General features: G+C 71.5%; 48 protein-coding genes, 3 pseudogenes and 1 riboswitch (2 of these 52 only partly in view). Of the genes and pseudogenes, 20 read left to right on the forward strand and 31 right to left on the reverse strand.

From position 1 onward, the window contains the following. On the forward strand, positions 1 to 812 hold the 3' portion of the coding sequence (locus AB0C66_RS10220; RefSeq protein ID WP_362435342.1) for an amidohydrolase family protein. The gene continues 355 nt to the left of window position 1, outside the view; 812 of the gene's 1,167 nt are visible here — the last part of the coding sequence; its start codon lies off the left edge, out of view; it ends in the stop codon at positions 810 to 812. A gap of 775 nt (positions 813 to 1,587) precedes the next feature. Continuing rightward, positions 1,588 to 2,481, forward strand: coding sequence for an SCO1860 family LAETG-anchored protein (locus AB0C66_RS10225; RefSeq protein ID WP_362435649.1), 894 nt, complete (start codon positions 1,588 to 1,590; stop codon positions 2,479 to 2,481). Positions 2,482 to 2,613: 132 nt separating this feature from the next. On the opposite strand, the gene cobC is transcribed toward AB0C66_RS10225, so the two are convergent. The 10 genes and pseudogenes from cobC to AB0C66_RS10275 all read right to left on the reverse strand — a co-directional run bounded on the left by cobC (position 2,614) and on the right by AB0C66_RS10275 (position 14,347). Continuing rightward, positions 2,614 to 3,666: an Rv2231c family pyridoxal phosphate-dependent protein CobC gene (cobC, locus tag AB0C66_RS10230; RefSeq protein WP_362435344.1), complete on the reverse strand. Its 1,053-nt coding sequence runs from the start codon at positions 3,664 to 3,666 to the stop codon at positions 2,614 to 2,616. Then, positions 3,656 to 4,495 (reverse strand): sirohydrochlorin chelatase, encoded by an 840-nt coding sequence (locus tag AB0C66_RS10235; protein WP_362435347.1) that lies wholly within the window; start codon positions 4,493 to 4,495, stop codon positions 3,656 to 3,658. The genes cobC and AB0C66_RS10235 overlap by 11 nt, the downstream gene beginning before the upstream one ends. A 559-nt stretch (positions 4,496 to 5,054) precedes the next feature. Next, positions 5,055 to 5,435: pseudogene (locus tag AB0C66_RS10240) on the reverse strand (cobalamin biosynthesis protein); the annotation flags it as partial. A 1-nt stretch (position 5,436) separates the two neighbouring features. Continuing rightward, positions 5,437 to 6,876 (reverse strand): cobyrinate a,c-diamide synthase, encoded by a 1,440-nt coding sequence (locus AB0C66_RS10245; RefSeq protein WP_362435349.1) that lies wholly within the window; start codon positions 6,874 to 6,876, stop codon positions 5,437 to 5,439. Continuing rightward, complete coding sequence (gene cobO, locus AB0C66_RS10250) at positions 6,870 to 7,466, reverse strand: cob(I)yrinic acid a,c-diamide adenosyltransferase (protein WP_362435352.1); 597 nt, start codon at positions 7,464 to 7,466, stop codon at positions 6,870 to 6,872. Before cobO ends, AB0C66_RS10245 begins: the two co-directional genes overlap by 7 nt. Then, entirely contained in the window at positions 7,466 to 9,637 is a 2,172-nt protein-coding gene (locus AB0C66_RS10255; RefSeq protein WP_362435354.1) for a putative cobaltochelatase, read from the reverse strand. Before AB0C66_RS10255 ends, cobO begins: the two co-directional genes overlap by 1 nt. 46 nt (positions 9,638 to 9,683) lie before the next feature. Then, complete coding sequence (locus AB0C66_RS10260; protein WP_362435357.1) at positions 9,684 to 11,216, reverse strand: cobyric acid synthase; 1,533 nt, start codon at positions 11,214 to 11,216, stop codon at positions 9,684 to 9,686. Further along, complete coding sequence (locus tag AB0C66_RS10265) at positions 11,213 to 12,244, reverse strand: cobalamin biosynthesis protein (protein ID WP_362435359.1); 1,032 nt, start codon at positions 12,242 to 12,244, stop codon at positions 11,213 to 11,215. The genes AB0C66_RS10260 and AB0C66_RS10265 overlap by 4 nt, the downstream gene beginning before the upstream one ends. A 129-nt stretch (positions 12,245 to 12,373) precedes the next feature. Then, positions 12,374 to 12,526, reverse strand: a riboswitch (cobalamin riboswitch). A gap of 206 nt (positions 12,527 to 12,732) precedes the next feature. Beyond that, complete coding sequence (locus AB0C66_RS10270; RefSeq protein ID WP_362435361.1) at positions 12,733 to 13,005, reverse strand: hypothetical protein; 273 nt, start codon at positions 13,003 to 13,005, stop codon at positions 12,733 to 12,735. Between the two features lie 13 nt (positions 13,006 to 13,018). Beyond that, positions 13,019 to 14,347 (reverse strand): inorganic phosphate transporter, encoded by a 1,329-nt coding sequence (locus tag AB0C66_RS10275; RefSeq protein WP_362435364.1) that lies wholly within the window; start codon positions 14,345 to 14,347, stop codon positions 13,019 to 13,021. A gap of 349 nt (positions 14,348 to 14,696) precedes the next feature. Between AB0C66_RS10275 and AB0C66_RS10280 the strand changes: the two genes are divergently transcribed. The 6 genes from AB0C66_RS10280 to AB0C66_RS10305 all read left to right on the forward strand — a co-directional run bounded on the left by AB0C66_RS10280 (position 14,697) and on the right by AB0C66_RS10305 (position 21,556). Further along, entirely contained in the window at positions 14,697 to 15,374 is a 678-nt protein-coding gene (locus AB0C66_RS10280) for a class II aldolase/adducin family protein (protein ID WP_362435366.1), read from the forward strand. Positions 15,375 to 15,455: 81 nt separating this feature from the next. Continuing rightward, positions 15,456 to 16,583: an alpha/beta fold hydrolase gene (locus tag AB0C66_RS10285; protein WP_362435368.1), complete on the forward strand. Its 1,128-nt coding sequence runs from the start codon at positions 15,456 to 15,458 to the stop codon at positions 16,581 to 16,583. A gap of 122 nt (positions 16,584 to 16,705) precedes the next feature. Next, positions 16,706 to 18,139: a hypothetical protein gene (locus tag AB0C66_RS10290; protein WP_362435370.1), complete on the forward strand. Its 1,434-nt coding sequence runs from the start codon at positions 16,706 to 16,708 to the stop codon at positions 18,137 to 18,139. A gap of 286 nt (positions 18,140 to 18,425) precedes the next feature. Next, entirely contained in the window at positions 18,426 to 20,024 is a 1,599-nt protein-coding gene (locus tag AB0C66_RS10295) for an ABC-F family ATP-binding cassette domain-containing protein (protein ID WP_362435372.1), read from the forward strand. A gap of 412 nt (positions 20,025 to 20,436) precedes the next feature. Further along, entirely contained in the window at positions 20,437 to 20,658 is a 222-nt protein-coding gene (locus AB0C66_RS10300; protein ID WP_176183654.1) for a helix-turn-helix domain-containing protein, read from the forward strand. Positions 20,659 to 20,749: 91 nt separating this feature from the next. Further along, complete coding sequence (locus AB0C66_RS10305; protein WP_362435651.1) at positions 20,750 to 21,556, forward strand: enoyl-CoA hydratase/isomerase family protein; 807 nt, start codon at positions 20,750 to 20,752, stop codon at positions 21,554 to 21,556. A gap of 127 nt (positions 21,557 to 21,683) precedes the next feature. Here AB0C66_RS10305 and AB0C66_RS10310 read toward each other — a convergent pair whose 3' ends face one another. Continuing rightward, positions 21,684 to 23,567 carry a SpoIIE family protein phosphatase gene (locus AB0C66_RS10310; RefSeq protein ID WP_362435374.1) on the reverse strand — a complete coding sequence of 628 codons (1,884 nt, stop codon included), beginning with the start codon at positions 23,565 to 23,567 and terminating at the stop codon, positions 21,684 to 21,686. Positions 23,568 to 23,792: 225 nt separating this feature from the next. On the opposite strand from AB0C66_RS10310, the gene AB0C66_RS10315 reads away from it, so the two are divergent. Both AB0C66_RS10315 and AB0C66_RS10320 read left to right on the forward strand, forming a co-directional pair. Next, positions 23,793 to 28,046, forward strand: coding sequence for a HAMP domain-containing protein (locus AB0C66_RS10315; RefSeq protein WP_362435654.1), 4,254 nt, complete (start codon positions 23,793 to 23,795; stop codon positions 28,044 to 28,046). Further along, on the forward strand, positions 28,043 to 28,657 hold the full coding sequence (locus AB0C66_RS10320; protein WP_362435377.1) for a response regulator: 615 nt from the start codon (positions 28,043 to 28,045) through the stop codon (positions 28,655 to 28,657). The genes AB0C66_RS10315 and AB0C66_RS10320 overlap by 4 nt, the downstream gene beginning before the upstream one ends. Before the next feature lie 42 nt (positions 28,658 to 28,699). Here the strand turns inward: AB0C66_RS10320 and AB0C66_RS10325 are convergent, their stop codons facing one another. After that, on the reverse strand, positions 28,700 to 29,413 hold the full coding sequence (locus AB0C66_RS10325) for a nucleopolyhedrovirus P10 family protein (protein WP_362435379.1): 714 nt from the start codon (positions 29,411 to 29,413) through the stop codon (positions 28,700 to 28,702). Positions 29,414 to 29,651: 238 nt separating this feature from the next. On the opposite strand from AB0C66_RS10325, the gene AB0C66_RS10330 reads away from it, so the two are divergent. From AB0C66_RS10330 to amaP, 5 genes are all read left to right on the forward strand, one after another. After that, positions 29,652 to 30,152, forward strand: coding sequence for an Asp23/Gls24 family envelope stress response protein (locus tag AB0C66_RS10330; protein WP_362435381.1), 501 nt, complete (start codon positions 29,652 to 29,654; stop codon positions 30,150 to 30,152). Between the two features lie 203 nt (positions 30,153 to 30,355). Further along, the gene (locus AB0C66_RS10335) at positions 30,356 to 30,547 is read left to right on the forward strand and encodes a hypothetical protein (protein WP_176183659.1); all 192 of its coding nucleotides are present in this window, start codon (positions 30,356 to 30,358) and stop codon (positions 30,545 to 30,547) included. 12 nt (positions 30,548 to 30,559) lie between these two features. Then, positions 30,560 to 30,886, forward strand: coding sequence for a hypothetical protein (locus AB0C66_RS10340; protein ID WP_362435656.1), 327 nt, complete (start codon positions 30,560 to 30,562; stop codon positions 30,884 to 30,886). After that, positions 30,883 to 31,506 carry a DUF6286 domain-containing protein gene (locus AB0C66_RS10345; protein WP_362435384.1) on the forward strand — a complete coding sequence of 208 codons (624 nt, stop codon included), beginning with the start codon at positions 30,883 to 30,885 and terminating at the stop codon, positions 31,504 to 31,506. Before AB0C66_RS10340 ends, AB0C66_RS10345 begins: the two co-directional genes overlap by 4 nt. 6 nt (positions 31,507 to 31,512) lie before the next feature. Then, positions 31,513 to 32,070, forward strand: coding sequence for an alkaline shock response membrane anchor protein AmaP (amaP, locus tag AB0C66_RS10350; protein ID WP_362435386.1), 558 nt, complete (start codon positions 31,513 to 31,515; stop codon positions 32,068 to 32,070). 61 nt (positions 32,071 to 32,131) lie between these two features. On the opposite strand, the gene AB0C66_RS10355 is transcribed toward amaP, so the two are convergent. From AB0C66_RS10355 to AB0C66_RS10380, 6 genes are all read right to left on the reverse strand, one after another. Further along, positions 32,132 to 32,887, reverse strand: a complete 756-nt coding sequence (locus AB0C66_RS10355; protein ID WP_362435388.1) for an SDR family oxidoreductase — start codon at positions 32,885 to 32,887, stop codon at positions 32,132 to 32,134. A 4-nt stretch (positions 32,888 to 32,891) separates the two neighbouring features. Further along, entirely contained in the window at positions 32,892 to 34,700 is a 1,809-nt protein-coding gene (locus tag AB0C66_RS10360) for a glycoside hydrolase family 15 protein (protein ID WP_362435391.1), read from the reverse strand. A gap of 28 nt (positions 34,701 to 34,728) precedes the next feature. Continuing rightward, the gene (locus tag AB0C66_RS10365; protein ID WP_362435393.1) at positions 34,729 to 35,553 is read right to left on the reverse strand and encodes an SURF1 family protein; all 825 of its coding nucleotides are present in this window, start codon (positions 35,551 to 35,553) and stop codon (positions 34,729 to 34,731) included. Between the two features lie 121 nt (positions 35,554 to 35,674). Continuing rightward, positions 35,675 to 35,908 (reverse strand): hypothetical protein, encoded by a 234-nt coding sequence (locus tag AB0C66_RS10370; protein ID WP_362435395.1) that lies wholly within the window; start codon positions 35,906 to 35,908, stop codon positions 35,675 to 35,677. A gap of 63 nt (positions 35,909 to 35,971) precedes the next feature. Next, the gene (locus AB0C66_RS10375; protein WP_362435397.1) at positions 35,972 to 36,967 is read right to left on the reverse strand and encodes a DEDDh family exonuclease; all 996 of its coding nucleotides are present in this window, start codon (positions 36,965 to 36,967) and stop codon (positions 35,972 to 35,974) included. A 146-nt stretch (positions 36,968 to 37,113) separates the two neighbouring features. Further along, entirely contained in the window at positions 37,114 to 38,667 is a 1,554-nt protein-coding gene (locus AB0C66_RS10380) for a S8 family serine peptidase (protein ID WP_362435400.1), read from the reverse strand. 586 nt (positions 38,668 to 39,253) lie between these two features. Between AB0C66_RS10380 and AB0C66_RS10385 the strand changes: the two genes are divergently transcribed. From AB0C66_RS10385 to moaA, 3 genes are all read left to right on the forward strand, one after another. Beyond that, complete coding sequence (locus AB0C66_RS10385) at positions 39,254 to 39,610, forward strand: DUF485 domain-containing protein (RefSeq protein ID WP_362435402.1); 357 nt, start codon at positions 39,254 to 39,256, stop codon at positions 39,608 to 39,610. Then, entirely contained in the window at positions 39,607 to 41,232 is a 1,626-nt protein-coding gene (locus AB0C66_RS10390) for a cation acetate symporter (protein ID WP_362435404.1), read from the forward strand. Before AB0C66_RS10385 ends, AB0C66_RS10390 begins: the two co-directional genes overlap by 4 nt. A 180-nt stretch (positions 41,233 to 41,412) precedes the next feature. After that, the gene (moaA, locus tag AB0C66_RS10395; RefSeq protein WP_362435407.1) at positions 41,413 to 42,402 is read left to right on the forward strand and encodes a GTP 3',8-cyclase MoaA; all 990 of its coding nucleotides are present in this window, start codon (positions 41,413 to 41,415) and stop codon (positions 42,400 to 42,402) included. 40 nt (positions 42,403 to 42,442) lie between these two features. Here the strand turns inward: moaA and AB0C66_RS10400 are convergent, their stop codons facing one another. Continuing rightward, the gene (locus tag AB0C66_RS10400) at positions 42,443 to 42,679 is read right to left on the reverse strand and encodes a hypothetical protein (protein ID WP_362435410.1); all 237 of its coding nucleotides are present in this window, start codon (positions 42,677 to 42,679) and stop codon (positions 42,443 to 42,445) included. Between the two features lie 193 nt (positions 42,680 to 42,872). Beyond that, complete coding sequence (locus tag AB0C66_RS10405; protein WP_362435659.1) at positions 42,873 to 43,277, reverse strand: DUF3099 domain-containing protein; 405 nt, start codon at positions 43,275 to 43,277, stop codon at positions 42,873 to 42,875. Positions 43,278 to 43,489: 212 nt separating this feature from the next. Between AB0C66_RS10405 and AB0C66_RS10410 the strand changes: the two genes are divergently transcribed. Then, complete coding sequence (locus tag AB0C66_RS10410; RefSeq protein ID WP_362435412.1) at positions 43,490 to 43,771, forward strand: GlsB/YeaQ/YmgE family stress response membrane protein; 282 nt, start codon at positions 43,490 to 43,492, stop codon at positions 43,769 to 43,771. Between the two features lie 124 nt (positions 43,772 to 43,895). On the opposite strand, the gene tyrS is transcribed toward AB0C66_RS10410, so the two are convergent. From tyrS to AB0C66_RS10465, 11 genes and pseudogenes are all read right to left on the reverse strand, one after another. Next, the gene (gene tyrS, locus AB0C66_RS10415; protein ID WP_362435414.1) at positions 43,896 to 45,314 is read right to left on the reverse strand and encodes a tyrosine--tRNA ligase; all 1,419 of its coding nucleotides are present in this window, start codon (positions 45,312 to 45,314) and stop codon (positions 43,896 to 43,898) included. 58 nt (positions 45,315 to 45,372) lie between these two features. Next, positions 45,373 to 46,794 (reverse strand): metallopeptidase TldD-related protein, encoded by a 1,422-nt coding sequence (locus AB0C66_RS10420; protein ID WP_362435417.1) that lies wholly within the window; start codon positions 46,792 to 46,794, stop codon positions 45,373 to 45,375. After that, positions 46,791 to 48,332: a TldD/PmbA family protein gene (locus tag AB0C66_RS10425; protein ID WP_362435419.1), complete on the reverse strand. Its 1,542-nt coding sequence runs from the start codon at positions 48,330 to 48,332 to the stop codon at positions 46,791 to 46,793. The genes AB0C66_RS10420 and AB0C66_RS10425 overlap by 4 nt, the downstream gene beginning before the upstream one ends. A 235-nt stretch (positions 48,333 to 48,567) precedes the next feature. Continuing rightward, positions 48,568 to 48,999, reverse strand: a complete 432-nt coding sequence (locus AB0C66_RS10430) for a hypothetical protein (RefSeq protein WP_362435421.1) — start codon at positions 48,997 to 48,999, stop codon at positions 48,568 to 48,570. Positions 49,000 to 49,296: 297 nt separating this feature from the next. Next, positions 49,297 to 49,729 (reverse strand): annotated as a pseudogene (locus AB0C66_RS10435) (RHS repeat protein); the annotation flags it as partial. Between the two features lie 96 nt (positions 49,730 to 49,825). Next, positions 49,826 to 50,191: a hypothetical protein gene (locus AB0C66_RS10440; RefSeq protein ID WP_362435424.1), complete on the reverse strand. Its 366-nt coding sequence runs from the start codon at positions 50,189 to 50,191 to the stop codon at positions 49,826 to 49,828. Positions 50,192 to 50,544: 353 nt separating this feature from the next. Then, positions 50,545 to 50,898, reverse strand: a pseudogene (locus AB0C66_RS10445) (RHS repeat-associated core domain-containing protein); the annotation flags it as partial. A 252-nt stretch (positions 50,899 to 51,150) separates the two neighbouring features. After that, positions 51,151 to 51,393, reverse strand: coding sequence for a hypothetical protein (locus AB0C66_RS10450; protein ID WP_362435426.1), 243 nt, complete (start codon positions 51,391 to 51,393; stop codon positions 51,151 to 51,153). Positions 51,394 to 51,732: 339 nt separating this feature from the next. Then, positions 51,733 to 56,187: a putative T7SS-secreted protein gene (locus AB0C66_RS10455; protein WP_362435428.1), complete on the reverse strand. Its 4,455-nt coding sequence runs from the start codon at positions 56,185 to 56,187 to the stop codon at positions 51,733 to 51,735. Continuing rightward, a complete protein-coding gene (locus AB0C66_RS10460) occupies positions 56,187 to 56,708 on the reverse strand; it encodes a hypothetical protein (RefSeq protein ID WP_362435431.1) in 522 nt (173 codons plus the stop codon). Before AB0C66_RS10460 ends, AB0C66_RS10455 begins: the two co-directional genes overlap by 1 nt. Next, entirely contained in the window at positions 56,695 to 57,051 is a 357-nt protein-coding gene (locus tag AB0C66_RS10465; protein WP_362435433.1) for an SseB family protein, read from the reverse strand. Before AB0C66_RS10465 ends, AB0C66_RS10460 begins: the two co-directional genes overlap by 14 nt. 319 nt (positions 57,052 to 57,370) lie before the next feature. On the opposite strand from AB0C66_RS10465, the gene fabG reads away from it, so the two are divergent. Next, on the forward strand, positions 57,371 to 57,497 hold the 5' portion of the coding sequence (gene fabG / locus AB0C66_RS10470) for a 3-oxoacyl-[acyl-carrier-protein] reductase (RefSeq protein ID WP_362435436.1). 578 nt of this gene lie beyond the right edge of the window; the window shows 127 of its 705 coding nt (coding positions 1-127); its start codon is at positions 57,371 to 57,373; its stop codon lies beyond the right edge, outside the window.

Consider the following 57,497-nt stretch of genomic DNA (forward strand, 5'->3'; position numbering starts at 1 on the left):
CCGCCGACACCCGCTGGATCGACGACCGCGAGGACCTGCCCCGCATCATCCGCGCGGGCCGCCATATCGCCCGTACCAAGCGCTACATCCGCAACTACGCGCATGAGATCGAGCCCGAGGACCTGGTCGCGTATGTCGCGGCGGAGGCGCGGCGCGGCGACGGCTGGGTCAAGCTGGTCGGCGACTGGATCGACCGCGAGACCGGCGACCTCTCGGCCTGCTGGCCGCGCGGCGCGGTCGAGGCGGCCATCGCCGAGGCCCACCGGCTCGGTGCCCGGGTCACCGCCCACTGCTTCGCCGAGGAGACGTTGGCGCCGCTGGTCGAGGCCGGGATCGACTGCATCGAGCACGCCACCGGGCTGACCGAGGAGACCATCCCGCTGTTCGCCGAGCGCGGGGTCGCCATCGTGCCGACGCTCGTCAACATCGCCACCTTCCCCCGGCTCGCCCTCGGCGGCGAGGCGAAGTTCCCGCGCTGGGCGGACCATATGCGGCAGCTCCACGCGCGCCGCTACGAGACGGTGCGCGCGGCCCATGACGCGGGCATCCCGATCTTCACCGGCACCGACGCGGGCGGTTCGCTGCCCCACGGCCTGATCGGCCAGGAGGTCGCCGAGCTGGTGAAGGCCGGTATCCCGGCCCGGGACGCGCTCTCCGCGGCCACCTGGGGCGCACGGGCCTGGCTGGGACGCCCGGGACTCACGGAAGGGGCCCCGGCGGACCTCGTGGTGTACGAGACGGATCCCCGGGAGGACGTAAGGGTGCTGACGTCGCCGCGGCGCGTGGTACTACGCGGAGAGGTCGTGGCCTGACGCCACGGGCCCGTCTGCCTGACGCCGTGGGTACGGCGGCCGGGCTCAGGGGGTGCGCCTGTCTGGCCCTGCGGGTCCGGCCTGGCGTCAGGGGCCCGACGGCCTCACGCCGCGCGTTCGGCGGTCTGGCGCCGTGGGTCCGTCTGACCCTGCGGGTCCGATGGCCCGATCCCGCGGTCTGGCCTGACCCTGCGGGTCCGTCTGCCTGACGCGGTGGGTCCGGCGGCCGGGCTCCGGGGATTCGCCTGCCTGGTGTCGCGGGTCCGGCGGCCTCACGTCGCGGGTCCCGCGGCCTGGCTCCGGGATTCGCCTGCCTGTCGCCGTGGGCTGGGCGGCCTCACGTCGCGGGTACGCCTGCCTGGTGTCGCGGGTTCGCCTGTCCAACGCTGCGGCGGCCTGGCGCCGTGGGCTTGGCGGACAGGCTCCGGGGGTGCGCCTCCCTGGCGCAGTGGGTCCAGGAGCCTGGCGCCGTGGGCATGGCGCCGGGCTCTGCGGGGCCGACGTCTGATCCCGCGGGTCCGTTCGCCTCGCGCCGTGGGTACGGCGCCTGAGTGGTGGGGGTGCTGGGTTTTCGACTGGGGCTTCGAACTCGGCGCCGAACCCCACCCGTTGGGATGAACGGACTTCATGTGTCTGCCTGTTTACCCTCGGTGCGCAAATATGGCGTGGTCGAGGCCGTCGGCGCCCGTGGAGTCCCCCGCGGCAGGCGCCGGCGGCTCCATGTCTCCAGTGGGGGTCAACTCACGTGTCCAGTTCCAGCAATCCCTTCTTCGGCATGCCCGCCCGCCGTCTGGCGGCCGTCACTGCCGCTGCCGCCGTCTCCGTCCTGGGCGCCCTGCCCGCGGGCGCGGCGCACGCCGACACCGGTAGGACCACCGGTAAGGCCGACGCGGTCGTGCTCCGCACCGACCTGAACGTCGCGCTGCTCAACAAGACGGTCTCCGCACCGCTCGCCGTCGTCCTCAACGAGGTGCACGCGCCGCAGACCGCCAGCAAGACCGCGCTCTCCGCGACCCTGGACGGGGTCAACGGAGGCAAGCCGTTCAACGTGCTGAACGCCGATGTGGCCACCGCGCGGGCGGCCGTGGACAAGCAGCGCGCCGAGGGCTACTCCAACCTCGTCAACGCCAAGGTCCATGTGCCGGGTCTGGTCGGCATGCCGCTCATCCACGTCCAGCAGGTGACCTCCAAGGCGGTCTGCGCGGCCGGGAAGCGGCCGACCGCCGACTCCAATGTGCTCGGTGGCGTCACCGTGCTCGGGAAGAAGGTCAACCTGACCGCGGGCGGCACCACCACGGTCGACGTGCCGTCGGTCGGCAAGGTCCAGCTCGACCTGTCGAAGACCTCGGTCACCTCCGGCACGGCGGCGGCCACTGCCCTGAACCTCAAGGTCTCGGTGAACCCGCTCAAGCTGAACGTCTCGGAGGTCAACGGCCAGATCACACTCGCCCGCGCGACCTGCGAGTCCCCCGCGGCCGCCGACGAGCCGAAGACCCCGGTGGGTAACCAGGCCAAGCCCGATCCCAAGCCGGAGAACCTGGCCGAGACCGGTGGCAGCTCGGCCACGCCGTACCTGATCGGCGGCGGCGCCCTGCTGCTGGTGATGGGCGCCGGTGCCGTCACCCTGGCCCGCCGCCGGCGCGCCGGAGCGGACGGCGCCGACGCGTAACCGGCGGCGGAGAGCCACGGCCCGGGCCCCGCGCCGTGACGACGGCGCGGGTGCACGGGGCGTAGGCGGCCGGTGCGGCCGGGGTCCTGGATCGGGTGCCAGGGCCCGGGGCCGCGCCGCCGCCCCCGGGGGTCAAGGGCGGCGTTCTGCCAGGGCCTTGGCCAGGGCTACGGCGAAGCGGTCCGTGGTGGGGCGGTCGCGGACCGCCAGCCGTAGCCAGTCCGGGCCCAGGCCCGGAAACGTGTCACCACGCCGGACGGCGAACCCCAGCTCCCGCAGCCTGGTGCGCAGCGCCACCGCGCCCGGGATCTGGATCAGCAGGAACGGCCCGGCCGCCGGGCCGCACACCCGCACCTCCGGGAACTCCGCCAGCCGGGCCGCCAGATGGGCCCGGTCGGCGGCCGTCCGTTCCGCCGCCGCCTCCGCCTCGGCCAGTGCCGGAGCCGCCGAGCACGCCTCCGCCGCCACCAGGGCGGGCGTGGACACCGGCCACAGCGGCTGCACCCGCTCCAGCGCGCCGATCATCTCCTCGTCCGCCAGGACATAGCCGATGCGCAGCCCCGCGAGACCCCATGTCTTGGTCAGGCTGCGCAGCACCACCAGCCCGGGCACATCGGTCCGGGCCGCCAGCGACGCGGACTCGCCCGGCACGGCGTCCATGAACGCCTCGTCCACCACCAGCGTCCGCCCCGGCCGGGCCAGCCCGGCCACCACATCCGCCGGGTGCAGCACCGACGTGGGGTTGGTGGGGTTGCCGAGCACCACCAGATCCGCGCCGTCCGGCACCGCCGCCGGGTCCAGCCGGAAACCGTCGCGCTCGTCCAGAACCACCCGCTCCACCCGGTGCCCGGCATCCCGCAACGCGGCCTCCGGCTCGGTGAACTGCGGATGCACCACCACCGGGCGCCGCGCCGGAAGAGCCCGCGCCAGCAGGACGAACGCCTCCGCGGCCCCCGCCGTCAGCAGCACCCGCCCGACCGGCACCCCGTGGCGCGCGGCGACCGCCGCGCGGGCCGCCCGCCCGTCGGGGTACGCGGCGAGCCCGTCCAGGGACGCGGCGATCCGGGCCCTGAGCCATGGAGGGGGTGTATCGGCCCGGACGTTGACCGCCAGATCCGTCAACCCGGCGTCGGCGCCCCGTACCTCGGCGTCCCCATGGTGCCGCAGATCGAACTCAGCGGACATGGGCGTGGGCGTCGGGGTGGGAGAAGGCGTGCTCCTCGGCGGCGAAGCCCGCCCGCTCGGACGCGCCCGCCGCCTCCTCGTAGCGCGCCATGACGACGTCCAGCAACGCCTTCGCCGGACCGATCGCGTCGGCGGCCACCACCTCGACGTCCCGATGGGCCAGCCCCCAGCCCTCCGCCTGCTGCCGCACCCGCTCCAGCGCGTCGCCCGGGAAGACGGCGTACGGCAGCACGACCACCCGCCGCGCCCCGAGCCGCGCACAGCGGTCCAGGCCCGACGGCACATCCGGCGCCGCGAGGGAGGCGAAGGCGACTTCCACCCCCGCGAAGCCGCGGCCCTCCCACAGCAGCCGCGCCGCCCGGTGCACCTCGGCGTTGGCCTCCGGCAGCGGGGATCCGCCGCCCACCAGCAGCACGGTGGTCCCGGCCCGGTCCGACGGCTTCCGGGGGCCACCGCCCATTGCCTCGTCGAGACGGCTCTCCAGCACGTCCAGCAGCGTGGGGTGCGGGCCCAGCGCACGGGCGGCGGAGAACGACACCTCCGCGTGCCGCTCCGCCTCCTGGGCGAGCGCGGCGGCGATGCCGTCCCGGGGATGTTCCACCGGTATGAGGGTCAGCGGTACGACGGCGAGACGGGTCGCCCCGTCCTCGACGAGACGGCCGATCGCGTCGGACAGCGGATGCGCGCCGCCCGGCCCGGTGAGGCCGCCCCCCACGGCCAGCTCGGGGTGGCGCGCGGCCACCTCCTGAACGAAGTGGTGGAAGACGGTGGCGCGCCTGTCGTCCCGGGTGCCGATGCCGGCGATCAGCAGCGCTGGCGGGGTCGTCACGAGCTCTCCTTGGTGGTGCAGGTATTGCGGGGTCTCACGGCGAACGGAGGTGCGAGGGGGGCTGGTTCGCCCCGGAGACGTTACTGACGGACGCCGCCACGCGCGACACCAGGTCTTTGCCGCCCGTCCAGGGCGGATGCGCGGTGTCCCGCCCCGGGCCGACGCCCTGTCCAGCGTTGCCGCGCAACCGGGGTGTGGCCTCGCGCGCGCTCTGGTGTGCGGTCCCGCCGCCCGGCGCGGGTTCCCCGGCCGGGGGCATGGTGTGCTGCCTGGATGTGGCGTCGGTGAGGCTACCGCGCGGCCCGGCCGCGGTCCCCTCCGGCTGTTCACCACGCCGCGAGCGGGCACCCTCCGGCGGGGTCGCGGCGCCGGGCTCGCGGCGGCCGGGTTCGCCATCCCGCGTGGGGGCGTCGCGCTGTGCGGGGTCGCTGTGCCGCCGGGGTGCGGCGTCGCACGCGGGGTCGGCACTCGGCGCGGGGGCGCCGTCCGCCCGGGGTGCGGCATTCCGTCCGGCGGCGGCGCTGGCGCGGCGGTTGTCCGGGGGCGTACGGCGGTGGGCCACCGCGCAGGTGGCTCGGGCCGGGGCGGCGCCCCGGGGGGCCGACTTGCGTTTGGGGACGAGCAGTTCGGCGGCCGGGCCCGCCGCCAGCAGGGCCGCGGACTCCGCGACGCCCGGTGTGCCCACCGCGGCGAGGGTGGTCGCGGACGGGGTGGGGACCTCCACCGAGGCCAGGGCCGAGGCCGGACAGCCGCGCAGCGGGACGCCCAGGCGCGCGGCCGCGAGCACCAGCCCCGGTTCGGCCGCCTTGGACTCCACCGTCGCCAACTCCGCGATCCGGCCGAGGGAGAGGCCCTCGGCGGCGAGCACCGACCCGATCAGCTCGGTGATCTCCTCGGCGGACACCCCCCGGCTCGCGCCGACCCCCACCACCAGCCCCGGGTCACCCGGCGCGGGCGGCATGGGGAACGCATCCGGCGACGAACCGGGTCGCGGCGGCCGGCACCGCGGCCCAGTGGACGTGGAGGTACGAGGCGTGCACCCGGCCCTGGGCGAAACCCTCGGTGCGGCGCTCCGGGTGGACGATGCCCCAGGCGGGGTCCGGGCCCGCGCCCGGGGTGATGGCCGTGCGGTGGAACTCATGGCCGCGCACCCGTGTCCCGGCGACGGCGAGCGCGGTGTCGGAGACGGCCACGGCCTCACGGTAACCGAGGATCAGCCGGTCCGACATCCGTGCTTCTCCCTCAAGCACCCCGCACATCGGCTGCCCGTCCAGCGAGCGCGCCAGATACAGCAGCCCGGCGCATTCGGCCGCGATCGGCGCACCGGAAGCGGCCAGTTGGGCCACCGCCGCCCGCAGCGGCTCGTTGGCCGAGAGCTCGGGTGCGTACACCTCCGGGAAGCCACCGCCGATCACCACACCGTCCGTGCCGTCCGGGAGGCGCTCGTCCCGCAGCGGGTCGAACGGCACGACCCGCGCACCGGCGGCGGTGAGCAGCTCGCCGTGCTCCGCGTAGGAGAAGGTGAACGCGGGCCCTCCCGCGACCGCCACCACAGGACCGTCGGCGGATGCGAGCCCGGTACCGGCACCCCGCACCTCCGCCACCGGATCCCACACCGGCCCGGACAGCGGCGGCGCGCCGCGCGCCAGCGCCAGCAGGCCGTCCAGATCGCATCCCTCGCGCACCCGCGCGGCGAGGGCGGACACCGAGTCCACCGCCTCCGCATGCCGCTCGGCCACCGGCACCAGCCCCAGGTGGCGGCTCGGGGCCCGCACCGCGTCCGTGCGGCGCAGCACGCCGAACACCGGGACCCCCGCCCCCTCCAGGGCCTCGCGCAGCATCGCCTCGTGCCGGTCCGAAGCGACCTTGTTGAGGATCACCCCGGCGACGCGCACCTCCGGATCCCACGAGGCGAAGCCATGGACCAGCGCGGCCACCGACCGCGACTGCGAGGACGCGTCCACCACCAGCACCACCGGGGCGCGCAGCAGCTTGGCCACATGGGCCGTGGAGGCCAGCTCGCCCTGTCCCGCCGCACCGTCGAACAGCCCCATCACCCCCTCGACCAGGGCCAGATCGCAACCCGCCGCACCGTGCAGGAACAGCGGGGCGATCCGGTCCGGACCGCAGAGGTAGGCGTCCAGATTCCGGCCGGGACGGGACCCCGCGCCACCGGAACGGCCTCCGGACGAGCCACCGGAGCGGGCGGACCGCGAGACGGCCAGCGCGTGGTAGCCAGGGTCGATGTAGTCCGGTCCGACCTTGTGCGGGGACACATCCAGCCCCCGCTCCGCGAAGGCGGCCATCAGCCCCGCGGCGACGGTCGTCTTGCCGCTTCCGGAGGAGGGAGCGGCGATGACCAGACGGGGAACACTCACCACTCGATGCCTCGCTGGCCCTTCTGACCGGCGTCCATCGGGTGCTTGACCTTGGACATGTCGGTGACCAGGTCGGCGAAGTCCAGCAGCTGCGCGGGCGCGTTGCGCCCGGTGATGACCACGTGCTGCATCCCCGAACGGTCGCGCAACACCGCCACCACCTCGTCAGGATCCACCCAGCCCCAGTGCATCGGATACGCGAACTCGTCCAGCACGTACAGCCGGTATGTCTCCGCCGCGAGATCCCGCTTGACCTGCTCCCAGCCCTCGCGCGCCGCCTCCTCGCTGGAAGCCATGTCGCGCTGGACCCACGACCAGCCCTCGCCCATCTTGTGCCATGCGACGGTCCCCCCTTCGCCCGAGTCGCCCAGGACGCGCAGCGCACGCTCCTCGCCGACCCGCCATTTCGCGGACTTCACAAACTGAAATACACCGACCGGCCAGTTCTGGTTCCACGCCCGCAGCGCCAGCCCGAACGCCGCCGTCGACTTGCCTTTGCCCACCCCGGTGTGCACGAGCACCAGCGGACGGTTGCGGCGCTGGCGGGTGGTCAGCCCGTCGTCGGGGACGACGGTCGGTTGTCCTTGCGGCATCAGGCGGCCCTCCGAGTGGTCGAAACGTTCCGTACATCGCGGACCAGCGCGGTCACACTGTCCGCACGCAGTTCGTCCAGCGTCACCGGGGTGCCCCGCAGCTCCCGGGCGAGCGCCCCCGCCAGCCCGAGCCGCACCGGCCCCGACTCGCAGTCCACGACCACCGAGGCGATCCCGTCGCCCGCCAGCAGCCGTGCCGCCTGTGCGGCCCGTGCGACCGGGGTGGCACCGGCGCCCTGCCGCGCCGTGTCCTCCCGACGGGCCCCGGTGGCCCGTCCGTCGGTCACCACGACCAGCAGCGGACGGCGCGAGGGGTCCCGCAGCCGCTCCACCCGCAGCACCTCGCGGGCCTTGAGCAGCCCCGCCGCCAGCGGTGTCCGGCCGCCGGTGGGCAGCCGCTCCAGCCGCGCGGCGGCGGTGTCCACCGAGGAGGTGGGCGGCAGCGCCAGTTCCGCGTCCGCGCCCCGGAAGGTGATCAGACCGACCTTGTCGCGCCGCTGATAGGCGTCCAGAAGCAGGGACAGCACCGCGCCCTTGATGGCGCCCATGCGGGTGCGGGCGGCCATCGACCCCGACGCGTCCACCACGAACAGCACGAGATTGCCCTCCCGGCCCTCGCGCACCGCCTCGCGCAGATCGTCACGGCGCACCAGCAGCCCCGGACCGCTGCGTCCGCGCGCGTGCTGATGCGGGGCCGCCGCCCTTACGGTCGCCGTCAGATGGAGCGAGGAGAGCGTGCCTCGGGGGCGCCGGGCCCCGGTGGTGCGACCGTGCGCGGTGCGGGCGCGCGACCGCCGTCCGGCCGCCCCCTCGCCCAGCCCCGGTACATCCAGCCGCCGGGTCCGGAACGGTTCGGCGGCGCCCACGGCCGCCTTCTCACCGCCGCCGCCCGCGCCCGCTCCGCCGCCGCTATCGGCCTCCTGGGGCGTCTCGGGGCCGTCGGCGGCCTCGGGTTCGCCCTCGCGCGGGCCGGGGACGGACGGGTCGGGCGCCGGCGGGGGCTCCTGCGCGCGGTCGTGCGGCAGCCCGCCGCCGGGCCCGCCCTCCGGTCCGCCGGGCCCGTCGTCCGGTCGCTCAGGGCCCCCGTCCGGGCCGTTGTCGCCGTCGCCCTCCTCGGAGCCGGGCCCCTGGTCCGGCTCAGGCGGCTCCGGCTCCTCGTCCTCGAACCGCCGCAGCACCTCGTCGAGTTTCCCCTCGTCCAGCCCCGGGGCGTCGAACGGTGCCCGGCGCCGCCGGTGGGGGAGCGACAGCAGCGCCGCCTGGCGTACATCCTCGGTGCGCACATCGGTCCGGCCCGCCCACGCGGCCAGCGCCGTGGCCGTCCGCGCGGTGACGATGTCCGCCCGCATCCCGTCCACCTCGAAGGCCGCGCACACCGCCGCGATCTGCCGCAGCGCGCGGTCGCCCAGGACCACGCCCGGCAGCAGGGCGCGCGCCGCCGCGATGCGCTCCCGCAGGCCCCCCTCGTCCTCCGCCCAGCGCGCCGCGAACCCGGCCGGGTCCTCGTCGTACGCCAGCCGCCGCCGCACCACCTCGACCCGCTCCTCGGTGTCGCGCGAGGCGGTGACCTCGACCGTCAGCCCGAACCTGTCCAGCAACTGCGGCCGCAGCTCGCCCTCTTCGGGGTTCATCGTGCCCACCAGGAGGAAGCGCGCCGCATGCCGGACCGACACCCCCTCGCGCTCCACATAGGAGGCGCCCATGGCGGCCGCGTCGAGCAGCAGGTCGATCAGGTGGTCGTGGAGCAGGTTGACCTCGTCGACGTAGAGCACGCCGCGGTGCGCGTCGGCCAGCAGCCCCGGCTCGAACGCCTTGACCCCGTCCGACAGCGCCCGCTCGATGTCCAGCGCGCCCACCAGCCGGTCCTCGGAGGCGCCGACGGGCAGTTCGACCATCCGCGCGGGCCGCGCGGCGCCGGTGCCCGGCTCGTGCGGCCCGTCCGGGCACCGCGGATCGGGCGCCGCCGGATCGCAGGAGAACCGGCAGCCCGGGACCACCTCGACCGGCGGCAGCAGCGCCGCCAGGGCGCGGACGGCGGTGGACTTCGCGGTGCCCTTCTCGCCGCGCACCAGCACGCCGCCGACGGCGGGGGAGACCGCGTTGAGCAGCAGGGCCAGCCGCATGTCGGCCATCCCGACGACCGCGGTGAACGGGTAGGTGGCGGTGGTCATTCGGCGGTACCTCCAGCGGTGGTGACGCGGTCGCGGTCCGGGATGCTCACTTCGGTCCTCCTGGCGCCCCCGGCGGTACGAAGGGCAGCCCGTCCGGCAGGCCGTCCTCGATCAGCCGCAGCAGCGCGTCGGTGTCGGCGTGCTCCTCGATCAGATCGCCCAGGCGGTCGAGCTGCTCCTCGCGCAGCTCCCCGAAGCGGGTGTCGGGCGCGGGGACGAACGCCCGGCCCGCCGCCTCGGCCACCCGCCGCAGGAAGGCCCGCCGGAAGCCGTCGCTCTCCAGCGAGCCGTGCCAGTGGGTGCCCCACACCGAACCCGCGCGGCAGCCGTCGAGGAACGGTTCGTCGCCGCCGTCGAGCAGTTCGGCGACCCCGTGGTGGATCTCGTAGCCCTCCACCCGCTCGCCCAGGGCCTCGCCGACCGGCCGGGCGAGGGTCTTCTCCACCGCGAACCGCACCCGCACCGGCAGCAGTCCCAGCCCCTCGACCGTCCCGGCCCTGGACTCGACCTCGTCCTCGACGCGCTGACCCAGCGCCTGGAAGCCGCCGCAGATGCCCAGCACCGGCCGCCCCTCGGCGGCCCGCCGCACCAGGGCCCGGGCGAGCCCGCGCTCGCGCAGCCACTGAAGCGCCCGGACCGTGCCGCGGGTGCCCGGCACCACCACCAGGTCGGCGTCGGCCAGTTCCTCGGGACGGTCCACGAAGCGCACCACCACACCCGGTTCGGCGGCCAGCGCGTCCACATCGGTGAAGTTGGACATCAGCGGTACGGCGGTCACCGCGACCCGCAGCACATCGTCGCCGTGCGGCGGTGCGACGACGCTCTCGCGCACCGCGCCGCGCAGCGACACCCGCAGCCCGTCCTCCTCGTCGATGCCGAGGCCGTGGGCGAACGGCAGTACCCCGACCGTCGGCCGCCCGGTGAGCTCGCGCAGCATCTCCAGACCGGGCTCCAGCAGCGTCACATCACCGCGGAACTTGTTGACCATATAGCCGGCGATATGGCGCTGGTCCTCCCGGGACAGCAGCGCCGTGGTCCCGAAGAACGACGCGAACACGCCGCCGCGGTCGATGTCCCCGACCACCACCGCGGGGATCCCGGCCGCGCGGGCCAGCCCCAGGTTCACGATGTCCGTACGGCGGAGATTGATCTCGGCGGGGCTGCCCGCGCCCTCGCAGATCACCGCGTCATGGGTGCGCCGCAGCTCCTCCAGACACCCGGTGACCGTCTCCAGCAGCCCCTCGCGCCGCTCCGCGTGGTAGCCGCGGGCGCTCATCTCGCCCACCGGCTTGCCCAGCAGCACCACCTGGCTGCTGCGGTCGCTGCCCGGCTTCAGCAGTACGGGGTTCATCAGCGCGCTCGGCTCCACGCGCGCGGCGGCCGCCTGCATGGCCTGCGCCCGCCCGATCTCCGCCCCGTCCCGGGTGACGAAGGAGTTCAGCGACATGTTCTGCGCCTTGAACGGCGCCACGCTCACGCCCTTGCGCGTCAGCCACCGGCAGATGCCCGCCGTGACCACGCTCTTGCCCGCGTCCGAGGTCGTCCCGGCGACGAGCAGCCCGCCCCCTGTTCCGCTCATCGGCTCCCTCTCCGCTCGTCCGGACCGCGCGTGCCGCCTCGGCCCCCGCCCCTGCCGCCCAGGAACCCGCCCTTGTCGGACAGAACCCTGCCCACCACCAGCCGTGCCGTCACCGATGTCACCAGGGCCAGTGCGCCCACCCGCCGCGACAGCCGCACCGCCCGGTGGATATCGCCGGTGCGCACCGGCCGTCCGGCGCCGCCCAGGACCGGCCGGTGCTCGACCCGTCCCGCGTACGCGAGGGTGCCGCCCAGCCGCACCCCGAGCGCACCCGCGAACGACGCCTCCACCGGCCCCGCGTTGGGGCTCGGATGGCGCCGTCCGTCAAGACGCCAGGCGCGCCGGGCGCCGCGCGGATCGGGGCCCGCCACGGTCGCCAGGGCGGCCGTCAGCCGGGACCCCGGCCAGCCCGCCACATCGTCCAGCCGGGCCGCGGCCCAGCCGAACCGGCGGTAGCGCGGGGACGTGTGGCCGACCATGGCGTCCAGGGTGTTCACGGCCCGGAAGGCGACGAGCCCCGGCACCCCGCCCACGGCCCCCCACACCAGGGCGCCCACCACGGCGTCGGAGGTGTTCTCCGCGACCGACTCCACCACCGCGCGGGCGATCGCCTGCGCGTCCAGCGCCTGCGGATCGCGTCCGCACAGGTGCGGCAGCCGCTCCCGCGCGGTCTCGATGTCCCCGGCGGCCAGCGCCCCGCCGATGGCCCGGGCCTCCCGCCCCAGCGTCGTGCCGCCCAGTACGGCCCAGGTGGCGGCGGCGGTAAGGGCGACATCGGCACGGCGGTGCCCGGCCACCGTCCTTACGGCACGCGTCAGCAGCGCGGCACCGACGGCCGCGCCGCCCGCGCACAGCGCGGTGTGCAGGGCCCCGTAACCGCGGTGGTCGCGCCACAGCCCGCGCTCGGCGGCCAGGGCGACCCGCCCGAACGCGGCCACCGGATGGCCGCGTCGGGGGTCACCCGTGGCGAGGTCGCCGAGGAAGCCGAGAGCGGCGCCGCACGCGAACGAGGCGTGATCGGCACGCATCCCTCAGCCCGCCGTCGTGCCTCGGCCGAGGGGGCGGTGATGTGGTGGGGCTGGTGGCGTGGCGGTGCCGGGCATGGCGGTATGTCCTCACTCAGGGTCCGCGCCCTGGCTCGACGTGACCGGCGGGGAGAGTCTCCTGGCTCCCGGATCCGCGCTTCTCCCGGTCTTCCAGCTCCGCGTACGGACCAGCCGTACGGACGAGCCGTGACCCCGTGCAGGCGATGGGAGGGCGCTCCCCGGTGACAGTGGCGGGACCGCGCCGGATTCGCACCGGCTTCCTCTGCTGCCGCCGTTTGGCTCCGGAAGTCCACCATGGCCCGCGAAGGGCCGTCAACTCGCCCATGACCTGCGACGGACGAGTGTGCCGAGGCCCACACGGCGTCCGCGCGGAGCGTGCGGCGAACGGGCCGCCGGGCGGGCGACGCCGGTCAGCGTCGCCCGCCCGGCGGCCGTGGTGCTCAGGTGTCCTGAGAGGCGCCGAAGGACCCTCAGGCGACGATCAGATAGATGCCGTACGCCACCACCGCGGCGCACAGCGCGAAGCAGGCGTACGCGCCGGAGCGGGTGAGAGCGGACGCGCCGCCCTGCGGCGTGACACCACCGGCGGCGATACCACCGGCGGTGGCCGTGGCCACTCCCTCCGCCCGGAGCTCCCTGCGGGACGTGCCCACGATGCCGAGGGTGAAGACCCCCACCACCCCGACCGTCACCGCGAGGCTGACGCCGAAGACCTGGCCGAGTGCCGCCCAGTCGATGCTCATTGCGTTGGCTCCCTTAGCTGCGTGTGCTGCTCGACGCCGCGGGGGCGGCTGAGCCGGCCGTGGCGACGGCCCTCGGCTGGTCGGTCGTGGTGTCCGTAGTGCTGCCGACGGTGGCGTCGGCGGTGGTGTCCGTGGTGGCGTTGGCGGTGGTGTCGGTGGCGGTACCGGCGGCCGAGCCCACCGGCGGCGGTGCCACCGACTGGAGGGCGGCGGTGATGACGCCCACCGGCTCGGTGCTGCCGGCCTCGTTGACGTTGCTGTGGTCCACCGGCTTCCGGCGGGACAGCGCCCAGATCACCGCGCAGCCCGCGAGGGCGAGCACGGCCACCGTGGTGATGCCCCAGTCGCCCTGGTCGGCCAGGAGCGCGGACCCGGCCGCGATCAGACCCGCGGCGGGCAGCGTCAGCACCCAGGCCATGACCATCCGGCCCGCGGTCGCCCAGCGCACCACACTGCCCTTACGGCCGACGCCCGCGCCCATGACGGCACCGGAGCAGACCTGGGTGGTGGAGAGCGCGAAGCCGATGTGCGAGGAGGCGAGGATGACGGTCGCCGCACCGGTCTGGGCCGCGAAGCCCTGCGGCGGCTGGATGTCGGTGATGCCCTTGCCCATGGTGCGGATGATCCGCCAGCCGCCCAGGTAGGTGCCGAGCGCGATGGCCAGACCGGCCGAGACGATGACCCACATCGGCGGGTCGGAGTCCGGGGCGATCACACCGCCGGTCACCAGCGCCAGGGTGATCACACCCATCGTCTTCTGCGCGTCATTGGTGCCGTGGGCGAGGGAGACCAGGGCGGCCGAGGCGATCTGCCCGGCGCGGTAGCCCTTCGCGGTGTCCTCGGGGGCACGGTCACGGCCGAGCCGGTAGGTGAGCCGCGTCGCGGCCACCGTGGCGATGCCCGCCACCAGCGGCGCGGCCACGGCCGGGATGAGGACCTTCATGACGATCGCGTCCCCGTTGACCCCGTCGATGCCGACCGAGGCGACGGTGGCGCCGATGAGACCGCCGAAGAGGGCGTGCGAGGAGCTGGACGGCAGCCCGGCCAGCCAGGTCACCAGGTTCCAGAGGATGGCTCCGACCAGCCCCGCGAAGATCACTTCGGGCCGGATACCGGAGTCCTCGTCGAGGATGCCCCCGGAGATGGTCTTGGCGACCTCCACGGACAGGAAGGCGCCGACGAGGTTGAGGACGGCCGACATCGCCACCGCCACCCGGGGACCGAGCGCGCCCGTGGAGATGGTGGTGGCCATGGCATTGGCTGTGTCGTGGAACCCGTTCGTGAAGTCGAACACCAAGGCCGTGATGATCACGATCCCGATGAGAAGCGTGATGTGTTCCATACACCCGGTCAATCAGTTCGAAGGTCGGTAGTGGCACGGTGAACGTAAGGAAACTGGGTGAACGAGAGGTTAACTGGGGCGGGCTTTGGGATGACGTAGCTGGGTGGGTGTCCATCGCTCGGCCATCTGGCGTATTTCCGCTCGTCGCAAGGAGTTTGGGCACCGTACACCCCAGCCCCTGCCGTCCCGTACGGCCCACCCCCACCCGCCCGTAGCCCTGACCCGGGTGAACGCACCGCTACTACCCCCGATCGTCCTGGGCCGGGACGGCCCCCGCCCCGCCGGATCCCGCCCCCGCCGCCCTTCCGGCGGGCGGCCGGCTGCGAAGATCGGTCCGGAGGTGAGGCGTATGGCACAGGAGCGACCCCCGCGGCCGCGGCTGACCCAGCCCCTGCGGCAGGCGTGGGGGCAGGTGGTGCGGACCGCCCGCAGGACCACCGCCGACGGGCTGGTGGTCGGGACCTCGGGCAATGTCTCGGCCCGGATCGGGGACACCGTCCTGGTGACCCCCAGCGGGGTCCCCTACGACCGGCTCGGCCCGCGCGACGCCGTCGCCGTCGACCTCGACGGTGCGCAGGTGCTCGGCACGCTCGAGCCGACCAGCGAGCTGCCCATGCATCTGGCCGTCTACCGCGCCACGGACGCCCGGGCCATCGTCCATACCCACGCCGTCCACGCCACGGCGGTCTCCACCCTCGTCGACGAGCTCCCGGCGATCCACTACATGACGGGGGCGCTCGGCGGCCCCGTACGGGTCGCCGACTACGCCCTCTACGGCACCGACGCGTTGGCCGAGCTCCTGATCGAGGCGTTGCGCGACCGCTCCGGCGCTCTGCTGCGCAACCACGGCACCGTCGTCTACGGCGCCACCCTGGACCAGGCGTACGACCGCACCGCACAGCTGGAGTGGTTGTGCCAGGTCTGGCTGGCCGCCTCGGCCGTCCCCGGCCGCAGCCCCGCGCTGATCCCGCCGGACGAACTGGAGCGGGCCGCCGCCAAACTGCGCGGGTACGGCCAGCCGGGCTGAGCCGCCGAGCCGCCCGCGGGATATCACTCCGCCGGGTACGCCCGCTGGCCAGCGGGCGCCCGGCCGCCCACACTGGGAGGGATGCGTCTGCGGACAGCGGCGGCCGCGGCCGCCAGCACCCTGCTCAGCGCCGGTGTGGCCGCCGTGGCGGCCGGACGGTACGCCACCGACGCTGCGCTCCGGCCCGCCGCCGACCGTCCGCTGCCGAACGAGCCCCCGCTCACCGTGCACGCGACCGAGCCCGGCCGGATCACCCTGACCCGCTCCCTGACCTCGCTGCGCCCCGGCACCTACGGACTGGCGGGCCCGGCCTGCCACGCCGTCATCGGGCCGGTCCTGGAGGACGCGCCGAGCCCGGCCGACTGCGTGGTGCGCCGTCTGGAGCGGGTGACCCACGGCAGCCTCGACCCCGGCGACCGGGTGCGGCTCACCCCTCAGGTGCACATCGGCAATCCGCGGGACGCGCTCGGCATCGAGCACGCCGATGTGGACGTCCCCGGCGAACTCGGCCCGCTGCCCGCCTGGTTCGTCCCCGCGGAACGCCCCACCTGGGTCATCACCGTCCACGGTCTGGGCACCACGCGTGAACACCCCATGGTCGTCATGCCGTTCCTGCGGAAGCTGCGGGTCCCGGTGCTCGACCTCGCCTACCGCGGCGACCCCGGGGCCCCGCCCCCGGAGGACGGCATCGGCCACCTCGGCGACACCGAATGGCGCGATCTGGACGCGGCCATCCGCTACGCGGTGCGCTACGGGGCGCAGCGCGTCGTCCTGCACGGCTGGTCCACCGGCGGCGCGATGGCCCTCCAGGCCGCCGCCAACTCCGCGCTGCGCCACCGGGTCAGCGGCGTCATCCTCGACTCCCCGGTGCTGGACTGGCAGGCCACGCTGCGCGCGCTCGCCGCCGCCCGCGGCACCCCCGCCGCACTGATGCCGCTCGTCATACGCGCGGCCGAGGGCCGCACCGGACTGCACGGCAGCGGCCTCGCGGCGGCGGCCGACCCCGAGCGGCTGACCGTCCCGGTGCTTGTCGTCCACGGCCCCGACGACGCCCTGGCCCCCTGGTCCGCCTCCCGCGAACTGGCCGAAGCCCGAGCCGAACTGGTCACCCTTCACACCGTGGCGGGCGCTCCGCACGGCGCCATGTGGAACGCCGATCCGCGCGGTTACGAAGAGGCACTACGGCGCTTTCTGACCCCGCTCCTGTAGCGCCCGGAGGCAGCGCACTGCCGCGCTCGCGCGGCGCGCGGAGAGCGCGTCCCCCGCGCCGGAGGCGACCGCCGGACGGGTGCCGATTGGGCTTTCGGGCCGTCAACGGAGAAACTGCTCCCGTGACGTCCCGTACTCCGCGCGACTCCCGGCTCCGACTCGTCCGCCAGCGGCCGACGGCCACCGACCGCCGGCCCGCGTCGCACCGCGGCTCCCGACCGGCGCCCCGTCCGCCCGAGGGCACCCCGCCGCCGGCGGAGCTGGCCCGGCAGGCCAGATCGGGACTGGCCGGTGCCGTCGAGATGGCCCACTGGGCCGCCGCCCAGCACGGCGCGCCCGGCGCGCTCTCCGACGAGGCCGCCGCCCACGCCGCCGAGGCGCTGCGGCTGACCCCCGAGGAGGTACGGGCCGACTGGGACCGGGCCCGGCTGGTCGGCCTGGTGGAGATCCACGGCGGCGCCGCCCGGCTCGGCTGGCGGCTGAAGGCGTGGCACCGCGACGACAGCGCGGTGCTCCGCGGCTGGGTCGCGCTGCTGGACGCGTGGTCGCTGGTGAGCCCGGCCCCGGCCACCGCGGAGCCCACGGCCGTCGCCGAGGTCGTCGAGGCCGTACCGCAGCTGCTCTCGCTGCTCCAGCTGTCCGCGGGTCCGGTACAGGTCGCCGCGCTGCTGGACATGCTCCGGCAGCGGGTGGCCGAACTGCGCACCGAGCGCTGTGAGGTGCCCCAGGACCACGCGGTCCGGACGGCCGAGTCCGCCCACCGGGCCGACGGGGCCGTGGCGGCCACCACGGCCGACGACGATGAGGACGCGTCGCTCCAGCGGCTGCTCGACTGGGCCCTGGACGCGCTCGCCTCCGTGGGGGCGCTCACCGTGGGCCCCGGGGACGCGGCGGCGGACGACGGCCGTGAGGCCGTCCTCACCGCGCTGGGCAACTGGGCGGTGTGGGTCAAGCTGGAGCAGATCTGCGTGGCCGCCCAGAGCCCCGCGGGCAATATCGAACAGCCCGCCCCCGACATGCTGCGCGGCTGCGCCGGGCTCACCCCAGGACCGGCCCGCGCCGAGTACCGCGCCTGGCTGGCCGCCCGGCCCGTGGGCAGCGCCGTGATCGAGCTGCTCGACGCGGCCCGCGGGGACGACGCGCTGCTGCGCGGGCTCGCCTTCGAGGCGCTGCGTGTGGTCGGGGCGCCCGCCGAGCCCTCGGTGCGGGCCGCCGTGGACGAGTCCTGCCTGCGTCCGTACGCCCTGCTGTGGCTGGCCGAGCACGAGGGCGCCGACCCCGAGGACGCGCTCGACGCGCTCACCCGCGAGGAGGCCACCTGGCTGTGGGTGGACACCGCCGCGGCCATCTCCGACCACGGCGAGAGCCCGCTGCTCGTCCGCCACCTGGAGTCCGCGGTGCAGGGCACGGTGCCCGCGCTGCTGGACGAGGTGCGCGCGGTGGGCCATCCCCGCACCGTGCAGGTGCTGGTGGCGCTGGCCGCCGCCCACCCGGATCCGGCGCTCGCCAAGGCGGTCCGCCGGGCCGCCTTCCAGGTGCACACCGGCGGCGCCTGACGGACGCCACCGGCCCCGTACGCCAGCTCGTGGTGCCCCTCGGATGTGATCTGCTCCACAGTCCGGCACCGGGGTGCGACGGCGGCCCGTGCCATGGCCCGCCGCAAAGCCCGTGGCCGTCGCCTTGGCGCGGCCCTCACCGGAGGGAAACGGGGTCACCGCCGTGGAAATAACAACTTGCCCGCCCCGCTAAGCTAGCCGCATGGCAATTCTCCTCGTGCATTAGACGGCGTCGGCCAACCCGCCCGTCCCGTCCGCCACCCCGTCCTGCCCAGGAGTAATTCCCGTGATCACCGCCTCCGGTGTCGAGTTGCGTGCCGGCGCCCGCGTCCTCATCGAGTCCGCCTCCTTCCGTATCGCCAAGGGCGATCGCATCGGCCTGGTCGGCCGCAACGGAGCGGGCAAGACCACCCTCACCAAGTGCCTGGCTGGTGAGGGCATCCCGGCCGGGGGCACCATCACCCGCTCCGGCCAGGTCGGCTACCTCCCGCAGGACCCGCGCACCGGCGATCTCGACGTGCTCGCCCGCGACCGCATCCTCTCCGCCCGTGAGCTGGACTCCGTGCTGCGCAAGATGCGCGAGAACGAGGACCGGATGGCGAACGGCCAGGGCGCCACCCGCGAGCGCGCGATGAAGAAGTACGAGCGCCTGGAGACCGAGTTCCTCACCAAGGGCGGTTACGCCGCCGAGGCGGAGGCCGCGACCATCGCCGCCAGCCTCGGCCTGCCCGACCGGGTGCTCGGCCAGCCGCTGCACACCCTCTCCGGCGGTCAGCGGCGCCGCGTGGAGCTGGCCCGGATCCTCTTCTCGGACTCCGACGTCCTGCTCCTGGACGAGCCGACCAACCACCTCGACGCCGACTCCATCATCTGGCTGCGGGACTACCTGAAGACCTACAGCGGCGGCTTCGTGGTGATCTCCCACGATGTCGATCTGGTCGAGACGGTCGTCAACAAGGTCTTCTACCTGGACGCCAACCGCTCGGTGATCGACATCTACAACATGGGCTGGAAGCTCTACCAGGCCCAGCGCGAGGCCGACGAGAAGCGCCGTAAGCGCGAGCGGGCCAACGCCGAGAAGAAGGCCGCCGCGCTCAACTCCCAGGCGGACAAGATGCGCGCCAAGGCCACCAAGACCGTGGCCGCGCAGAACATGGCCCGCCGTGCCGAGCGGCTGCTCGCCGGTCTCGACGAGGTGCGCCAGTCCGACAAGGTCGCCAAGCTGCGCTTCCCGGACCCGGCCCCGTGCGGCAAGACCCCGCTGTCGGCCGAGGGCCTGTCGAAGTCGTACGGCTCCCTGGAGATCTTCACCGATGTCGACCTGGCCGTCGACAAGGGCTCCCGGGTGGTCATCCTCGGTCTCAACGGCGCGGGCAAGACCACGCTGCTGCGGCTGCTGGCCGGGGTGGAGAAGCCGGACACCGGCCAGGTGGCCCCGGGTCACGGGCTGAAGCTGGGCTACTACGCGCAGGAGCACGAGACGCTCGACCCGGACCGCACGGTCCTGGAGAACATGCGCTCGGCCGCCCCCGACCTCGATCTGGTGGCCATCCGCAAGACCCTGGGCTCGTTCCTGTTCTCCGGCGACGATGTGGACAAGCCGGCCGGGGTGCTCTCCGGCGGTGAGAAGACCCGGCTGGCGCTGGCCACCCTGGTGGTCTCCTCGGCCAATGTGCTGCTGCTCGACGAGCCCACCAACAACCTCGACCCGGCCAGCCGCGAGGAGATCCTCGGCGCGCTGCGCACCTTCACCGGCGCGGTGGTGCTGGTGACCCACGACGAGGGCGCGGTGGACGCCCTCCAGCCGGAGCGGATCATCCTGCTGCCGGACGGTGTCGAGGACCTGTGGGGCGAGGACTACGCGGACCTGGTGGCGCTCGCCTGACCGCCGGGGCGGCCCCTCGGGCCGCCCCCATGGGCCTCGTCCGCCCGCCCGGCCGTGACATCCCATTGATCCGTTCTGATCCACTTCCTGTAGATCATTCGGCCTAGGTGTGATCCATCATCTGAGTGAGAACGGCTGGTATCGCGGCGCGCCGTGACGGTACGGCGCGCAAGGCGTGCCGTGCGCCGGTCGGTATGGGTCCGACCTCCTGCACATATGCCCTGACCTGCCCGTTCGCCGGTAAACGCGAAGGAGTGTCAGGGCGAACGGCGTCGGAATCCTGTCTTCCGAAGGCCGTCATGGCGCGATTTCACGGAATCCTTCCTCCACAGACCTTGCCGAATGGGTGGCCAGGAAGCCGTGTAGGGGTGATCATGAGAGTCCAGAGCGCACTTCCCATGAGGAGGCACGGGTGGCCGAGACTCTGAAGAAGGGCAGCCGGGTGACCGGCGCCGCGCGCGAGAAGCTCGCGGCAGACCTGAAGAAGAAGTACGACTCCGGTGCGAGCATCCGGGCGCTGGCCGAGGAGACCGGCCGTTCCTATGGATTCGTTCACCGGATGCTCAGCGAATCAGGCGTTTCCCTACGTGGTCGCGGGGGCGCGACGCGGGGTAAGAAGGCCCAATCGGCCTGATCCCGTATCACGCCGTCGTCACCGGCAGGTATGGCAGTGCCACCCGGTTGACCGGCGGTCCGGCCGGGTGGTTACTGTGCAGTCACTTGTACTGACTGCGGCCGACCGGAGGCTTCCTGTGACCCTGCTCGACAAGGACGGCGTTCAGCTCATCGTCGACGATGCGGTCGCCACGGTGACCCTCAACCGTCCGGCCAAGCGCAACGCCCAGTCGCCCGCGATGTGGCGGACGCTGGCCGAGGCGGGACGGCTGCTGCCGGGCAGCGTGCGGGTGGTGGTGCTGCGCGCCGAGGGCAAGAGCTTCTCGGCGGGCCTGGACCGCCAGGCGTTCACGCCCGAGGGCTTCGACGGCGAGCCGTCGTTCATCGATATGGCGCGCGGTTCGGACGCCGAGCTGGACGCCACCATCGCCGAGTACCAGGACGCGTTCACCTGGTGGCGGAGGAACGACATCGTCTCCGTCGCCGCCGTGCAGGGGCATGCCATCGGTGCCGGGTTCCAGCTCGCCCTCGCCTGTGACCTGCGGGTGTGCGCGGACGATGTGCAGTTCGCCATGCGCGAGACCAGCCTCGGTCTGGTCCCCGACCTCACCGGCACCCATCCGCTGGTGGGCTTGGTGGGCTATGCCCGGGCGCTGGAGATCTGTGCCACCGGGCGGTTCGTCCATGCCGAGGAGGCCGAGCGGACCGGGCTGGCCAATCTGGTCGTGCCCGCCGCCGAGCTGGACGGCGCGGTACGGGACCTGGCGGCGGCCCTGCTCGCCGCGGACCGGGGCGCCCTGATCGAGACCAAGGCGCTGCTGCGCGGCGCCGGTGACCGTACCTACGAGGAGCAGCGCACCGCCGAGCGCGCCGCCCAGGCGCGCCGACTGCGCGAACTCGCGGGTCTGACGGACTGACCGGACGGGTCCGGACGGACCCGCGACATCGCGGTGGGTGCGGGGGCCGGGGGGACCGGCCCCCGCACCCCGCCGTGGTCTCCCGCCCCGCCATGGCCCCGCCCCCACCCATTCGCCCTCGGCTCCGTCACGGCTCCCGCAGCAGGTCCACCGTCACCGGGGGCACGGCCTCGAGCACCAGCACCGCGAGATCGTCGTCGATCGGCTCGGTGCTGAACTCATGGGTGGCCCGCCGTACCCGCTCCGCGACCGCCTTGGCGCCCAGCCCCACACAGCCGCGCAGGATGTCGGCGAGGCCGTCGTCGTCGTCCAGCTGGCGGTTGCCGTTGCGCCGCTCGGTCACCCCGTCGGTGACGCACAGCAGGGTCTCGCCCGGTGCGAGGTCGAAGGTGTCGGCGTGGAAGCCGGGGTTCTCGTCGATGCCCAGCAGCATCTGGGGCGTGGCCGCGGGGCTCACCGCCCCGTCCGCGGTCAGCCGCAGCGGCAGTGGATGCCCGGCGCTGGCCATCGTGCAGCGGGCGCCCCCGTCACAGTCCGCGTCGAGCTCCAGCTCCCCGTAGACCAGGCTCAGGAAGCGCGGACGGGCCTGCTCCCCGCCGACCGCGACGGCTTCGGCGGCCTCCTCCACCAGTGCCTGGTTCAGCCGGTGGAGCACCGATTCCACGCCGTGGCCCTCCCGGGCCAGCAGCCGCACCAGATGGCGGGCCAGACCGGTGACCGACATGGCCTCCGGATCACTGCCCTGCACATCGCCGAGCAGGAAGCACCAGCAGCGCTCGCCCATCGGGAACAGGTCGTAGAAGTCGCCGCCGACGGTCTGGCCCTCGCCGTGCGGTTCGTAGACGATCGCGGTGTCGACCCCCGGGATGTCGGCCAGTGAGGTGGGCAGCTGGCGGCGTTGCAGCGCCCTGCTGATGGTCGCCTGCCGGGTGTACTGCCGGGCGGTGGCCACGGCCTGTGCCACCCGCCGTGACACGTCCTCCGACAGCCGCACCACACCCTCGGTCATCTGGGCCACTCCCGCCCGGCCGAGCAGCAGCACCCCGTGGCTGCGGCCGTGGGCGATCAGTGGGAAGGCAAGGGCCGAGCCGCCCGTGCCGTGGGTGTCGGCGATCTGCGGCCAGGGCCAGGGGGTGCCCGCGGTACCGAGCCCGCTGGGCGGCGGGTGCCCCTCCAGAACCACGCGCAGCGCGTCGATACGGCGCTCGTCGGTATGCCAGACCCGGGCCAGCTCCAGCCCGCCGGACTCGGTGGTCAGCCAGACCGCGCACCAGTCGGCCAGCCGGGGCACCAGCAGCTGTCCGGCGAGGGCGGCGACCATGTTCTCGTCGAGCTGCCCGGTCAGCAGCTCGCTGGCCTCGGCCAGGAAGGACGGCCCGCCCCGGTCGACCCATTCGGCGGTGGTGTCGCGGCGCCCGCGCAGCGGGGAGGGGGCCAGCGTCTCGGCGAACCGCAGTTCACGGCCGAGCGCGCTGGTGGGGACGGCGTGGAGCTCGGGCTCCGCCTCCTCGGCGTCCAGCCGGAACCACACCGTCTTCCGGGTGCGGTGGTAGGTCACCCCCCAGGACTCGGCGAGCGCCCCGATCAGCTGGAGACCCCGGCCGCGGCCCCGGCGCTGGGCGTCCGGCCCGCCGTACACCGCGCTGGCGGGGTGGAGGTCCGTCACCTCCACGACGATTCCGGGGTGCAGCGGCTCGTCCTCGGGGGCGGTGGGCTCCTCGGGAGCGGTGGGCCGGGTGGGTTCGGCCGGTCCGCCCCCGGCCTGGAGGCGGCAGACGACCTCGACCCGGGTGCCCGCGTGCAGAACGGCGTTGGTGACCAGCTCGCTCACCAGCAGTACCGCGTCGTCCACCAGCCGTATGCCGAGCGTGCCCGTGCCCAGGGATTCCTTGGCGTTCGCCCCGGTCAGCGTGGTCCGGACAAAGGTCCTGGCCGCACCGGGCGCGCGCACACTTCCAGGCAGCGTCGTCCGTGCGACGGACTCACGCGAGAGGGGAAGCAAGGCTCCCACGTGCGGCTCCTGGGCAATTAGGCGGATTAGGCCATCTAGGTGCCATATTATGACAGACGTAGGGATATGAAATGATCATCGAGGGGCGACGCCATGGCACTCGACCCGATCCCCACCGATACGACCTCCGCCCGGGGCTCCTCGCCGGAGCATCCGGGTCCCGCCCCGCCCGCCGGGCCGGAGAGGGGCCAGGAGGCCGCGTGCCCTGCCGAGCTGCGCTCCCTCATGGCTGCCATGAACGCTCTGTGTGACGGGGACTTCACCGTCCGCATGGACGGTTCGGGGGAGGGCGTCCTCGGTGAGATGGCCGGGGTCTTCAACCAACTGGTGCTGCGCAACGCGCATCTGGCCGATGAACTCCAGCGGGTGCGCCGTGAGGTGCTGCGCCAGGGACGACTGGACGAACGGATCGGCGCCAGCCCCGGCCAGGGCGCCTGGACGGCCAGTGTCGACGCGGCGAACCAGCTGGTGGACGCGCTGGTCGGACCGGTCTCCAACGCCACCCGGGTGCTGGACGCGGTCGCGGCGGGCGATCTGACCCAGCGGGTCGATATGCACGACGGCAACCGCCAGCTCCGCGGCGATCTGCGCCGCCTGGGCCGGGGCGTGAACCGCACCGTGGACCAGCTCTCGCTGTTCACCGGCGAGCTGACCCGGATCGCCCGTGAGGTGGGCACCGAGGGCCGCCTCGGCGGCCGGGCCAAGGTCCAGGGGCTCTCCGGCGACTGGCGCGATGTGACCGAGGCCGTCAACACGATGGCCTCCCGGCTGACCGCCCAGGTCCGCGACATCGCCGTGGTCACCACGGCGGTCGCCCGCGGCGACCTCACCCAGCAGGTGACCGTCGAGGCCACCGGTGAGCTGCTGGAGCTGAAGCTCACCGTGAACACCATGGTCGACCAGTTGCGCGCCTTCGCCGACGAGGTGACGCGGGTGGCCCGTGAGGTGGGCACCGAGGGCGAGCTCGGTGGCCGGGCCCAGGTCCGCGGGGTGTCCGGGGTCTGGAAGGACCTCACCGACAACGTGAACTTCATGGCGTCCAACCTGACGTCCCAGGTGCGCAATATCGCCCAGGTGACCACCGCCGTCGCCACCGGCGACCTCTCGCAGAAGATCACCGTGGATGCCCGGGGCGAGATCCTCCAGCTGAAGTCGACCATCAACACCATGGTCGACCAGCTCTCCGCCTTCGCCGACGAGGTGACGCGGGTGGCCCGTGAGGTGGGCACCGAGGGCATGCTCGGCGGCCGGGCCCAGGTCCGCGGGGTCTCCGGGGTCTGGAAGGACCTCACCCAGAACGTGAACTTCATGGCGGACAACCTGACCTCCCAGGTCCGCAATATCGCCCAGGTCGCCACCGCGGTGGCCGAGGGCGACCTCAGCAAGACGATCACGGTGGAGGCCAAGGGCGAGATCCTGGAGCTGAAGTCGACGATCAACACCATGGTGGACCGGCTGTCGTCGTTCGCCGACGAGGTGACGCGGGTGGCCCGTGAGGTCGGCACCGAGGGCAACCTCGGCGGTCAGGCCCAGGTCCGCGGGGTGTCCGGGGTCTGGAAGGAGCTGACCGACAACGTCAACTTCATGGCCCTGAACCTGACGTCCCAGGTCCGCAACATCGCCCAGGTGACCACGGCGGTGGCCAACGGCGATCTGTCGAAGAAGATCACCGTGGATGCCCGGGGCGAGATCCTCGAGCTTAAGGACACCGTCAACACCATGGTCCAGCAGCTGCGCGCCTTCGCCGACGAGGTGACCCGGGTGGCCCGTGACGTCGGCACCGAGGGCGAGCTCGGCGGCCGGGCCCAGGTCCCCGGCGTGTCCGGGGTCTGGAAGGACCTCACCGACAACGTCAACTTCATGGCCGGGAACCTGACCTCCCAGGTCCGCAATATCGCCCAGGTCGCCACCGCCGTCGCCCAGGGCGATCTGTCCAAGAAGATCGACGTGGACGCGCGCGGCGAGATCCTGGAGCTGAAGACCACCATCAACACCATGGTCGACACGCTCTCCGCGTTCTCCTCCGAGGTCACCCGGGTGGCCCGTGAGGTGGGCAGCGAAGGACAGCTGGGCGGCCAGGCCCGGGTCGAGGCGGTCTACGGCACCTGGAAGCGGCTGACCACCGGCGTCAATGAACTCGCCCTCAACCTCACCACCCAGGTGCGCGCCATCGCCGAGGTCGCCTCCTCCGTCGCCCAGGGCGATCTGTCCGGCTCCATCTCGGTCGAGGCCCAGGGCGAGGTCGCCGAGCTGAAGAACAACGTCAACCTGATGGTCGCCAACCTCCGCGAGACCACCCGCGCCAAGGACTGGCTGGAGTCCAACCTCGCCCGAATCGCCTCCCTGATGCAGGGCCACCGCGATCTGGTCGAGGTCGCCGATCTGATTCTGCGCGAGCTGACCCCGCTGGTGAACGCGCAGTTCGGGGCGTTCTTCCTGAGCGCCGCAGGCGCCTCGCCCGGTGAGGACCTGGAGCTGATCGCCGGATACGGCACCAACCAGGACAACGGCCCGCTGCCGCGGACCGGCACCCCCGGCCGGGGACTGGTCGCGCAGTCCGCCCTGGAGAAGAAGCGCATCCTCATCACCAACGTCCCGCCGGACTACATCACCATCAACTCCGGTCTGGGGTCCGCCCTTCCGGCCAGTGTGGTCATCCTGCCGATCCTCTACGAGGACCAGGTGCTCGGAGTGATCGAGCTGGCCTCCTTCAGCCGGTTCAGCGAGGTCCACCTCGCCTTCATCGACCAGTTCGTCAACACCATCGGTGTCTCGATCAACACCATCATCGCCAACGCCCGTACCGAGTCGCTGCTGTCCGAATCGCAGCGGCTCACCACCGAGCTGCGCCAGCGGTCCAATGAACTCCAGCGCTCCAACGCGGAGCTGGAGGAGAAGGCCGCGCTGCTGGCCACCGCCTCGCAGTACAAGTCGGAGTTCCTGGCGAACATGTCGCATGAGCTGCGCACCCCGCTGAACTCCCTGCTGATCCTGGCCCGGCTGCTGGCGGACAACTCCGACGGACGGCTCTCCTCCCAGGAGGTGCAGTTCGCCACCACCATCCACCGCTCCGGCTCCGACCTCCTCCAGCTCATCAACGACATCCTGGACCTGTCGAAGATCGAGGCGGGCCGGATGGACGTCCGTCCCAAGAAGCTGCCGCTGGTGAAGCTGCTGGACTACGTCAACGCCACCTTCCGGCCGCTCGCCATCGACCGAGGGCTGTCCTTCGAGATCGCCGTCGGCGAGGACGTACCGCGCGAGATGTTCTCCGATGAGCAGCGGCTCCAGCAGATCCTGCGCAACCTGCTCTCCAACGCCCTGAAGTTCACCTCCTCCGGCGGTGTCACCCTGCGCGTCGAGCGGTCGCCGGGAGCCGACTTCGAGGAGGAGACGCTACGCGCCGCCGATGCCGTCGTCGCCTTCTCCGTGACCGACACCGGGATCGGCATCCCCCCGGAGAAACTGCCTGTGATCTTCGAGGCGTTCCAGCAGTCCGACGGCACCACCAGCCGCAAATACGGCGGTACCGGCCTCGGACTGTCCATCAGCCGGGAGATCGCCGGAATGCTCGGCGGCCGGATCGTGGCCGAGAGCGAACTCGGCTCCGGCTCCTCCTTCACCCTCTACATCCCCTCCCACTACAGCGGTGTCGTCCCGGCCCCCGACCCCTCGGACCCCCGGGCCACCGGCTCCACCGTTCCGGCGCTGCCGCCCGCCCCCGACGAACCGCTGCCGGACACCGCCGACCACGCCCCCAGCGGAGTCTTCGGCGACGGGGCCGGGCTGGGCGCCGTCGGTCCCGACGGCCGGGAGGAGGCATGGCCGGAGACCACCCGGCTCAAGGAGTGGCAGGCCGGCCGCCCCGGGCGGGTGCTGAACGGATGCCGCATCCTGATCGTCGACGACGACATCCGGAACGTCTTCGCGCTCACCCATGTGCTGGGCCGGGTCGGAATGTCCGTGAAGTACGCGGAGAACGGCCGCGAGGGCCTGGAGGTGCTGCACCGCAACCCGGACGTCTCGCTGGTCCTGATGGACGTGATGATGCCGGAGATGGACGGCTACGAGACCATCCACGCCATCCGCACCACCCCCCGGCTGGCCGAGCTGCCGGTGATCGCCCTCACCGCCAAGGCCATGCCCGGCGACCGTGAGAAAGCCATCGACAGCGGCGCCAACGACTATGTGCCCAAGCCGGTGGATGTCGACCGGCTGATGTCGGCCATCGTCGATCTGCTCGATCCCGACGGCAGGACGGAGACCCCCGAGACGGACGAGGCGGCCGAGAGCCCGCTGCCGGAGGCCGGGGAGCCCGCCCAGGACCGGGCCGAGGAAGTGATCGAGGGGGTGGACCTGATCGACACCGAGGATCTGATCGACACCGATACCGATACCGAGTTGGACGACTTGGACGAGTTGGACGAGCGCGGGTTCGGCGAGACCGGACCGCCCCGGCCGCGACAGGGGGAGTCATGACCACCAGCCCTTCCGACAAGGCCGGGATCCTGATCGTCGACGATATGGAGGAGAACCTGATCGCGCTGGAGGCCGTACTCGGCCCGCTCGACCAGCAGCTGGTCCGCGCCCACTCCGGTGAGGAGGCGCTGAAGGCGATGCTGCGGCAGGACTTCGCCGTGGTGCTCCTCGACGTCCTGATGCCGGGGATGGACGGCTTCGAGACCGCGGCCAACATCAAACGGCTCGACCAGACCAAGGACGTCCCGATCATCCTGCTGACCGGGACCGACGCCGACTCCGACTACGCCTACCGCGGTTACGCGATCGGCGCCGCCGACTTCCTCACCAAGCCCTTCGACCCGTGGCTGCTGCGGACGAAGGTCAATGTCTTCCTGGAGCTGCACCGTAAGAACCGCCAGCTCGAGGCGCAGGCCCAGCAACTGCGACGGCGGCTGATCGGCGACCGGGTCACCCCCTCGGAGGACCGGTTCGTGACCATCGCCGAACAGCTGGCCAGTACCGAGATGCTGCTGCGCGGCGCCCAGGGCGCCGAGGCGGCCCAACTGGCCGACCGGGTGTCGGAGCTGGAGCGCGCCGTCGAGGGGCTGCGCACCGAGGCCCCGCGCTGAGCGCCACCCGCGACGCGCCCGCGACGACTCCCGCCGCATCGGCTACGCGGTGACATCCACCGCGGTGATCAGCACGGCCACCGTCACCGGCGAGTGGACCGCCTCCGCGACCTCCGCCCGTACCCGCCGGGCCACCTCCAGCGCATGGTGATCGGCCGCCACCGCCAGTTCCACCCGCAGATGCGCCCCGTCGGCATGCACCCCGCGCGAGGAGCCCAGCACCGGCGCCAGCCGCGTCACCCCGGGCACCTCCCGGGCCGCCGTCGCGGCCGCGGCCTCCCGGCTGCCGAGCGCCTCGGGCGACACCGGCCGCTCCGCCTCCGGTTCCCCGGGCCGCGACAGCAAGGGCGGGGGCCCGTCCAGCACCTCCGTCACCCGCAGGTCCACCGCGTCGACCGCCAGACCGAGCCGGTCCGTGACCGCCTCGAGCAGGGCGTTCCGCAACCGGTCCGCGGCCACCGGCAGCGGTTCGTCCACCGTGGCCCTGCACTCCACACCGATCCGCAGGGGCACCGGCGGCAGCGCGCTCGGCGGGGCCGGTACGGCGGATGAGCCCATGGCGTCGGGGTCGGCCGGTCCGATCCGCAGCTTGTCCAGACGGACCCCGGGCACCGTCGCGGCGGCCCGCCGCAGCACCTCCTCGGCGGCCTGCTCGGTCAGCCACGTACCGTCCTCCGGTCCGCCCAGGGGCAGCAGCCGTCCGAGCCGGAGCTGCTGCCGGACCGCGTGTGCGAGCTGGCCCGTGACCACCGCCATCACTCCTCACCGCCTGTGTGACGCCTTGTGTGCCACCGCTTGTGTGCCACTGCGTCCAGCCTGCCGCAGATCCGGCGTCCGCGGATACTTTCGGGCGGCTGATCGCGCGAGTGCCGCATCTCCGGGGCGGTTCGGGGAAAGCGCCTTTACTGTGGCAGTAGAGGCGGTGAGCGGAAGCGCGGAAGCGCCTCCTGGCTCCCCGCCCCGGAACTCTTCTCCTCGGAAGGGATGACCGGTGATGTCCGAGACCACACCACGGAACCGGCCCGAGACCCCCGCCACCGAGCCGTCCGCCGCCACTCCCAGGACGCTGGGCGGCGGTGCCGTCCCCACTCTGCGCGGCGGGGGCGATCCGGGCTCCCGGGGGCGCACCACCATCGCCGACGGCGTCGTGGAGAAGATCGCCGGAACGGCGGCCCGCGATGTGGTCGGAGTCCATGACATGGGCGGCGGTTTCGCGCGCACCTTCGGGGTCGTACGGGACCGGGTGCCCGGTGGCGGAAGCTCGGTCACCCGCGGGGTGAAGGCCGAGGTGGGCGAGGTGCAGACCGCCCTCGACCTGGAAATCGTGGTGGATTACGGCGTCTCGATCGCCGATGTCGCCCGGGCCGTACGGGAGAACGTGATCTCCGCGGTCGAGCGGATGACGGGACTCGAGGTGGTCGAGGTCAACATCGCGGTCAGCGATGTCAACTTGCCGGACGACGAAGCGGAATCGACGGAGCCCAGGCTCCACTAGGGGGTGTCTTGTCGATCAGGCCGGATCAGCGAGCGGCGTCCGGTGCGGTATCTCGCAACCCGCGTGAGGAGAGCGCAGCGGCGCTGCGTGCGACGAGTGCGGGGCCGCGAGGTGCCGTGCCGGGCGTCGGGAGCCCGGCATGATCGGCGAGACACTCCCTGGGCCGGTGACGGCTCCGGTCGGCTCCAGTAGGGGAGCACAGGATGAGCATGGCCGTGGTCGGGATGATCGCGGGAATGGCGCTGGCCTTCGCCGGGTATTTCGGCGGCTTCGGAGCCTTTCTGCTGGTGGCCGCGCTGGGGTTCGTGGGGTTCGTCGCGGGCCGGTTCCTGGACGGGGACCTGGAACCGGGCGAGTTCTTCCGTTCCCGCGGCCGCGGCGAACGGCACCGGTGAGGCGGCGTCGTGATCGAACCCGGGGAGCGGGGCGCGACGCGGATCGCGGACCGCGTGGTCGCGAAGATCGCCTCGCAGGCGGCGCGGGAGGCGCTGGAGCGCGCCGACGCGCTGCCGCCGCACGCGGTCGTCGCGGTGCACGAGCGGGTCGCGCGGGTACGGGTCGCCGTCGAGCTCGGCTATCCGTCGGACCTGGGCGCCCAGTGCGGCGCGGTGCGCCGTCAGGTCAGAAAGCGGCTCGGCACATTGGCGGGTATGGAGGTGCCCGAGGTGGCGGTGACGGTGGAGCGGCTGCGTTCGCCGCTGCTGGACCGCGCGGAGCGGGGGAGAGTGCGATGAACGCGGAGCACGAGGTGCGGCAGTCCGCATCGATGGCGGCCTACGAACCGGAGTCCGGCGACAAGACCGGCGGTGGGCACGGGCGGACCGGCCGGTTCTGGTCCGCGCGCCGGGTCCCGGCCGTCCTTGTCGCACTGGCCGTCGTCGCCGCGGCCGGGCTGCTGCTGTACGACGTGGCGGCGGTGCGCGCGGGCCGGACCGCCATGCAGTGGCGGGGCTGGCTCGCCGATCAGCTGGCCACCCGGACCCTGGACGACGGCTGGGTCGTGGGGGTCGCCGCCGCCCTGGTCGTGGTGGGCGTGTGGATGGTGGTGCTGGCGGTGACGCCGGGGCTGCGCGGACTGCTGCCGATGCGGGAGACCGACGGCATCCGGGCCGGGATCGACCGCGGCGCCGCTGGACTGGTGCTGCGCGACCGCGCGATGGAGGTGTCCGGGGTGCGCTCGGTGCGGGTCTCGGTCGGCCGCCATCGGGTCCGGGCCCGGGCCCAGGCCCACTTCCGCGACTTGGACGAGGTACGGGCGGATCTGGTCACGGTGCTCGGTGACGGCATCCGGCAGCTGGGTCTCGCCCGGCATCCGGGGCTGACGGTACGGGTCCGGCGACCCGCGAAGGGGTGACCGGCGATGCTGCGGATCGTCAACAGGGTGCTGCTCGCGGTGGTCGGGGTGGTGCTGCTGGCCGTGGGCGCGCTGGCACTCGCCGGATGGCCGCCGTTCGACGGGCGGGGCGATGTGGTGCTCAGCCGGGAGGAGCGCACCCGCTGGCGGGACGCCTCGTGGTGGTGGCCGGTGGTGATCGGGGTGCTCGCCCTGGTCGTGCTGCTCACCCTCTGGTGGGCGCTGGCCCAGCTGCGGCGGCGCAGACTGGCGGAAGTCCTGGTGGAGACCGGCGACGGTGAGGGCGCCCTGCTGCGGGGCCGGGCGCTGGAAGCGGTGCTGGCGGCCGAGGCGGAGGCGCTGGAGGGCGTCGAGCGGGCCGATGTACTGCTGCGCGGCAGGCGCCGGACCGCCCCGGAGGCCCGGATCGGGCTGGTGCTGGAGCCCCGCGCGGAGCCGGTGGTGACCCTGGAGCGACTGCGTGCCGAGGCCCTGGAGCACGCCCGGGACTCGGCCGGTCTGGACCGGCTGCCCGCGGAAGTACGTCTACGAGGCACCCGCCACCGCCCCGAGCGCGCCCTCTGACACTCACCTGTTGCCCCCCGACCGGGGCGGCTCGGCACCGGCCCGGTCGGGCGGGGAGGGGTCAGACGCCGTGCAGGCCGCCGCCGTCCACCGGCAGCATCACACCGTTGACGTAGGACGCCGCGGGGGAGAGCAGGAACGCCGCCGTCTTGCCGAACTCCTCGGGCGTGCCGTACCGCCGCAGCGGAATGGCCGCGGAGTTGCGCTCGCGCGCCGCGTCCGCGTCGCCGGACAGCCCGTCCAGCTCCCGCACCCGGTCGGTGTCGATCCGGCCCGGGAGGAGCCCGAGGACCCGGATGCCCAGCGGACCGACCTCCAGCGAGAGCGACTTGGCGAATCCGGCCAGCCCCGGGCGGAGCCCGTTGGAGACGGTCAGGCCCGGGATGGGCTCGCGTACCGATCCGGACAGCACGAAGCCGATCACCCCGCCGGGGGAGAGCTCGGTGGCGGCGGTGCGCGCCAGCCGGACGGCGCCCAGGAAGACCGTCTCGAACGCGGTCTGCCACTGGGCGTCGGTGATGTCGGCGGTGGGCCCGGCCGGGGGCCCGCCCACGCTGATCAGCACCCCGTCGAAGCGGCCGAAGTGCTCACGGGCGGTGGCGATCAGCCGCTCGGCGGAGGCGGGGTCGGCGTTGTCCGCGCCGACCCCGAGGGCTCCGGGCCCCAGCTCGGCGGCGAGGGCGGCCGCGGTGTCGGCGTCGCGTCCGGTGAGGACCACCCTGGCGCCGTCGGCGATCAGCGCACGGGCGGTGGCCAGGCCCAGCCCGCGGGTTGCTCCGGTGACGAGGTACACCCGGTCTTTGAGTCCAAGATCCATGGGGTCAGTCTGCCGTGGTGTCCGCGGCGAGGGTAAGGGCGGTGTCGACCAGACCGATATGGCTGAACGCCTGGGGGAAGTTGCCCAGCAGCTGGTCGGTGGCCGGATCGTACTGCTCGGCCAGCAGCCCGACGTCGTTGCGCAGCTCCAGAAGCCGTTCGAAGAGGGTACGGGCGTCCTTATGGCGGCCGCTGAGCCGCAGCGCGTCGGCGAGCCAGAACGAACAGGCGAGGAAGGCGCCCTCGCGGCCGGGCAGTCCGTCGAGGTTCCGGGTCCCGTCCCCGTCGGCTCCGTCCCCGTCGGAGGTGTAGCGGCGGATCAGACCGTCCTCGCTCAGCTCGCGGCGGACCGCGTCGATGGTGCCGGTGACCCGGGGGTCGGTGGCGGGCAGGAAGCCGACCTTGGGGATGAGCAGCGTGGCGGCGTCCAGCTCGGCCGAGCCGTAGGACTGGGTGAAGGTGGAGCGCGCGGGGTCGTAGCCCTTCTCGCACACCTCGCGGTGGACCGCCTCACGCATCGCCCGCCAGCGGTTCGCGTCCCCGCTGAGCTCGGGACGGGACTCGACGGCGCGCACCGCGCGGTCCGCCGCGACCCAGGCCATCACCTTGGAGTGGACGAAGTGCCGGCGCGGGCCGCGGACCTCCCACAGCCCCTCGTCGGGATCGCGCCAGGTGGACTCCAGGAAGTCCATCAGCGCGCTCTGCATCCGCCAGGCGTGCGGTTCGGCGGGCAGCCCGGAGACCCGCGCCAGGTGCAGGGTGTCCAGGACCTCGCCGTAGACGTCGAGCTGGCGCTGCGCCACCGCGCCGTTGCCCACCCGGACGGGGGCGGAGTGGGCGAACCCCTCCAGCCAGTCGAGCTCATGCTCGTGTATGCGGCGCTCACCGCCGAGGCCGTACATGATCTGGAGCTCGGCGGGATCGCCCGCGACCGCCCGCAGCAGCCAGTCGCGCCAGGCGATGGCCTCGTCGCGGTATCCGGCCGACAGCAACGCGTTCAGGGTGAGCGTGGAGTCCCGCAGCCAGCAGTAGCGGTAGTCCCAGTTGCGCACCCCGCCGAGCCGCTCGGGCAGCGAGGTGGTGGGGGCGGCGACGATTCCGCCGGTGGGCGCGTAGGTGAGCGCCTTGAGCGTGATCAGGGAACGCATCACGGCGTCCCGGTACGGGCCCTCGTAGCTGCACCGGGCGGCCCAGGAGCGCCAGTCCTCGAGGCTTGAGCGCAGCGCGGCGTACGGGTCGACGCGCCGGGGCCGGGGCTCGTGGGAGGGGTGCCAGGTGAGCACGAAGGCCACCTTCTCCCCGGCGGAGACGGTGAACTCCGAGCGGGTGCTGAAGTCCTTGCCGTAGGTGTGCACCTCCGGCTCGGAGCGCAGCCAGATCGAGTCCGGTCCGGCGACCGCGATCCGGTGGCCGTCGTCGCGGCGCACCCAGGGGATCACATGGCCGTAGTCGAACCGCAGCCGGAGCGTGCCCCGCATCTCGACGCTGCCGGAGACGCCCTCGACGACGCGGATCACATCGGGCGCCCGGTCGCGCTGCGGCATGAAGTCGATCACCTTGACGGTGCCGGACGCGGTCTCCCAGACGGACTCCAGGACGAGGGAATCCTCGAGATAGCTCCGGCGGGTGCAGTCCCCCGCGTCCCGGGGGGCCAGCCGCCAGTGGCCGTTGTCCTGGTCCCCGAGGAGCGCGGCGAAACAGGCGGCCGAGTCGAAGCGGGGCAGACAGAGCCAGTCGATCGAGCCGTCGCGGCCGACCAGGGCGGCGGTCTGGTGGTCCCCGATGAGGGCGTAGTCGTCGATGCGCTGAGACACACCGGGCATCTTCCCGGGAAGCGGAAAGCTACTCCGCGCCCGCGGCGGCCGGGACCTTCTCCTGGGTGGCGGGGGCGGTTTCGGCGGCGCGGTCCTTGCGCTCGCGGCGGACCAGGACGAACCAGCCGACGGGCACCCCGGCCGCGAACAGCCACCACTGGATCGCGTAGGCCATGTGCGGGCCGATGCTGCTGTGGTCCGGCGCGGCCACCGGCTCGGGCTGTTTGCCGCCCTTGGCGGAGCCCTTGGTGCCCTTGACGGAGAAGGCGGTCAGCTCGACATAGCCACCGAGCACCGGCCGGGGCAGCTTCTCGGCCTGCCGCTCGCTGTTGATCAGGCTGACCTGCCGGGCGGGCAGCCCGCGCTTGTCCTTGATCCCGCTGACCGCGGTGGTCTCATCGGCCTTGAGCCGGCCGGTGACGGTCACCTCGCCCGAGGGGGCGGCCGGGACCTTGGGGTACCGGGTGAGGTCGGTGCCCGCCGGGATCCAGCCGCGGTTGACCAGGACGGCCTTGTTCCCGGGCAGGGTCAGCGGAGTGAGGACGAAGTAGCCGATGGACTGCTCGTCGGAGCCGGTGCGCTGGCGGACCACGACCTCATGGGCGGTGTCATAGGTACCGGTGGCGCGCACGGTGCGCCAGGTGTCCTCGCGGGGCACGGTGCGCCCGGGGGAGGTGAGGCTGGTGACGGGCACCGCGCGGGCCTTCAGGTTGTCCCCGATCAGCTGGTTCTGCGCGACCCGGTGCTCATGGCGGTGGAGCTGCCAGAACCCCAGCCGGACCATGGTGGGGATCAGCACGAGCCCTACCAGCGTGAGGATCACCCACTGCCGGGTCAACAGAAAGCGGTACACGCCCTTGACCCTACTCGGCGTGGATTGTCCCCCGGCCGGTGGGGGCACCGGACGACAATCCACGCGGGTGGCCCGGTTCGGACAGCCGCCCGTCCGGATCGCGGTCCGGTGCGGACGGGCCTCATACGTGGTCGACGATGCCCACCTTCCCCTCCGCGCGGGCGCAGTGCGCACCGCAGTAGAAGTTGCCGTCGGCCTCCACGCCCTGCCCGATGATCTGGCAGCGGCAGTGCTCGCAGACGGGTGCCATGCGGTGGATGGCGCAGGAGAAGCAGTCGAAGACGTGGACGGCGCCCTGCGCGTGCACCTCGAACGTCATGCCGTAGTCGTTTCCACAGACCTCACAACGTGCCATGCGGCACAGCGTGCGGCGCGGCGCGATGACGGGCGAGCGGCGGGCGGGCGCGTCGCGCCTACTTCACCTGTTTGTCGGCGGTGCGGGAGTGACGTCCTGGAGGAGCTGCATAAAGGCCGCCTCGTCGATGACCGGGGTGCCGAAGGAGCGGGCCTTGGTGGTCTTGGAGGTGGCCGACTCCGGGTCGTTGGTGACCAGCACGCTGGTGAGCCGGGACACACTGGTGGCCACATGCAGCCCGGCGTCCACGGCCCGGTCCTCCAGCAGCTCGCGGTCGACCGAGGTGTCCCCGGAGAACGCCACCCGCATCCCCTGCACCAGCGCGCCGCCCGGCTCATAGCGCCCCGGGTTGGGGTACGGGCAGGCCGGCCGCTTACGGCTGGGGCGCCAGCTCGTCGGCCGGTACGCACGCTGGTGGCCGATCCCGCCCGACGGTCCGTCGGACCACTCGGTCAGCGGCTGACAGGCCAGCAGGGGCAGCCGCAGCCCTGCCGCGGCGGCCAGATGGAGGCTCGGCCGGAACGCCTCGGCGAGCACCCGGGCGTCGTCCAGCGCGTGGTGGGCGCGCTCCTGCACCACCCCGTAGTGCGCGGCCAGCGACTCCAGTTTGTGGTTGGCCAGCGGCAGCCCCAGCTCCTTGGAGAGGGCGATGGTGCACAGCCGCTGCCGCACCGGCGCCGCGCTCTTGGCACGGGCGTACTCACGGGACAGCATCGACCAGTCGAAGACGGCGTTGTGCGCGACCAGGACCCGGCCGTCCAGCCGTTCGGCGAGCGCGTCGGCGATCTCCGGGAAGAGCGGGGCGTCGGCCAGCATGTCCCGGGTCAGCCCGTGGATCCACACCGGACCGGGATCGCGCCGCGGATTGACCAGGGTGTACCAGTGGTCCTCCACGGTGCCCCGGGCGTCCAGCCGGTAGACCGCGGCGGACACGATCCGGTCGTCGCGGGCGAGCCCGGTGGTCTCGACGTCGACGACCGCGTACCCCTGCGGATAACCGGGCGGCCACGACGACGGCGGTGCGAGCTGCGGTGCGGCTTCCGTGGGGTCCTCGAGCATGGTCATTGAGGATACGGGCCGGTGCCGACAGCCCTGACCAACGCCCCCGCACCGGTAAGCCGGGTACCCGGGTTGACGGTCCGTCGGACGGGCCGCCGGGCGCTGACGCGCACCCGGCGGCCCGTACGGACCGTGGTGTCAGACCGTCACTTCCGGACGGCGTCCAGGGCGTCGGCGATACCCGCGCCGTAGAAGCCGTTGTACCGCTTGTCGCCCTCGCACACCGCGTCGACCGTGCCGTCGCCGTCGATGTCGTACGGGGTCGGGCAGGCGGTGTCATCGGCCTGGTGGGCCAGGAGCGACTTCACCTGCCGGGCCGAGGCGTGCGGGTGGGTGCTCTTGATGAGGGCCGCGACCCCCGCGACATGCGGGGAGGCCATCGAGGTGCCCGCCATGTAGCCGTACTTGCCGCCGGGCAGCGTGTTGTAGATGAGGCCGCTGGTGGCCGGGGGCGCGGGCTTCTGGTAGGCGGTGCTGTCGCCGCCCGGGGCCGCGATGTCGACAACCCCCAGACCGTAGTTGGAGAACGAGGACTTCAGCCCCTTGGCACCGGTCGACGACACGGTGACCACACCCGGCAGCTGGGTCGGGATGTCCAGGCAGACGCTCGGGTCCACATCGCGGTCACCGGGGGTGGTGTCGTTCGGGCTGGAGGGGTCGGTGATGGAGTCCGCGGTGAGGTCGTAGTTCTCGTTGCCCGCCGCGGCCACGTTGACCACGCCCTTGTGCTCCGCGTAACGGGTGGCCCGGGTGATGGCGTCGACCAGCGCCTTCTGGTCCGGGTCGGTGGTGCAGTTGAAGTACCACGGGTCGGTGTAATAGCTGTTGTTGGTGACGTCCACCCCGTGCTCGGCGGCCCAGACGAAGCCGCAGACCACGGCCTCGGTGTAGAAGAACCCGGCGGTGGTGGACACCTTGATACCGGAGACCTTGACGCCCGGGGCGACACCGGTGACCCCGACGCCGTTCTTCGCGGCGGCGATCTCACCGGCGACATGGGTGCCGTGCGGGCTCTCCTCCGCGCTCGGCCGCCAGGCCCCGTCGGAGGTGTCCGGCTTGCCGCCCACGCAGTTGACCGAAGCCTTGCGGTCGAAGTTGGGCGCGAGGTCGGGGTGGGTGTCGTCCACTCCGGTGTCGATGACGCCGACGGTCACCTTCGGGCTGCCCAGGCTCTTCTCATGCGCCTTGTCCGCCTTGATCGCCGGCAGGTCCCACTGGAGCGGCTCCAGCGGGTCCTGACCCGCCGTGGCCTTGGCCGCCGCGGCCTTCTCCTCACGCTCGGTCAGCACCTGCGGGGTCCCCACATCGGTGGTGGACTGCGCGGTCAGCGGCGCGGTGCGGGTGGCACCGGCCGAGGCGACACCGCGGACCGTGCGCATGGTCTTGGCGAAGTCGGGGTTGGCGGAGTGGGCGACGATCACGCCGATCCGGTCGTAGGTGACCACCACGGTGCCCCCGGCCTCGGCGATGGCCTTGCGGACGCGGGACGAATCGTGGTGCCCCGGGCGGGTGTTGACGACATAGCTCATCGACGGACCGTCGGCGGCGGCCGGGGCCGCGGCCGGGGCCGCGGCCGGGGCGTGGCCGTCCCGCCCGAGGGCGTTGGCGGTGGCCGGGAGGAAGGCCAGCGCGGTGGTGAGGGCCATGGCGGCGGGTATCGCGGCGGTTCGCAGCGGCAGGGAGGAGCGGCGCGGCGTCATGGGTACTCCGGTTCTCTGTGAGCGGACGTGGATGGAGGAGCGGGCGGACCAGGCCGGATCGTCAGCATTTCCGGACCGGTGTCGCGGGCGCGCGTTCAGCGCGCCACCCGGGGGACGCGGGTGCGCCCGGTGTGAACCGTGGCCCGGTGCGCCGGGCCCGTCGCCTCGGTGCCCCGGTGCGCCGCGCGGCACGGGGCGAGGCCGTGGAGGGAGGTGGTGGTGCGGATGCGGTGGTGCGACGGCGACGGGCGCTGTCCGGCCCGCCGTCCGGGTCTGGGAGGAGCCGATCTCAGATGAGCCATGGGGTCTCCACATCATCCGTACGGACCGCCCGGCGCGGATGGTGCGCTGGGCGGGTACATGACGAAGGAAGCTATCGCTGATCAAGCGTGGCCATCAATGCGTTCCGGAAGAAAACCCGCCACAGTACCCGGAGCCGCAGGCTCCGCGATTTCTCCGCCACCTTTCAATCGCGTCTCTTCTCCGTCTTTCAACCACCCGGACCCTGTCGGATGGCTCGAGGGCGCCCTACCATGCGTGATCTGCGTCACCATTGCCGCCATACCCGTCCCCACCAGGAGAGACCGTGGATACCGCACCGGCCAGCGATCGCCCCGGCGACCAGCGGCAGAAAGATCACCCGTCCTACACCGAGGTGCAGACGAGTGCGGAGTTCGGTGAACTGCGCGGTGCTCACCGCTCGTTCGCCTTCCCGCTCACCGTCGCGTTCATCAGCTGGTACCTGCTCTACGTACTGCTGTCGAACTACGCGGGCGGCTTCATGGGCACCAAGGTGGTGGGCAACATCAATGTGGCCCTGGTGTTCGGGCTCGCCCAGTTCCTGACCACCTTCCTGATCGCCTGGTGGTACTCCCGGCATGCCGCGGCCAAGCTCGATCCGCGCGCCGAGGCGATCAAGGCTCGTCTGGAGGGTGAGGCATGAGCGCTCCGACTTACCTTCTGGCCGCCGAGTCGGCTTCGGACAACCGGCCGTTGATCATCACGCTGTTCACGGTGTTCGTGCTGGCCACCCTCGCCATCACGGTGTGGGCGGGCCGCCAGACCAAGGACGCCAACGACTTCTACGCGGGTGGCCGTCAGTTCTCCGGTTTCCAGAACGGGCTCGCGATCTCCGGCGACTACATGTCCGCCGCGTCCTTCCTGGGCATCGCCGGGGCCATCGCCCTGGCCGGATACGACGGCTTCCTGTACTCGATCGGCTTCCTCGTGGCCTGGCTGGTGGCGCTGCTGCTGGTCGCCGAGCCCTTGCGCAACTCCGGCCGGTACACGATGGGTGATGTTCTGGCCTATCGGATGCGTCAGCGTCCGGTGCGTACTGCCGCGGGTGCTTCGACCATCGTGGTGTCGATCTTCTATCTGCTGGCGCAGATGGCGGGTGCGGGTGTGCTGGTCTCGCTGTTGTTGGGCATCACCAGTGAGGCGGGGAAGATCCTGATCGTCGTTCTGGTCGGTGTGGTGATGATCCTTTATGTCTCCATCGGCGGGATGAAGGGCACTACCTGGGTGCAGATGGTCAAGGCCGTGCTGCTGATCGCGGGCACCTTGCTGATCACCTTCCTGGTGCTGCTGAAGTTCCACTTCAACGTCTCCGATCTGCTGGGCGAGGCGGCGAAGAACAGTGGTCTGGGCAAGGAGTTCCTGGAGCCGGGGCAGAAGTACGGTCTGAACGCGACCAGCAAGCTGGACTTCATCTCCCTCGGTATCGCGCTGGTGCTGGGCACCGCCGGGCTGCCGCATATCCTCATCCGCTTCTACACGGTGCCCACGGCCAAGGCGGCGCGGAAGTCGGTGAACTGGGCGATCGGTATCATCGGCGGTTTCTATCTGATGACCATCGCGCTGGGTTTCGGCGCTGCCGCTCTGCTGAAGCGTGAGGACATCATCGCCTCGAACAAGGCGGGCAATACGGCGGCGCCGCTGCTGGCGGAGGAGATCGGTGGTGGGGCGGATTCGACCGGGGGCGCGATCCTGCTGGCGGTGATCTCCGCGGTGGCGTTCGCGACCATCCTCGCGGTGGTCGCCGGGCTCACCCTGGCCTCCTCGTCGTCCTTCGCCCATGACCTGTATGCCAATGTGATCCGTAAGGGGCAGGCGTCGCAGAAGGAGGAGATCTCGGCGGCCCGCTGGGCGACTGTGGGTATCGGCATCGTCGCCGTGGTCCTGGGGGTCTTCGCGCGAGATCTGAACGTGGCGGGTCTGGTGGCGCTCGCCTTCGCCGTCGCCGCGTCGGCGAACCTTCCGACGATCCTGTACAGCCTGTTCTGGAAACGGTTCACCACCCAGGGCGCCCTGTGGTCGATCTACGGCGGTCTGGTCTCCTCGGTGTTCCTGGTGCTGTTCTCGCCGGTCGTCTCCGGCAAGGAGACGTCGATGTTCCCGGACGTCGACTTCCACTGGTTCCCGCTGGAGAACCCGGGGCTGATCTCGATCCCGCTGGGCTTCCTGCTCGGCTGGCTGGGCACCATGGTTTCCAAGGAGGAGCCGGACGTGAAGAAGTACGCGGAGCTGGAGGTCCGCTCCCTCACCGGATACGGCGCCCACTGACCGCCTCGTACCAGCCCGGCTCCTATGGGCGCCGGGCTCGTACCGGCCCGGCGGCCCCTCCACGGTCCGTGCCCGGCCCTTTGCGGTACCGGGGAAACCGGATCGTCACAGCCGTCGCGTACGCTGCGGGACAATTGACGTAGTGCCCGCACGCATACGAACAGTGGAGGGGTCGCCGCCATGCTGATCGACACTTACGGTCGCGTCGCCACCGACCTGCGTGTCTCCCTGACCGACCGATGCAATCTGCGCTGCACCTACTGCATGCCCGAAGAGGGCCTCCAGTGGCTCGCCAAGCCCGATCTGCTCACCGACGACGAGATCGTCCGGCTGATCGGGATCGCGGTGACCGAGCTGGGCGTCACCGAGGTCCGCTTCACCGGGGGCGAGCCGCTGCTGCGCCCGGGGCTGGTCTCCCTCGTCGAGCGCTGCGCCGCCCTCGCCCCACGCCCCCAGATGTCGCTCACCACCAATGGCGTCGGCCTGGAGCGGACCGCGGAGGCGCTGCGCGACGCGGGCCTGGACCGGGTCAACGTCTCCCTCGACACCCTGCGCCCGGAGGTCTTCCAGGCGCTGACCCGCCGCAAGCGCCACGGTGATGTGCTGCGTGGGCTGGAGGCGGCCCACGCCGCCGGGCTCACCCCGGTCAAGGTCAATACGGTGCTGATGCCCGGCCTCAACGAGGACGAGGCCCCCGACCTGCTCGCCTGGGCCCTGGAGCACGGTTACGAACTGCGGTTCATCGAGCAGATGCCGCTGGACGCCCAGCACGGCTGGAAGCGCGACGGCATGATCACCGCCGGGGACATCCTGACCAGTCTGCGCACCCGCTTCACCCTCACCCCGGAGGACGGCGGGGAGCGCGGCTCGGCGCCCGCCGAGCGCTGGCTCGTCGACGGCGGACCCGCTCGCGTCGGCGTCATCGCCTCCGTCACCCGCCCGTTCTGCCGGGCCTGCGACCGCACCCGGCTGACCGCCGACGGACAGGTGCGCACCTGTCTCTTCGCCCGCGAGGAGTCCGATCTGCGCGGCGCGCTGCGCTCCGGCGCCCCGGACGAGGAGATCGCCGAGCTGTGGCGGGTGGCGATGTGGGGCAAGAAGGCGGGCTCCGGACTGGACGACCCGTCGTTCCTCCAGCCGGACCGGCCGATGTCGGCGATCGGCGGCTGAGCCGCCGCGCCCCGTGATCGTGGTCGGTCGCCCGCCCGGATCAGCGTTCGGCGGCCGACCACTCCTCGAGCGTCACCACGTCCTTGAGGAAGCCCCGCATCCCGAGGAACTGCGAGAGGTGCTCCCGGTGCTCCTCGCAGGCAAGCCAGGTCTTGCGCCGCTCCGGGGTGTGGATCTTCGGATTGTTCCAGGCCAGCACCCAGACCGCCGGGGCGCGGCAGCCCTTGGCGGAGCAGATCACGGCATCGTCTTCGGCGGGGGTCTCGCGGGTGTTCACACCGCAGACTCTACGGAAACCGCCACGGACATGGCGACGCCGGGCAGCCACGGGGGGAGCCGCCCGGCGTCGGTCCGTCGCTCCGACGGGGGATGCGGAGCGCGTACGCAGTATGTCACGAGGGATGGGGCGCGGTGCACCGGAACTGCGCGATTGATCTGAGGTTTTGCTGAGTATACGGAAACACGGCAGGTCAGCCGTGTCCCCCGCGTCCATCCTCGCTGGTATGTCCGACGTCTTCCGGGACGGATTCCGCCTCCGGGCCGTCCGAGGGCTCCTGCTGCGGACCGTCATGGTGCGGAGCGGACACCAGCATCGGCCGCTGCGGCGGTGTGATGAAGCTGGTCGGCAGGGAAGTGGCGTTCTCCCGGCCCGCGTTGGCGATGACCACCGCGATATACGGCAGCACCACGCCCAGTACCAGCGCCACGATGGCCACATGGCGCTCCACGTTCCACAGCACCGCTGCCAGTACGACGGAGACGGTGCGCACGGACATCGAGATCACATAGCGCCGCTGCCGGCCGCGCACATCGTCGGCCAGCCCCTGGCGGGCACCGGTGATCCGGAAGACTTCCGCACCGCCCTGCTTCCGCATCACGTTCCACCACCTGATCGAGGAGCAGGCACCCCCGCTCTGGGACGTACCCCACGTTACGCCGCGCGGGCCCGGGGTTCGAGACCGGGGCACCCCGATGGGTGGCCACTCGATTACGCCATGACATGACCGCGACGCTCCAACGTGCGCCGTAGCGGAAACGGTCGAACACTGGAGAGAAATGGGCATCCCCCACCGCGTCAGGAGGCGACATGAACTGGCTGTGGGCGATCGTCGTGGGCATCATTCTTGGTGTGCTTGCCAGGGCGATCCTGCCGGGGAAACAGGCCATCCCCCTGTGGCTGACCTGTCTCTACGGCATTCTCGGGGCCATCGTGGGCAACGCGGTGGCCGGATGGATCGGGGTCAGACATACCGGAGGCTTCGACTGGATCCGGCATCTGCTCCAACTGGCCGGGGCTGTGGTCATCGTCGCCCTCGGTACCCCGTTGTGGCAGACCATCCGCCATGGCGGGAAACGGGAGCGGGCTTAGGGCCGTCGGCCCGTCCGCCTGAGCCGCGACGGCCGGTGCGCATGGTGGATGCGCACCGGCCGCCGCCACGGTTCGTCCCCGGCCGATGGCCGTGGGTTCTCTACCCGAGCTCGGCCCCGACCGCTCACAGCCCCTGGATGTGGGCGATCTTCCGTCCGGCCTTGAGGTACACGGCGCCGGAGCCCGCGGTGAGCCCGGCCGCCGCCAGGGTCTCCGCGACCACCTCGGCCAGCGGCCGCACCGCCTGGGCCTCGGGCAGCACCACCGACTCCTGGCCGCCCTCGGTCTCCACCACCAGCCGCAGCCCGTTCTGCTTGGCGACCCGGCGGGCGGCCGAGGCGCTGGGCTGGAACTCCAGCACCTTGCTCAGCACGGTCGCGACGGTCTCCGCGCCATGCTCGGCGGCGTCGACCACCGGCAGGGCGCCCACATCCGCGAAGCTCTTCTTGGAGAACTGGGCGACAAAACCCGCACGCGCCTTCATGGCCGCCTCGACGCCGTACAGCGCCGCGACCACCTCGCCCGCCAGGACCTTCTTCAGATCCATCGGGTGCAGCGAACGGTCCTCCACCCGGGCGGCCGCGGCGGCGATCTCCGCGTCCGTCCACTCCGTCCACGCCTCCAGGTACGGCTTCATCAGCCGGTCCGGAATCGACATGATCTTGCCGAAGACATCGTCGGCGGTCGCGGTCAGCGCCACGTAGTTGCCCTTGGACTTGGACATCTTGGCGCCGGTGCCGTCGGTGCCCTCGATCAGCGGCATGGTGACGACCAGCTGCGGGGTCTGGCCGCGCAGCTCCATCAGCTTGCGCCCCATCTGGAGGTTGAGCAGCTGGTCGGCGCCGCCGAGCTCGACATCGCACTCCAGCGCCACCGAGTCCAGCGCCTGCGCGATGGGGTACAGCAGCTCGGACATGGTCAGCCCGGAGCCCGCGGCCAGCCGGTTGCGGAAGTCCTCGCGCTGGAGCAGCTGGGAGACCGGCACCTGGGCGAGGAGGGTCAGCAGCTCCGGGAAGGTGAACGGCGCCAGCCACTCGCTGTTCTGCCGGAAGCTGACCTTCTCGAAGTCGAAGAAGGGCCGCACCTGCTGCTGGTAGCCCGCGAGGTTGCGCGCGATGTCCTCGTCGGTCAGCGGCGGACGCTCCGCCGTACGGCCCGACGGGTCCCCGATCTTGGCCGTGAAGTCACCGATCAGCAGGGTGACGTCATGGCCCATCCGCTGGAAACGGCTGAGGATGATCATCGGCACGACATGGCCGAGGTGCACATCGGCGGCAGTCGGGTCGATGCCCAGCTTGATCCCCAGCCCCTTGCCCCCGGCCCGCCGCCGCTCGATACGGTCGGCCAGCTCGGCCACGCCCGGCAGCACCTCGACCGTACGGGACGCGATCAGCTCGGCCTGGTCCTTCGGCGACAGGTCCGTCAGATCCAGATAGCGCCGCGAGCCGGTCTCCGCGAGCAGCCGCTCGACGGTGCTGTCGGAGGAGAGGTCCTGGCTGAGGAGCTCGCTGGCGCGGGCGACGGATTCGCCGAGGCGTGTCATGGGGTTCCTGAAGGAGTCATGGAGGGACGGATGGGCGGGGACCAGTGTATTCGGCCGATCACACGCCCTTGCTGACGGAGCTCATATTGAAGTCCGGGATCCGCAGCGCGGGCATCGCGGCCCGGGTGAACCAGTCGCCCCACTCACGCGGCAGGGTGCGCTCGGTACGGCCCGCCTCGGTGGCACGGGAGAGCAGGTCCACCGGCGACTCGTTGAACCGGAAGTTGTTCACCTCGCCGACCACCTCACCGTCCTCGACCAGATAGACCCCGTCCCGGGTCAGCCCGGTCAGCAGCAGGGTGGCCGGATCGACCTCCCGGATGTACCACAGACAGGTCAGCAGCAGGGCCGGGCCCTGACCGCCGGTGGCCGCGACCATCTCCTCCAGCGAACGGCTGCCGTCCGCCTCCAGGATCAGATTGTCGACCGCCGGGGCCGGCGGCAGCCCGGTGAGCCCGGCCGAGTGCCGGGTGGTGAGCAGCTGGTTGAGCACCCCGTCCCGCAGCCAGTCGGTGGCCGAAAGACGGAGACCGTTGTCGAAGACCGACGCGTCATCGCCCGACGAGTGCGCGATCACGAACGGCGCCGCCTCCAGACCCGGCGCCAGCGGATCGCTGCGCAGCGTCATCGGCAGCGCGGACAGCTTCTCGCCGACCCGGGTGCCGCCGCCGGGACGGCTGAAGACCGTACGGCCCTCCGCCGCGTCCCGCGCCGAGGACGACCACAGCTGGTAGACCAGCAGATCCGCCACGGCGGACGGCGGCAGCAGCGTCTCGTAACGGCCCGCCGGAAGCTCCACCCGCCGCTCGGCCCAGGCCAGCCGCCCGGCCAGCTCGGCGTCGATCGCGGCCGGATCCACATCGGTGAAGTCACGGGTGGCGCGCCCGGCCCACGCCGAGCGCGGCCCGCCGCCGTCGGCCGCCGGGGACTTGGCGTTGATCTCGAGGGTGCCGGTCGGCTGGTCATGGCGCAGCCGCAGCCCGGTGGAGGTGCCCAGATAGGTCGAGACGACCTCGTGGTGGGCGAAGCCGTACAGCTCCCGGCCGCCCGCCCGGGCCCGTGCGAAGGAGTCGCCGAGGGCGGGCGCGAAGGCCGCGAACACCTCGGAGGAGGTCTCGGCGGGGGAGTCGGTGAACCCGGGGGAGTCCGGGACCGAGGCGTCCCGGCCGACCAGCGGCTGGGCGTCCTCGGCCGGGCCCGCGTCCCGGGCCGCCGCCTCCGCCGCCCGGACCAGCGGCTCCAGCTCATCCGCGGTCACGGCGGACCGGGACACCACACCCGAGGCGGTGCCCTGTGCGCCGTCCACGGTCGCCACCACGGTCAGCGAACGGCCGCGGGTGACACCGTTGGTGGTCAGCGCGTTGCCCGCCCAGCGCAGATGGGCGGTGGACGTCTCGTCCGCGATCACCACACAGCCGTCCGCGCGTGACAGCTCCAGGGCACGTTCGACGATCTCGTACGGCTTGTACGACGTGGTCATCGCCCGGCCTCCTGTGTGGTGTTGAGGATGTTGACGCCGCGGAACAGCGCGGACGGGCAGCCGTGCGAAACCGCCGCCACCTGTCCCGGCTGGGCCTTGCCGCAGTTGAAGGCACCGTGCAGTACATAGGTCTGCGGACCGCCGACGGCCGCCATCGACCCCCAGAAGTCCGTGGTGGTGGCCTGGTACGCGAAGTCGCGTACCTGCCCGGCCAGCTCGCCGTTGCGGACGCGGTACGCCCGCTGCGCCGTGAACTGGAAGTTGTAGCGCTGCATATCGATCGACCATGAGCGATCGCCGACCAGATAGAGGCCGTTCTCGACATCGCCGATCAGATCCCCGGTCGACGGGCCGCCCTCGGCCGCCGGTCGCAGCGACACATTGGCCATCCGCTGCACCGGCACATGGCTCGGCGAATCGGCGTACGCACAGCCGTTGGACCGCTCGAACCCGGTCAGCCGGGCGATCCGGCGGTCCAGCTGATAGCCCACGAGCGTGCCGTCCCGCACCAGGTCCCAGGACTGCGCGGCCACGCCCTCGTCGTCATAGCCGGTCGTGGCAAGCCCGTGCTCGGCCGTCCGGTCACCGGTGACGTTCATGATCTCCGAGCCGTAGACCAGCTTGCCCAGCTGGTCGAAAGTGGCGAACGAGGTCCCCGCGTACGCCGCCTCGTAGCCCAGCGCCCGGTCCAGCTCGGTGGCGTGGCCGATCGACTCATGGATCGTCAGCCAGAGATTGGACGGATCGATCACCAGGTCGTACGACCCGGGCTCGACCGACGGCGCCCGCATCTTCTCGGCCAACAGTGTTGGCATCTCGGCCAGCTCCGCGTCCCAGTCCCAGACCCCGGCGCCGGCCCCGGTCCCGCTCAGATACTCCCAGCCGCGGCCCACCGGCGGGGCCGTGGTGCGCATCGAGTCGAACTCACCGGTCTGCGGATCCACCGCGAACGCGGTCAGCTGCGGATGCAGTCGTACCCGCTGCTGGGTGGTCGTGGTGCCCGCGGTGTCCGCGTAGAACTTGTTGTCCTGGACGGTCAGCAGCGAGGCGTCCGCGTGTGACACCCCCTCGGCCGCCAGCAGCCGCTCGCTCCACTCGGCCAGCAGCCCGGTCTTCTCCGTGTCCGGCACGTCGAAGGGGTTGACCTCGTAGGACGAGACCCACGTCTTGTCGGCGTGCACCGGCTCGTCGGCCAACTCCACGCGCTCGTCCGACCCGGCCGCCTCGATCACCTTGGCCGACAGCTTGGCCATGGCCACCGCGCGGGAGGCCACCTTCGCGGCCGCGTCCATGGTCAGATCCACCCCGGACGCGAACCCCCAGGCCCCGCCGTGCACCACCCGCACCGCGTATCCCACGTCGGTGGTGTCCGAGGACCCGGCGGGCCGGGCATCCCGCAACCGCCAGGACGCGCTGCGCACCCGCTCGAACCGAAAGTCGGCATGCGCGGCGCCCAGCGCCCGGGCCCGGGCGAGGGCCGCGTCCGCGAGTGCCCTGAGCGGCAGCGCGAGGAAGGACGGATCAATCTCGTGCGCCACGGGCGACTCCCCTTCGTCGGTGTACGTCCGGTTGGTTGGTGTCCGTGGGCAGTGAACCATGCCGAGACCTCACTGACGGCCCCACTTCCGGCCGGGCGGGGAGTGAGGCACCCTCCAGCGGTGTGATCCGCAAGCTTAAGAGGCAGGCGCCCCCGACCCATGGCTGCGCGTCTTTCCTCTCCTCGGTCGTGCGGGTCGTCAGTAGTGTCCGGAGAGTCTCCGCGATGCCTGCGCCCTACCTCAAAGAGATGGCAGATCGCGGATCATCGATGTCGACTCTGATATTCACTACGGACGTTGAGGTGAAGGTGGCGACATTGTTGGTCAACTGGATCTGATCGAATGGATTTGAATCCATGAAGAAGATCGCCCACATAAGTGCGCGTTGAGCCGTCAAGCGGCAGACGAATCCCTCGGATCCATGAGAGCCCTCACCGCCCCATAGCAGCCCCATTTCTCTGAGATCTACCTCGATAAGCCCGTCAACCGAAGATGTCCATGAGGGATCTTCGGCGAGCAATGCATTCAGGTCGAGGGGAGCGAGCACGGTGAGTCCGCTCGGCGTTTCGGGGTCAAGGGCGATGTCGTAGGAGCTTCCGTCGGGGAAGTGCAGTGCGTCCCTGAGGGGGAGTTCAAAGTCTTTCCACAGTTCCGTGATCGAGGTCATTTCCCCTTCTTGCACTTGTTCCGTACGTGATCGGGCCTGTCGTTCAGCCCCGTTGCGGGTACCGGCTCACCCAGTTCATTCCTGTTCCGTGCTGAATTCATGCGCCTTCGGAATTGCTGTGCCCACGTTCGTCCAGTCGTCCGAATCGGGGTGGATGGCGTCCGGGTCGACGCGCTCGATGGCCACCGGTCGTCCGACTTCACGTGCTGCATCAAGTCTCCGGTTGTCGTACGATACCAATTGGCCGTCTACTTCGATGACCCTCAAGGCTGCTCCAGGTCGTTGCCAGTCCCAAGGGAAGTAGTTGTAGTGGAGGCCGGTTTCGGGGTCGGCGTATTGGCCGGGGAAGCGGAGTCACCGGGGCGATGAGTTCGGTCGGGGTGCCGACCAGGTCCGTGACGATCGCGTGGAAGCGGGTGTCGTACTCGGTTCCGGCCAGCTTCGACGTCGTCGTCTGGGCTATCGGCTGGTGGGTGCCGGGAGCGTAGTCCCACGTCGTGGTCTGGCCGTCGGACGTGGTCTGTTCGGCCAGGCGCGTGCCGTCCCAGGTGAATTCGATCCGCTCCGCCACTGTGTCGTCCGCCGCGAGGCGGTGTTTGGCGGTGCGGCGGCCCAGGGGGTCGTAGGTGTAGCGCCAGCGGGCGCCGTCCGGGGTGGTGGCCTGGGTGAGGCGGTCTTCCGCGTTCCAGGTGTAGGTCCAGGTGCGGCGCTGGCCGTTGAGGAGGCGGCGGGAGTCGAAGCAACGACGGGGGTCAGCCCAGACGGGGAGCCATCAAGGGCGCGGCTCGTCCTCCATGCGCCCTGGCGGGCCTCGATTGTTGGCGTATTAGCGCCCCGAGAACAACATCGGGTCCACCAGGCGGAACCTGGGGGAGACGACGGCCCTGAGTTCACACGTGAAGCCAGGAACATCCACCTGCACAATGATGCCGCGCTCATCGTCTCGCGAGTACAGGAGGATCCGATCCACCTGTTCACGGTAGATATCGACTTCGCATTCCCCCATCGACTCCTTGGTCAAGCGTACAGACCGTGCCCCGATGTCGAAGCTAAGTGCCACAAGGCCCTCGGAGTCGCCTACCGGAGTCTCGACTCGCAAGACATCACGGTCGTATTCCGTAGGCTCAGGGGCCGATCCCAGCACTTCAATGAAATCCAGATCCTCTGGAACTTCCATGATGCTATTTGCCATAGCCTCTCCCTCCGACAGGGATTATTGTAGTGAGACGCAAGCCATTGTCGGTCATCTCATAGTTGGCGCGAATGAGGAGGGCGCCGCGGGGTCCGTAAAGGAGCGACTCTGTCCGCATGTTCGTGAGTCCAGACTTCGGATTCACGTAAGTCTCCACAACTCCGCTCCTTATCGCCTCATTGAAGTGCTCGGTCAGAACTTCGCGCCCCGCGACGTTATCGCGGATGCCGATTGACTCCAGTTGGTACGCGTTCTGAGCCGACCTTGCCGCGTTGTGAGGAATCGACACGCCCGAAGAAATAGTCCCACTTGCCATCGTCGATGGTCACGCCACGGTGACTATTGCCATTTTGAGGATCCCCTGCTTCGCAGTCTGGTGCAAGGCCGAGGGGATCAGCCCATGTGCGAGGGTTGTAAATAAAAGACGCTGGGTTGGGGGCAGGATCGAGTCCCGACGGATCCGGCGAGGCGTAGCGAGCGGTTTCGGGGTCGTAGTGGCGGAAGTAGTTGTAGTGGAGGCCGGTTTCGGGGTCGGCGTATTGGCCGGGGAAGCGGAGGGGGCAGGTCACCTTCGAGGTGGACGGCGGGGTGGGGAGGGGGGTGCCCCAGAGGGTGGTGCGGGGGTGCCAGGCCAGGGTGCCGTCGGGGGCGATGAGTTCGGTGGGGGTGCCGACCAGGTCCGTCACGATCGCATGGAAGCGGGTGTCGTACTCGGTTCCGGCGAGCTTCGACGTCGTCGTCTGGGCTATCGCGGACGGTCGGGGCCGGTGACAGTCGGCCCGCACCCCTGAGCGCTCCGTTTACTCCCTTGTTGCCGCTGTGGTGAGGTGCGTGGATCAATTGCGCGTACCGGGGGCATGAACGCTGGGCGGCTATCGCCTAACTAGACTTCGGGGCTCGTTGCGTGGGTGTCGTCGAAGCCGCCGGAGGTCGGGTTCCCATTTTAAGATCTGCCATCGTTATGGGAGATATTTGTCGAGCCAGCTCCATTCAGGTCCGATACCCATAAGAATGCGCAGACCGTTTTTCAGGCAGGCGTCGAGCGTGATGTCGTCGCGGCGGACGGGGTCTTCTCCAAGCGGGCCACCTGATGCCACGAAAGTCCAAGGGCTTCCGCCCTCTCGTAGCCGCTCGCCGTCACATTTGACAAGGACCGTCACGCCAGTTTGAGTCAACTCCTGCATCAGATTCTGAACGTTCATTCTTTTCTTCCTTGGTGGTGATCCATGTGGAGACGTTCCCGCAGACCTCGAAGTCGACCAGCGTCGATCGAACGTGACTTCGTGGTCACGGCAGGTACTTGTTAACCCAACTCCATTCGGAGCCGATCTCCGCGAGAATTATTAGGCTATTTGTCAGACAGGCGTCGAGTGTGATGCCTTCGCCACGCACGGGGTTGCCCCTCAGGGGGCCGCCCGTTACTGCAAGAGTCCACGGCCCTTTCCCCTCTTTCGAGTGTTCGCCGTTACATGTGAGCAGGACAGAGGCGCCGGTTCGAGCCAACTCCTGCATGAGGTTCTGAATATTCAATTTAGTACCCTTTAGTACCCTCTGAGGAGTTTAGTGATTGCGTCGACTCCACGTACCTCACCCTTTGAGACCTGACTGACGATACTCCACAACTCGGCATGGGACGGCCCCGTAGTCACGTTGTTCCGCTTCATGAGCGCTTCGACAACCTCCACAGTGGTGCGCTTGTTTCCGTTGTCGTACATGTGATTTCCGGCAAGGTCGCGTATCATTACTGCGCTCTTCTGCCAAAAGCCTTCATATCGGCTTACGTTGAGCATTGTATTCTCGGGGGTTCCTCCGCCTTCGCGAGGGGCTACGCCGCCGTGGCTTCTGTTTATTCTTTCAATCTCGTCTGGTGTCACTGGGTTTTTGAAGCCGCCACTCAGGTCACAGCCTTCCAGTCCGAGTCGGTCGGCCCACGAGAAGGGATTGTGGACGTAGCTGGAAGGATTGGGGGCCGGGGCGAGGCCTAGGGGGTCGGGAGAGGTGTAGCGGGCGGTTTCGGGGTCGTAGTGGCGGAAGTAGTTGTAGTGGAGGCCGGTTTCGGGGTCGGCGTATTGGCCGGGGAAGCGGAGGGGGCAGGTCACCTTCGAGGTGGACGGCGGGGTGGGGAGGGGGGTGCCCCAGAGGGTGGTGCGGGGGTGCCAGGCCAGGGTGCCGTCGGGGGCGATCAGTTCGGTGGGGGTGCCGACCAGGTCCGTCACGATCGCATGGAAGCGGGTGTCGTACTCGGTTCCGGCCAGCTTCGACGTCGTCGTCTGGGATATCGGCCGGTGGGTGCCGGGAGCGTAGTCCCACGTCGTGGTCTGGCCGTCGGACGTGGTCTGTTCGGCCAGGCGCGTGCCGTCCCACGTGAATTCGATCCGCTCCGCCACTGTGTCGTCCGCCGCGAGGCGGTGTTTGGCGGTGCGGCGGCCCAGGGGGTCGTAGGTGTAGCGCCAGCGGGCGCCGTCCGGGGTGGTGGCCCGGGTGAGGCGGTCTTCCGCGTTCCAGGTGTAGGTCCAGGTGCGGCGCTGGCCGTTGAGGAGGCGGCGGGTGCGCCGGATCAGACGGCCCTGGGCGTCGTGCTCGTAGGTCGTGCGATTGCCGTCGCCGCCCGCGCCGCGGATGAGGGTGCCGCTGAACTCGCGCGGGCCGGGGGAGGGATGCCGGGGAGCCTCGGCCGCCGTGAGGTTGCCCGCGGTGTCGTAGGCGTAGGTCTCGGTCCAGCCGTTGGCGTGGACTGCGGTGACCCGGCCGACGGGGTCGAGGTCGAAGGTCCGCGTGCCCGAGGTGAGTTCGCGGATCTCGGTGAGGTGGTCGTCCGGCCGGTAGCCGTACGCGCGGTGCTGGATGGGGGCGTCGGCCGGGCCGGTGACGGTCTGGGCCGTCATACGGTCCAGGTCGTCCCACACCTGCGTAAGCGTCACATCCGCGCCGAAGGTGCGGGACGTCTCACGGCCCGCCGCGTCGTAGCCGAAGCGAAGAGAGTTGTCCGCGGTGGTGAGGGACGCCGGACGGGATGCCGCGTCGTGGGTCCATCGCGAGCGCGCACCGGCCGGGGTGGTGCGCTCGGTGCGGTTGCCCGCCGCGTCGTACACGTAGGCCGTCGTACGACCGTCCACCGTCTCGGTCAGGATCCGGCCGACGGCGTCGTAGCCGCGGGTCAGCTCCGTGTCCGGGTTCGTCGCCCGCGTCAGACGGCCCGCGGCGTCGTAGGCGAACCTCGTCTCGGTGTCGTCGGTGCGCGTGGCGATCGCGCGGCCCAAGGTGTCGCGCGTGTAGGTGAGGGTTTCGCCCGCGCCGTTGGTGCGGGATATCAGGTGGCCCGCTTCGTCGTGGGCGTAGGTGAGGGTGCGGCCGTTGAAGTCGGTTTCGGAGGTGAGCTGTCCGGCGCCGTCGTAGGTGTAGGTCCAGGTCAGGCCCTGGGAGTTGGTGACCTGGGTCAGCCGTAGCTGGGTGTCGTAGGTGAAGCCGTACTCCGCCCCGTCCGGCTCCGTCCGCGTCGCCGGGAGGTCGAAGTGGGTGTGGGTGTGGCGGGTGGTGTTGCCCGCCGGGTCGGTGTGTTCGAGGAGGTTGCCCTCGGCGTCCCAGGTCCAGGATTCCCGGCTGCCGTCGGGGCGGGTGCGCCAGGAGGGCCTGCCCTCGATGGTCCAGCCCTGACGGGTGATATGGCCCAGGGGGTCGGTGATGCGGGTGATACGGCCGTGGGTGCCCCGGCGCACAGTGGTCGTATTGCCCAGGGCGTCGGTGACCTCGACCGGCAGGCCCGCCTCATTGCACGCGACGCGAGTGGTGTGGCCGAGCGCGTCGGTGACGGAGGTCAGATTGCCCGACTCGTCATAGGTGTAGTGGGTGTCCGCGCCCGACGGGTCCGTTGTCCTGGTGCGGTTGCCCCGCTCGTCGTACGCGTGGCGCCATATGGTGCCGTCCGGTTCGCACACCTCCAGCGGCAGGCCGTACGCGTCATAGGTGGCGGTGGCCACCGTGCCGTCCGGGCGGTCGATGCGTATCAGATGGCCGGAGTCGTCGTAGGCGTACCGCGTCGTGTGGCCCAGCGGGTCGGTCACCGACAGTGGCAGGCGGCGGCCCTCGGGATCCCACTCGGTGTGGGTGGTGTGGCCCAGGGCGTCGGTGCGGGCCAGCGTGCGGTAGACGTTGTCGAAGACGTAGGTGACGCGGTGGCCGAGGGAGTCGGTGTAGACGGTGGTGCGGGCGGCCGCGTCGTAGTGGAAGCGGCCGGTCATCATGTCGTCCGAGCCGATGGTGCGCAGTACGCGGCCGCGGTGGTCGTAGACGTAACCGAAGCTGGTGCCGTTGCGGTCGGTCCAGGACGTGATGCGGTGCTGGTCGTCGTAGGTGAACCGCATCGGTTCTTCGGTGGAGTTGAAGACTTCGGTGAGGTCTCCGGCGCCGTTGTAGCCGAAGGAGACCAGGGTGGTGCCCGTCTCGGTGTCGCCGACCCCCAGCAGCCGCAGCGCGGTGATGCGCAGCAGCTCCGGGTCGGTGTCGATGGCGATGCGGTAGCCGCCGGAGTGCACCACCTCCAGCGGAGTGCCCTCCTCGTCGTAGGCGAAGGTGAGGGAGCGGCCGTTGCGGTCCTCGATCAGCTTCAGGGGGAGTTCGTTGCCCTCCGTGCCGTCCAGGGGCGCGAAGTGGAGGGTGCGGGACCGCTCGGGGATGGCGATCCGCATGGTGCCGCCCACCGTGCCGTCCCAGCGCAGCGGCCACCGCGGACCCCGCACCGGGTAGGTGTCCTCGTCGGGGCGGGGGATCGGATAGCGCAGCACCATACCGTCGGCCGCGACGAACACGATCCCGTCCGCGTCCAGTTCCAGGCGCTGGTCGAGGGTGGCGGCCCAGGTGCGGCCGAACCAGCCGCCGCAGGTGTGGCCGGAGACGAAGGCGCGCTCCAGTACCAGCGGCAGTGCTCCGGGCAGGGACACATCCGTGGCAGGCATGACCATCTCGCCGGTGGCGACGTCGACCGGGTCGTCCTCATAGTCCCGGTCGTGGGTCTCACCGTCGTGGCTGCCGTGGCTGTTCGCCCGGTCGTGCGCCTCGCCGTCCCGGCCGAGCGCCTTCCTCCGCGCGGCCAGGCGGCTGGCTGCCTCCTTGCCCGTCTTCAGACCCCTGCGCAGCGCGCTCGCGCCGCCGGTGGCCAGGGCCAGCAGCAGTGACGGGGTGATCTCACCCGCCGCCCGCAGCGGGTCCTTGGACCACTTCTCCCAGTCGGTGACCGCCTTGGCGAACTCCTTGGGATGCTGCACCGCGTACGCCGCGCCGTCCGCCATGCCCGCCAACTGCATCGAGAAGGCGTTCAGATCGCCCTTGACCAGCGAGGCGGGCAGCTCGGCGATGCCGAGGATGCCGTGGTGGGCCTTCCACAACCCGTCCTTGAGGCTGTCCCCGAGCTTGTGCCAGTTGTTCGGCTTGTCCGGAGCCTTCCCCGCCGCCTTGTCGACCTTCTTCTTCGACGCGTCGACGACCAGCTGAAGCTCCTCGATCAGCTTGTCCAGCCGCTCGACACAGTGCTCCATCGCGGAGACGCCGGGATCGGTCTCCGAGGGACGGTCCGGCAACTGTTCATCGCCGCGCTTGACCGCGTCGTTGTAGGTCTCGACCTTCTTGTTGTGCGCCTTGGACGTCGCCCGCGCCGCGTCCGCGTCATCGATGATCGGCTGACACCGCTTCTGCACCGACCGCAGCTTGGTCGCGTACGTGGCCAGCGCACTGGCCGCGTGCGTGAACTCATCGTGCCCCGACGTCAGTTCCTTCGGCAGCCGGTCGACCGCCTTTCGGAACTCACCCGCGCCCAGGCCCTGCCAGGCGTCCGCGCGCAACGGCCGCAGTTTGTCCTTACCGTCCTGGAAGGCACCCGCATAGGCACGCAGCTCGACCACCAGGTCATCGATATCGCCCGGATTTCCAGGGATCAGATCCTTGGGCTTGGCCCCCTCCGGTATCCGTACCTGCGGCGTCCGCCCCGCGTCCGTATCCCCCATCAGGACTCGTCCCCGTATTCCCGCTGTATCTGGTCCACCATCTTCTGCAGGCCCGAACTCTCCGGACGCTTCTCCATCTCCGGTGCGCCCACATGCTCCCAGGACCACTTGGCCGTCGCGCCCTGCGGGAGTTTGGCCATATTCGCGTCCGACGGCCAGAAGTCCTTCACCCGCAGCAGATCCGCCAGCATGTACCCGGCGATGGCCTCATACAGCCGCTCCACCACCACATCCGCGTGATCCGCCAGCTCGCCCATGCCAAAGCCCCACGCCTTGATGAACGCCTTGCCCGACGACAGGAGTTCGGGCGCGCCGCAGTGCTGGAGGTAGGCCGAAAGCTTCTCCTGCCCGTTCTTCACCGCCCGCGCCCCGACCACCGACTCCTCCAGCGGGAGGATCACGCTCTGCACCGAAGCGATCTCGATCTTGTAGCCGTCGGCACCCTCGTTACCGCCGTACTTACCGTGCTCACCACCCTCGGAAGGAGCACGGTTCACATCCCGCGCGTCAGGATCCCCCATGGCCCTCCCCTTCCTCCTGGCCTTCCTCCTGGCCGTCCGCCGCCTCGCGCAGCGCCGCCGCGTCCAGCAGGAAGGGACGCTCACCCAGCGGGTCCACGAACGCCCGCACACCCTCCGGCAACAGCCCCACCAGGTCCTCGGCCGTCGTCGACGCCCAGGAGCAGGCGCCCGCGAAGAGCGCGAGACCCTCGAGAGTGGTGAACACCGGCACCACCGGGCCCGCCTCCGCCGTCTCCGAGACCAGGAAGCCCGGCTTCTCCGGACGCTGGAAGTGCAGACGAGCCGTGCGCAGCGCCGCCCACTTCTCCCGCTCGGACATCCCCGCGGCGGTCTCCCGGCGCACCAGATCCGCCAGTGTTTCCCCGCCGCCTCGACCCGGCGGACGGTGATTCCCTCCCCCAAACATGCGGGCCATCTTCACACAGATGATCGACACCTTCGGTAACCGACACGCCGCTCTTCGCAGTCGCCGCGCGGGAAAGCGGCATGCGCGCGGCGAGGGCGCTGTGCTCCGGGGCCTTCTGTAGGAAGTCGACAGCGACCGGGTTGCGGCCCTGTGCGTGATCGATTCTCCGAAGCGGCTCCGGGCCCGATAGTTTTTCTGCACAAGGGTCGGCACATGCGTGGCGTCCAGTACGACATCAACAAGAGAAGGTGGTCCCTTGAGCCGCTCGGTTCTCGTCACCGGAGGCAACCGCGGCATCGGCCTCGCCATCGCCCGTGCCTTCGCCGACGCAGGCGACAAGGTCGCCATCACCTACCGGTCCGGTGAGCCGCCCGCCGGTTTCC

The organism is Streptomyces sp. NPDC048636, assembly GCF_040650655.1.
Lineage (GTDB): Bacteria > Actinomycetota > Actinomycetes > Streptomycetales > Streptomycetaceae > Streptomyces.

Excerpts from the sequence above, each read along its gene's own strand:
- AB0C66_RS10225 (WP_362435649.1), top strand. The coding sequence starts at position 1,588 with ATGCCCGCCCGCCGTCTGGCGGCCGTCACTGCCGCTGCCGCCGTCTCC.
- cobC (WP_362435344.1), bottom strand. The coding sequence starts at position 3,666 with ATGTCCGCTGAGTTCGATCTGCGGCACCATGGGGACGCCGAGGTACGG.
- cobO (WP_362435352.1), bottom strand. The coding sequence starts at position 7,466 with ATGCCGCAAGGACAACCGACCGTCGTCCCCGACGACGGGCTGACCACC.
- AB0C66_RS10255 (WP_362435354.1), bottom strand. The coding sequence starts at position 9,637 with ATGACCACCGCCACCTACCCGTTCACCGCGGTCGTCGGGATGGCCGAC.
- AB0C66_RS10260 (WP_362435357.1), bottom strand. The coding sequence starts at position 11,216 with ATGAGCGGAACAGGGGGCGGGCTGCTCGTCGCCGGGACGACCTCGGAC.
- AB0C66_RS10265 (WP_362435359.1), bottom strand. The coding sequence starts at position 12,244 with ATGCGTGCCGATCACGCCTCGTTCGCGTGCGGCGCCGCTCTCGGCTTC.
- AB0C66_RS10270 (WP_362435361.1), bottom strand. The coding sequence starts at position 13,005 with ATGAGCATCGACTGGGCGGCACTCGGCCAGGTCTTCGGCGTCAGCCTC.
- AB0C66_RS10275 (WP_362435364.1), bottom strand. The coding sequence starts at position 14,347 with ATGGAACACATCACGCTTCTCATCGGGATCGTGATCATCACGGCCTTG.
- AB0C66_RS10280 (WP_362435366.1), top strand. The coding sequence starts at position 14,697 with ATGGCACAGGAGCGACCCCCGCGGCCGCGGCTGACCCAGCCCCTGCGG.
- AB0C66_RS10285 (WP_362435368.1), top strand. The coding sequence starts at position 15,456 with ATGCGTCTGCGGACAGCGGCGGCCGCGGCCGCCAGCACCCTGCTCAGC.
- AB0C66_RS10315 (WP_362435654.1), top strand. The coding sequence starts at position 23,793 with ATGGCTGCCATGAACGCTCTGTGTGACGGGGACTTCACCGTCCGCATG.
- AB0C66_RS10320 (WP_362435377.1), top strand. The coding sequence starts at position 28,043 with ATGACCACCAGCCCTTCCGACAAGGCCGGGATCCTGATCGTCGACGAT.
- AB0C66_RS10325 (WP_362435379.1), bottom strand. The coding sequence starts at position 29,413 with ATGGCGGTGGTCACGGGCCAGCTCGCACACGCGGTCCGGCAGCAGCTC.
- AB0C66_RS10330 (WP_362435381.1), top strand. The coding sequence starts at position 29,652 with ATGTCCGAGACCACACCACGGAACCGGCCCGAGACCCCCGCCACCGAG.
- AB0C66_RS10335 (WP_176183659.1), top strand. The coding sequence starts at position 30,356 with ATGAGCATGGCCGTGGTCGGGATGATCGCGGGAATGGCGCTGGCCTTC.
- AB0C66_RS10345 (WP_362435384.1), top strand. The coding sequence starts at position 30,883 with ATGAACGCGGAGCACGAGGTGCGGCAGTCCGCATCGATGGCGGCCTAC.
- amaP (WP_362435386.1), top strand. The coding sequence starts at position 31,513 with ATGCTGCGGATCGTCAACAGGGTGCTGCTCGCGGTGGTCGGGGTGGTG.
- AB0C66_RS10355 (WP_362435388.1), bottom strand. The coding sequence starts at position 32,887 with ATGGATCTTGGACTCAAAGACCGGGTGTACCTCGTCACCGGAGCAACC.
- AB0C66_RS10370 (WP_362435395.1), bottom strand. The coding sequence starts at position 35,908 with ATGGCACGTTGTGAGGTCTGTGGAAACGACTACGGCATGACGTTCGAG.
- AB0C66_RS10375 (WP_362435397.1), bottom strand. The coding sequence starts at position 36,967 with ATGCTCGAGGACCCCACGGAAGCCGCACCGCAGCTCGCACCGCCGTCG.
- AB0C66_RS10380 (WP_362435400.1), bottom strand. The coding sequence starts at position 38,667 with ATGACGCCGCGCCGCTCCTCCCTGCCGCTGCGAACCGCCGCGATACCC.
- AB0C66_RS10390 (WP_362435404.1), top strand. The coding sequence starts at position 39,607 with ATGAGCGCTCCGACTTACCTTCTGGCCGCCGAGTCGGCTTCGGACAAC.
- moaA (WP_362435407.1), top strand. The coding sequence starts at position 41,413 with ATGCTGATCGACACTTACGGTCGCGTCGCCACCGACCTGCGTGTCTCC.
- AB0C66_RS10405 (WP_362435659.1), bottom strand. The coding sequence starts at position 43,277 with ATGCGGAAGCAGGGCGGTGCGGAAGTCTTCCGGATCACCGGTGCCCGC.
- AB0C66_RS10410 (WP_362435412.1), top strand. The coding sequence starts at position 43,490 with ATGAACTGGCTGTGGGCGATCGTCGTGGGCATCATTCTTGGTGTGCTT.
- tyrS (WP_362435414.1), bottom strand. The coding sequence starts at position 45,314 with ATGACACGCCTCGGCGAATCCGTCGCCCGCGCCAGCGAGCTCCTCAGC.
- AB0C66_RS10420 (WP_362435417.1), bottom strand. The coding sequence starts at position 46,794 with ATGACCACGTCGTACAAGCCGTACGAGATCGTCGAACGTGCCCTGGAG.
- AB0C66_RS10430 (WP_362435421.1), bottom strand. The coding sequence starts at position 48,999 with ATGACCTCGATCACGGAACTGTGGAAAGACTTTGAACTCCCCCTCAGG.
- AB0C66_RS10440 (WP_362435424.1), bottom strand. The coding sequence starts at position 50,191 with ATGGCAAATAGCATCATGGAAGTTCCAGAGGATCTGGATTTCATTGAA.
- AB0C66_RS10450 (WP_362435426.1), bottom strand. The coding sequence starts at position 51,393 with ATGAACGTTCAGAATCTGATGCAGGAGTTGACTCAAACTGGCGTGACG.
- AB0C66_RS10455 (WP_362435428.1), bottom strand. The coding sequence starts at position 56,187 with ATGGGGGATACGGACGCGGGGCGGACGCCGCAGGTACGGATACCGGAG.
- AB0C66_RS10460 (WP_362435431.1), bottom strand. The coding sequence starts at position 56,708 with ATGGGGGATCCTGACGCGCGGGATGTGAACCGTGCTCCTTCCGAGGGT.